The 57,671-nt window shown below is 33.0% G+C and carries 48 protein-coding genes and 1 other RNA gene (2 of these 49 running past the window's edge); 25 read left to right on the top strand and 24 right to left on the bottom strand.

The features are described 5' to 3' along the window. The 11 genes from AAGV33_RS10470 to tsaD all read right to left on the bottom strand — a co-directional run. On the bottom strand, nucleotides 1-1,120 hold the 5' portion of the coding sequence (locus tag AAGV33_RS10470) for a hypothetical protein (RefSeq protein ID WP_373391970.1). 95 nt of this gene lie to the left of the window's left edge; 1,120 of the gene's 1,215 nt are visible here — the first part of the coding sequence; it begins with the start codon at nucleotides 1,118-1,120; its stop codon lies beyond the left edge, outside the window. A 529-nt stretch (nucleotides 1,121-1,649) separates the two neighbouring features. After that, nucleotides 1,650-3,734 carry a beta-galactosidase gene (locus AAGV33_RS10465; protein ID WP_373391969.1) on the bottom strand — a complete coding sequence of 695 codons (2,085 nt, stop codon included), beginning with the start codon at nucleotides 3,732-3,734 and terminating at the stop codon, nucleotides 1,650-1,652. A 429-nt stretch (nucleotides 3,735-4,163) separates the two neighbouring features. Further along, nucleotides 4,164-4,979, bottom strand: coding sequence for a DUF1961 family protein (locus tag AAGV33_RS10460; RefSeq protein ID WP_373391968.1), 816 nt, complete (start codon nucleotides 4,977-4,979; stop codon nucleotides 4,164-4,166). 20 nt (nucleotides 4,980-4,999) lie between these two features. Then, nucleotides 5,000-5,521 (bottom strand): GNAT family N-acetyltransferase, encoded by a 522-nt coding sequence (locus AAGV33_RS10455; protein WP_373391967.1) that lies wholly within the window; start codon nucleotides 5,519-5,521, stop codon nucleotides 5,000-5,002. Between the two features lie 123 nt (nucleotides 5,522-5,644). Continuing rightward, nucleotides 5,645-6,214 carry a hypothetical protein gene (locus AAGV33_RS10450; protein ID WP_373391966.1) on the bottom strand — a complete coding sequence of 190 codons (570 nt, stop codon included), beginning with the start codon at nucleotides 6,212-6,214 and terminating at the stop codon, nucleotides 5,645-5,647. A 2-nt stretch (nucleotides 6,215-6,216) separates the two neighbouring features. After that, the gene (locus AAGV33_RS10445; RefSeq protein WP_373391965.1) at nucleotides 6,217-7,398 is read right to left on the bottom strand and encodes a class I SAM-dependent methyltransferase; all 1,182 of its coding nucleotides are present in this window, start codon (nucleotides 7,396-7,398) and stop codon (nucleotides 6,217-6,219) included. Nucleotide 7,399: 1 nt separating this feature from the next. Then, a complete protein-coding gene (locus tag AAGV33_RS10440; RefSeq protein ID WP_373391964.1) occupies nucleotides 7,400-8,491 on the bottom strand; it encodes an AI-2E family transporter in 1,092 nt (363 codons plus the stop codon). A gap of 33 nt (nucleotides 8,492-8,524) precedes the next feature. Further along, nucleotides 8,525-9,028, bottom strand: a complete 504-nt coding sequence (locus AAGV33_RS10435) for a TrmH family RNA methyltransferase (protein ID WP_373391963.1) — start codon at nucleotides 9,026-9,028, stop codon at nucleotides 8,525-8,527. Between the two features lie 6 nt (nucleotides 9,029-9,034). After that, a complete protein-coding gene (locus tag AAGV33_RS10430; protein ID WP_373391962.1) occupies nucleotides 9,035-9,673 on the bottom strand; it encodes a DUF4159 domain-containing protein in 639 nt (212 codons plus the stop codon). A gap of 144 nt (nucleotides 9,674-9,817) precedes the next feature. Next, nucleotides 9,818-10,522, bottom strand: coding sequence for a 16S rRNA (uracil(1498)-N(3))-methyltransferase (locus tag AAGV33_RS10425; RefSeq protein ID WP_373391961.1), 705 nt, complete (start codon nucleotides 10,520-10,522; stop codon nucleotides 9,818-9,820). Nucleotides 10,523-10,525: 3 nt separating this feature from the next. After that, nucleotides 10,526-11,548 (bottom strand): tRNA (adenosine(37)-N6)-threonylcarbamoyltransferase complex transferase subunit TsaD, encoded by a 1,023-nt coding sequence (gene tsaD, locus AAGV33_RS10420; protein WP_373391960.1) that lies wholly within the window; start codon nucleotides 11,546-11,548, stop codon nucleotides 10,526-10,528. Nucleotides 11,549-11,753: 205 nt separating this feature from the next. Between tsaD and AAGV33_RS10415 the strand changes: the two genes are divergently transcribed. From AAGV33_RS10415 to AAGV33_RS10395, 5 genes are all read left to right on the top strand, one after another. Beyond that, nucleotides 11,754-16,190, top strand: coding sequence for a translocation/assembly module TamB domain-containing protein (locus tag AAGV33_RS10415; protein WP_373391959.1), 4,437 nt, complete (start codon nucleotides 11,754-11,756; stop codon nucleotides 16,188-16,190). Nucleotides 16,191-16,444: 254 nt separating this feature from the next. Beyond that, complete coding sequence (gene pfkA / locus AAGV33_RS10410) at nucleotides 16,445-17,431, top strand: 6-phosphofructokinase (RefSeq protein WP_373391958.1); 987 nt, start codon at nucleotides 16,445-16,447, stop codon at nucleotides 17,429-17,431. 82 nt (nucleotides 17,432-17,513) lie between these two features. Next, a complete protein-coding gene (gene gap, locus AAGV33_RS10405) occupies nucleotides 17,514-18,518 on the top strand; it encodes a type I glyceraldehyde-3-phosphate dehydrogenase (protein ID WP_373391957.1) in 1,005 nt (334 codons plus the stop codon). Nucleotides 18,519-18,643: 125 nt separating this feature from the next. Further along, on the top strand, nucleotides 18,644-19,495 hold the full coding sequence (locus tag AAGV33_RS10400; protein ID WP_373391956.1) for an N-acetylglucosamine kinase: 852 nt from the start codon (nucleotides 18,644-18,646) through the stop codon (nucleotides 19,493-19,495). Between the two features lie 6 nt (nucleotides 19,496-19,501). Then, on the top strand, nucleotides 19,502-19,876 hold the full coding sequence (locus AAGV33_RS10395; RefSeq protein ID WP_161640816.1) for a methylglyoxal synthase: 375 nt from the start codon (nucleotides 19,502-19,504) through the stop codon (nucleotides 19,874-19,876). Here AAGV33_RS10395 and AAGV33_RS10390 read toward each other — a convergent pair. After that, nucleotides 19,857-20,237, bottom strand: coding sequence for a RidA family protein (locus AAGV33_RS10390; protein WP_373391955.1), 381 nt, complete (start codon nucleotides 20,235-20,237; stop codon nucleotides 19,857-19,859). The genes AAGV33_RS10395 and AAGV33_RS10390 overlap by 20 nt on opposite strands. Before the next feature lie 45 nt (nucleotides 20,238-20,282). Next, the gene (locus tag AAGV33_RS10385) at nucleotides 20,283-23,033 is read right to left on the bottom strand and encodes a putative LPS assembly protein LptD (RefSeq protein WP_373391954.1); all 2,751 of its coding nucleotides are present in this window, start codon (nucleotides 23,031-23,033) and stop codon (nucleotides 20,283-20,285) included. Between the two features lie 81 nt (nucleotides 23,034-23,114). On the opposite strand from AAGV33_RS10385, the gene AAGV33_RS10380 reads away from it, so the two are divergent. The 7 genes from AAGV33_RS10380 to AAGV33_RS10350 all read left to right on the top strand — a co-directional run bounded on the left by AAGV33_RS10380 (nucleotide 23,115) and on the right by AAGV33_RS10350 (nucleotide 29,790). Continuing rightward, nucleotides 23,115-24,245 (top strand): N-acetylmuramoyl-L-alanine amidase family protein, encoded by a 1,131-nt coding sequence (locus tag AAGV33_RS10380; RefSeq protein WP_373391953.1) that lies wholly within the window; start codon nucleotides 23,115-23,117, stop codon nucleotides 24,243-24,245. Nucleotides 24,246-24,292: 47 nt separating this feature from the next. Then, nucleotides 24,293-25,252, top strand: a complete 960-nt coding sequence (locus tag AAGV33_RS10375) for an MlaD family protein (protein ID WP_373391952.1) — start codon at nucleotides 24,293-24,295, stop codon at nucleotides 25,250-25,252. Nucleotides 25,253-25,266: 14 nt separating this feature from the next. Continuing rightward, nucleotides 25,267-26,601, top strand: a complete 1,335-nt coding sequence (locus tag AAGV33_RS10370; RefSeq protein ID WP_373391951.1) for a 4Fe-4S dicluster domain-containing protein — start codon at nucleotides 25,267-25,269, stop codon at nucleotides 26,599-26,601. A 71-nt stretch (nucleotides 26,602-26,672) separates the two neighbouring features. Continuing rightward, nucleotides 26,673-27,464 carry a (Fe-S)-binding protein gene (locus AAGV33_RS10365; protein WP_373391950.1) on the top strand — a complete coding sequence of 264 codons (792 nt, stop codon included), beginning with the start codon at nucleotides 26,673-26,675 and terminating at the stop codon, nucleotides 27,462-27,464. 99 nt (nucleotides 27,465-27,563) lie between these two features. After that, entirely contained in the window at nucleotides 27,564-28,046 is a 483-nt protein-coding gene (locus AAGV33_RS10360) for an ABC transporter ATPase (protein ID WP_373391949.1), read from the top strand. A gap of 131 nt (nucleotides 28,047-28,177) precedes the next feature. After that, nucleotides 28,178-29,347: an N-acetyl-alpha-D-glucosaminyl L-malate synthase BshA gene (gene bshA / locus AAGV33_RS10355; RefSeq protein ID WP_373391948.1), complete on the top strand. Its 1,170-nt coding sequence runs from the start codon at nucleotides 28,178-28,180 to the stop codon at nucleotides 29,345-29,347. 11 nt (nucleotides 29,348-29,358) lie between these two features. Continuing rightward, entirely contained in the window at nucleotides 29,359-29,790 is a 432-nt protein-coding gene (locus AAGV33_RS10350) for a protease complex subunit PrcB family protein (protein WP_373391947.1), read from the top strand. A 48-nt stretch (nucleotides 29,791-29,838) separates the two neighbouring features. Here the strand turns inward: AAGV33_RS10350 and AAGV33_RS10345 are convergent, their stop codons facing one another. After that, nucleotides 29,839-30,324 (bottom strand): hypothetical protein, encoded by a 486-nt coding sequence (locus AAGV33_RS10345; protein WP_373391946.1) that lies wholly within the window; start codon nucleotides 30,322-30,324, stop codon nucleotides 29,839-29,841. Nucleotides 30,325-30,416: 92 nt separating this feature from the next. Continuing rightward, nucleotides 30,417-31,265: a UDP-2,3-diacylglucosamine diphosphatase gene (locus AAGV33_RS10340; protein WP_373391945.1), complete on the bottom strand. Its 849-nt coding sequence runs from the start codon at nucleotides 31,263-31,265 to the stop codon at nucleotides 30,417-30,419. A gap of 185 nt (nucleotides 31,266-31,450) precedes the next feature. On the opposite strand from AAGV33_RS10340, the gene aroC reads away from it, so the two are divergent. The 3 genes from aroC to AAGV33_RS10325 all read left to right on the top strand — a co-directional run bounded on the left by aroC (nucleotide 31,451) and on the right by AAGV33_RS10325 (nucleotide 36,285). Next, nucleotides 31,451-32,509: a chorismate synthase gene (gene aroC / locus AAGV33_RS10335; protein WP_373391944.1), complete on the top strand. Its 1,059-nt coding sequence runs from the start codon at nucleotides 31,451-31,453 to the stop codon at nucleotides 32,507-32,509. A gap of 184 nt (nucleotides 32,510-32,693) precedes the next feature. Continuing rightward, nucleotides 32,694-33,977, top strand: coding sequence for a dicarboxylate/amino acid:cation symporter (locus tag AAGV33_RS10330; RefSeq protein WP_373391943.1), 1,284 nt, complete (start codon nucleotides 32,694-32,696; stop codon nucleotides 33,975-33,977). A 118-nt stretch (nucleotides 33,978-34,095) separates the two neighbouring features. Then, nucleotides 34,096-36,285, top strand: a complete 2,190-nt coding sequence (locus tag AAGV33_RS10325; RefSeq protein ID WP_373391942.1) for a response regulator — start codon at nucleotides 34,096-34,098, stop codon at nucleotides 36,283-36,285. Nucleotides 36,286-36,367: 82 nt separating this feature from the next. Here the strand turns inward: AAGV33_RS10325 and AAGV33_RS10320 are convergent, their stop codons facing one another. Beyond that, nucleotides 36,368-37,618 carry a DEAD/DEAH box helicase gene (locus tag AAGV33_RS10320; RefSeq protein ID WP_373391941.1) on the bottom strand — a complete coding sequence of 417 codons (1,251 nt, stop codon included), beginning with the start codon at nucleotides 37,616-37,618 and terminating at the stop codon, nucleotides 36,368-36,370. Nucleotides 37,619-37,737: 119 nt separating this feature from the next. Continuing rightward, entirely contained in the window at nucleotides 37,738-38,781 is a 1,044-nt protein-coding gene (locus AAGV33_RS10315; RefSeq protein WP_373391940.1) for a formimidoylglutamase, read from the bottom strand. 104 nt (nucleotides 38,782-38,885) lie between these two features. On the opposite strand from AAGV33_RS10315, the gene AAGV33_RS10310 reads away from it, so the two are divergent. Both AAGV33_RS10310 and AAGV33_RS10305 read left to right on the top strand, forming a co-directional pair. Further along, nucleotides 38,886-39,761, top strand: coding sequence for a hypothetical protein (locus tag AAGV33_RS10310; protein ID WP_373391939.1), 876 nt, complete (start codon nucleotides 38,886-38,888; stop codon nucleotides 39,759-39,761). A 359-nt stretch (nucleotides 39,762-40,120) separates the two neighbouring features. Further along, entirely contained in the window at nucleotides 40,121-41,929 is a 1,809-nt protein-coding gene (locus tag AAGV33_RS10305) for an alpha-amylase family glycosyl hydrolase (protein ID WP_373391938.1), read from the top strand. A 100-nt stretch (nucleotides 41,930-42,029) separates the two neighbouring features. On the opposite strand, the gene AAGV33_RS10300 is transcribed toward AAGV33_RS10305, so the two are convergent. After that, nucleotides 42,030-43,079 (bottom strand): glutaminyl-peptide cyclotransferase, encoded by a 1,050-nt coding sequence (locus AAGV33_RS10300; protein ID WP_373391937.1) that lies wholly within the window; start codon nucleotides 43,077-43,079, stop codon nucleotides 42,030-42,032. 88 nt (nucleotides 43,080-43,167) lie between these two features. Between AAGV33_RS10300 and ffs the strand changes: the two genes are divergently transcribed. From ffs to fsa, 3 genes are all read left to right on the top strand, one after another. After that, nucleotides 43,168-43,265, top strand: an RNA gene (gene ffs / locus AAGV33_RS10295) — signal recognition particle sRNA small type. Between the two features lie 186 nt (nucleotides 43,266-43,451). After that, entirely contained in the window at nucleotides 43,452-44,255 is an 804-nt protein-coding gene (locus AAGV33_RS10290; RefSeq protein ID WP_373391936.1) for an SDR family oxidoreductase, read from the top strand. A gap of 80 nt (nucleotides 44,256-44,335) precedes the next feature. After that, a complete protein-coding gene (gene fsa / locus AAGV33_RS10285; protein ID WP_373391935.1) occupies nucleotides 44,336-44,992 on the top strand; it encodes a fructose-6-phosphate aldolase in 657 nt (218 codons plus the stop codon). 73 nt (nucleotides 44,993-45,065) lie between these two features. On the opposite strand, the gene fahA is transcribed toward fsa, so the two are convergent. Continuing rightward, the gene (gene fahA / locus AAGV33_RS10280) at nucleotides 45,066-46,349 is read right to left on the bottom strand and encodes a fumarylacetoacetase (RefSeq protein WP_373391934.1); all 1,284 of its coding nucleotides are present in this window, start codon (nucleotides 46,347-46,349) and stop codon (nucleotides 45,066-45,068) included. Between the two features lie 106 nt (nucleotides 46,350-46,455). Between fahA and glyA the strand changes: the two genes are divergently transcribed. The 4 genes from glyA to AAGV33_RS10260 all read left to right on the top strand — a co-directional run bounded on the left by glyA (nucleotide 46,456) and on the right by AAGV33_RS10260 (nucleotide 50,177). Continuing rightward, nucleotides 46,456-47,730 carry a serine hydroxymethyltransferase gene (gene glyA, locus AAGV33_RS10275; RefSeq protein WP_373391933.1) on the top strand — a complete coding sequence of 425 codons (1,275 nt, stop codon included), beginning with the start codon at nucleotides 46,456-46,458 and terminating at the stop codon, nucleotides 47,728-47,730. A 97-nt stretch (nucleotides 47,731-47,827) separates the two neighbouring features. Then, nucleotides 47,828-48,421, top strand: a complete 594-nt coding sequence (locus AAGV33_RS10270) for a MiaE family protein (protein ID WP_373391932.1) — start codon at nucleotides 47,828-47,830, stop codon at nucleotides 48,419-48,421. Between the two features lie 214 nt (nucleotides 48,422-48,635). Next, entirely contained in the window at nucleotides 48,636-49,679 is a 1,044-nt protein-coding gene (guaC, locus tag AAGV33_RS10265) for a GMP reductase (RefSeq protein ID WP_373391931.1), read from the top strand. Nucleotides 49,680-49,682: 3 nt separating this feature from the next. Then, nucleotides 49,683-50,177, top strand: a complete 495-nt coding sequence (locus AAGV33_RS10260; protein ID WP_373391930.1) for a GNAT family N-acetyltransferase — start codon at nucleotides 49,683-49,685, stop codon at nucleotides 50,175-50,177. Nucleotides 50,178-50,261: 84 nt separating this feature from the next. Here the strand turns inward: AAGV33_RS10260 and AAGV33_RS10255 are convergent, their stop codons facing one another. Further along, nucleotides 50,262-53,438, bottom strand: a complete 3,177-nt coding sequence (locus tag AAGV33_RS10255; protein ID WP_373391929.1) for a TonB-dependent receptor — start codon at nucleotides 53,436-53,438, stop codon at nucleotides 50,262-50,264. A 264-nt stretch (nucleotides 53,439-53,702) separates the two neighbouring features. Here AAGV33_RS10255 and AAGV33_RS10250 point away from each other — a divergent pair, with 264 nt between their 5' ends. Further along, nucleotides 53,703-54,455, top strand: a complete 753-nt coding sequence (locus AAGV33_RS10250; protein ID WP_373391928.1) for a glycerophosphodiester phosphodiesterase — start codon at nucleotides 53,703-53,705, stop codon at nucleotides 54,453-54,455. A 420-nt stretch (nucleotides 54,456-54,875) separates the two neighbouring features. Here the strand turns inward: AAGV33_RS10250 and AAGV33_RS10245 are convergent, their stop codons facing one another. The 4 genes from AAGV33_RS10245 to AAGV33_RS10230 all read right to left on the bottom strand — a co-directional run. Next, entirely contained in the window at nucleotides 54,876-55,427 is a 552-nt protein-coding gene (locus AAGV33_RS10245; protein WP_373391927.1) for a GNAT family N-acetyltransferase, read from the bottom strand. A gap of 141 nt (nucleotides 55,428-55,568) precedes the next feature. Next, nucleotides 55,569-55,919: a hypothetical protein gene (locus AAGV33_RS10240; RefSeq protein WP_373391926.1), complete on the bottom strand. Its 351-nt coding sequence runs from the start codon at nucleotides 55,917-55,919 to the stop codon at nucleotides 55,569-55,571. Nucleotides 55,920-56,247: 328 nt separating this feature from the next. Then, nucleotides 56,248-57,006: an ABC transporter ATP-binding protein gene (locus AAGV33_RS10235; RefSeq protein ID WP_373391972.1), complete on the bottom strand. Its 759-nt coding sequence runs from the start codon at nucleotides 57,004-57,006 to the stop codon at nucleotides 56,248-56,250. A gap of 132 nt (nucleotides 57,007-57,138) precedes the next feature. After that, nucleotides 57,139-57,671, bottom strand: the 3' portion of a protein-coding gene (locus AAGV33_RS10230; RefSeq protein ID WP_373391925.1) for an ABC transporter ATP-binding protein. It continues 307 nt past the right edge of the window; 533 of the gene's 840 nt are visible here — the last part of the coding sequence; its start codon lies off the right edge, out of view; the stop codon is at nucleotides 57,139-57,141.

The raw sequence follows: 57,671 nt of genomic DNA, 5'->3' as shown, positions 1-57,671 counted from the left end.
TGTATTTACTTTTGTCGGTTTCTTTACTATGAACAATTGAATTTCTTGTTAGGTAAATTCGTTTTGCAAGATTTTTATAAACTTCATTAGTATTTGCATTTTCAAAATTTACTCTGTTTCCTCTAGAAAATGGGACTTCATTACTCTTAAAGTATTCAATAAGTGTTGGAGAAATAGTAGTCAATTCACTAGCTAAATATGGAATATCTTTCACGAACTTTTTAAGTGTTAATTCCAAAGCTTCAGGTTCATTTAATTGAAATTCATCATTCTTATATTTTAATCGACTTTGTATTAAAGCAACAAGACCTGAAATATCTTTACCTCTTTTGTATGAAAAGCTTGGTTTAGTTAATTCTGTTCTGATACTATTTAAAATGTCGTCATTATATATCTTTTCATAGAAATGTTCAATAACGTGATAAAAAGATAAAAACTGATGATCAATACTTTCGCTTGAAATACCTTTTTGATAATGAAGTATCAGTTCATTTAAATAAACTCTTTTTGGTGGTTCTACATCTGAAAAACTAGATCTTCTTAGTCTTCCTAATTTATATGGCTGTGTAAATTCATCCATAAACCTAAGAGGTTGTATTGTATAGTCAAGATTGTATCCTAAATTAAAAAGAAAAGCATATACAAGTTGCTCGAAATCTGCTTTTTTCTTAGTTGTCTCTGATTTTATTTGAAGTGTTTCTATACGTGGGACTATTTCTTTAATTACATCTAAAACGCTAAGTTCAAACAAGATTTCTTGCTGGTTTCTCTCTCCGTCATATATTCTTCGAAGTCTGTGAGGAACAATACCATTTCGTAAAATCTTAGGAGTGTTTTGTTTAGCAAGATTTGAAAGGAAAAATATTAAATATTTGTCTGTTGGTTTGTCAATTTTATATTCAATTTTGTTAACTAGGTCTTTTTGTTCAATTTCACGAGCTAGCATCATTCTCTCTTGTCTAACTAATACTTCTAATGAGAAGTAGTCAGTGAGTTCAACATCTTGGTCTGTAATCATTATTGATAACTCTTGAATTAATTGAGTAACTAGATTCTTATCAAGTATAGCAGTTTTATCAGAAATGATATTAAATACAATTTTTTCATCTGTTTCTTCCATTATTGTAAAGTTGAACAGGGAAGTAATTGCATCTCTAATTTCGTTTATTGTCATATGTTTTTTTCTGTAATTTTTTTATAATTACCGCCAACTCGTTTTATTGGAGTCATAAAACGGCTCCAATCTACCTAAAATTGGGGTCCTTTATCTGATAAAAGCCCAGCGTTTATTCTTTTTTCAAATATAGAAAATAATACTTACAAAGTGGAATTTTAATTTTTTGGGTCATTTAAGGTGTTTTTATGCTAAGTCCAGTAAAATAAGGTATCCGAAGCAAAAATAATGCCCTCCCACGAGCTTCGGACAGCCTCCTAGAAGCTTCGGACTCCTACTTATATACTTCGGACTGCCTTCTATAAGCTTCGGATTTCCATTTATATACTTCGGACAGTTTGATTTAAGCTTCCGTTATATTACTGTATGCTTCGGACTGGTTTTTATACTCAACTCAGTATTGGTTGCTGTCTTAGAACCCTGTTAGAGTTTAAAACTCTAACAGGGTTGATTGTAAAGATGTGTCCCATCTCTTTTACTGTTTCCACACCAAAACATCCGCTGTTTTCATGGATTTTGTTCCAATGATAATTTCAGCATTCGCAGGGAGTTTCATTTCATATATTTTATCCGAATAGTTTACAGCAATCCCAAAACCATCGCGGTATTCTACTAGTATTCCTTCCGGATAATTTTCAATCGGGATGTGTTGTTGTTGGTATAATTTGGTTAAAACTTGTTTCTCCAAATCTCCTTTTTTCGAATCAACACCAATATAAGTTACTGTTCCTTTTCCTAATTTACGCGAAATTATAGCAGCAGTTCCAGCATAAAAATCGCCTTGGTATGTTCCCCAGATTTCGGTTCCTTTGTTTGGTTTTAATAAATCGCCCCAGCTTACCCATTCAAAATCCTGATTGTTGAATTTAATTTTGTCTGGGGATTGTGGCATCAATAAATCATAAGATTCAATTTCGGAACCAATTAATTTCCACATTGGTTCGTAGAATTTAGCTTCCCAAAGATGCCCTTTTCTATTTTGAATTCCTGAACGACAGCTCAATACTAAATTTCCTCCGTTTTGAGCATACCCAGTCAATTTGTCAATCATTTCCTGATCAATCATTTGGTAAGCAGGAACAACTAATACAGGATATTTAGAAAAATCAGTAGTATCACGAACAAAATCTACAGGAGCACCAAAAGATTTTACGGCTTTGTAATACTTTAAAAAATGATTTTCAGTATTCCATTGATTCGTTTGTTTGTTCAGTTCAATTCCCATTACGTTATCAGTATTGAAAAGAATTCCGGTTTTGCGTTGCAAATATTCCTTAGGTAATTGGGCTTTAGGATTTTGTTTTTTTCGCAAAGTATTGATGTCTTTGATAAATTGGCTGAATTCAAGACCGCCAGTTGTTGGCGTAACGCCATCAGTACCTACAATTCCGTAGTGAAATTGTTCATAGCCATACAAAGGCGCACGATAGCGATAGGTACAAGTAAATTTACTTCCGCCAGCAAAAACATGCCACAACCAAAGTCTCATGGCTCCCGGTAAAGGTTGCGGATTAATACTTCCCCAGTTTACTTGCCCAGGCTGTAATTCCATAACACCATAAGCGCCTTTCATTGGACGGAAAAAGTCATTTGCCATAGTAATTCTGGAATATTCGCCTACACGGTAGCCTTTTGGCCCAATTCCTAAATCGCTTCCATAAACCATATAACGAGTGTAAGAAACAAAGTCCAGTTCTTTACTTGCGCCTACATAACCTACATCGTACATTGGAATGTAATTAGAAGTAATCCATTGATTTGGGTTTGAATATTTACGGATTTCTTTAGTTTGCTCGTCCAGGAAAGTAGCGGTTTCGTTATCAGCAAAACGATAATGATCCAATTGGGCGTGTAAATTCATTCCCCAAAGCGAATGCAACGGAATATTAATTTCGTCAAAATTACTGTATGTACCACTCCAAAAACTGTTTCCCCAGGCTTCGTTAAGGACATCGATAGTTTTGTATTTTTCTTTTAGCCAATCGCGGAATCGTTGTGGTGCATCTTTTCCATAATCTAAGAAACGACGCGGTTCATTATCTATTTGCCAACCAATTACATTTTTATCATTACCATATCTTTTAGCTAATTCAGCAATCATTTTCATTGAATACGTTCGGTAATAATTACTAGAAAAAGTAGCATGTTGGCGTGTTCCATGATCCATTTTAGAACCATCTTCCATAGTGGCTAATACTTCAGGATGCTTGCGAACCAACCAAACCGGAGGCGTAGCAGTAGAAGTACAAAGAATTACTTTGAGATGGTATTTTTTAGCTAGTTCTAAAGATTTATCCAGCCATTTAAAATCGTATTTTCCTTCTTCGGGTTCGAGTTGCGCCCAGGCAAATTCACCAAAATGAGTAAACTCAAATCCCATTTTTTCCATGTTTTGAAAATCGCGTTCCCATTGTGCAGGATTCCAATGTTCTGGATAATAATAAACTCCAACGGTGGTTAAATCTTTTTTTGGAAAAAATTGCTCCATTTTTTGAGCAAAAGTTGCAGTACTAAATAGGAGTAGCAATGCTAGAAAACATTGAGTAGTTTTTAGGTTCATAATAAAATGGTTAGTAAATAGTAATTACAAATCTAAGTTTTTTTAGTTATAAAGTGTAATTTTCTCACTTAATTGTCAGGGCAAACGAGGAGTTTTATTTTGACACGAATTCCACAAAACATACAGATTATTACTTGTTTTTTATTGGTTTTAAAAATAGTTAAAACTATGTCTTTAGTGCATTTTCCTTTCAGGTTTAAAAATATCCACCGCAAATTCGCAAATTATTTTTCACTATCGAAGTCTTTAAATTTGCGAATTTGCGGTAAATTTTTGCTTTAACTTCGCAGATTTTCAGTCTGCCAAAACAAATCTATAGACTGTACTTAGTAGTTTAATTACACGAATCATTAAAATTGATAGAATTAGTGAAATTCGATTTGAATTATAAAAATTAGTGACAATTGGTGGAATTCGTGGCGAAAATTTTTAAAAGTGAATGTCGTGCTTCATGGTGTAAATCGAAAAATCTTTATAAAGTGCTGAGCGGCTAGCCATTTGTCTTAAGCCAATTCGACCTTCCAGTAGTGAAGGCTGATTTTTAAGACTCCAAGTGAAAAGTTTAGAATTGTTTTTTCCTGCTACTTTAAAATAGAGTTTTTCATTGGTTTTGATCACTGTAATTGTATAGTTTTCATCCGTTTTAAAAAGTCCAGTTTCAAAAAAAGGATTCGGGATTTCAGTTGTAGCATTAAAATTTTGTCCTGAAATTACAGGATATTGGCGTACTCTGATGTAATCTTTTGTTTTATCGATATTGTTGTTTTCGAATGAAGCATAGCTGATATGTAGCGCTTTCATATTAGTAAAATAGGTTTTCATTGCTGGAATTTCTCTTAAATGATTCCACTTTGAAATATCCTTAACATAAGGAGCAATGCCAGTACCTGTTGCCTGAAGGTATAAAATAGTTGCCCATTTGGTAGCCGAATCTTTTCGGCAAAAGTTGTATTCTATTTTTAGATTTCCTTTAAAGGATTTCTTTGTCCATAATACCGCATGGTCTGTATCCGTTCCTGCTTTTGCTCCAGCATTAAAGAGCATTCCAGCTTTGGTATTTTTAATATTGGCTTGAAGTCCGTCCAAAAACCATTTGGCTTGCCAATTTTTTGTGCCGCTATCCTGAAATTGTAATTGCCATTTATTAGATTGATTGAGATTGTCAAAATCTTTGGTGTTCTTTTCCTGAGCCTTTAATAATGCAGATAACAATAAAATCAGAATAAGAAATGGCTTTAGGTTCATGTTTAGTGTTTTTTAGAACTTTATAATTTTAGTTTCATCATAATATCAGTCTGTTCTTCATTGCCTAATTTAAAAATGTGTTTGTCAAATTCAACAAAACCATTTTTTTGATAAAATCGTATTGCTCTAAGATTCTGTTCCCAAACACCTAACCAAACATATTCCATGTTTTTCTTTTTTGCGACCTGGATGGCTTTGTTATAAAGCAATTGTCCGACTTTTTTTCCATGAAATTCCTTAGACACATAGATTCTTTCAATTTCCAGCGCTTTATTATCTTTCAATTCCGTTTGCGATACTCCAAAATTGACTTTTAAATAACCAATTGTTTCATGGTTAAGAATCGCAAAATAGAATTTTGAATCTTTATTATTAAGTTCTGTAGTTAATTTTTCTTTAGCGAAACCTTCCTCTAAATATTTCTTCATATTCTCTTCAGAATTAGATTCTGAAAACGTTTCATGAAAGGTTTTTTTACCAATTTTTTGTAACTGCTCAATATCATTGAGTGTGACTTCTTTTATTATTATTATAGATTCCATTTGTGATTGTGTTTTTTTCGAAAATAGCTCCTTTGTTTGAAACAAAACTAACTAAAAACACCATATTTTAGAAGTATAACAGAAAGAATAATGTCAATATTCGCTAAGGTTTGAAGAGAAAATTTAATTTTCAATACATTCTAAATTCTTGATGAAGAAAGTTTCGGGCTGATAGGTTTTTCCGTTTAATTCAGAAACTAGTTCTTTTTTAATGACATAATCTTCGATGTCAGTTAAATATTTTATTCTCATTAAAGAAAGCGGAGAGTTTTTTAAATCTTCCATTGTACCTTTCATAAACATAAAATTCCCAACGATTATGCGGTTATCAAAACCATTTTCATCCCTAATCATACTGCCACAATATTCCATGTTAGTATGAACCAGAGTAATTACTTTCCCATTATTTAATTGCAAATAAAGCTTAGAGTTTTTGTCAAAACATTTGGCTCTGATAAAACCTTTGCTTTTTTGAATAAGCTGTACATTTAGTGTAGGCGTTCCATCAGTTAAAGATAAGGTGTAGAAAATATAGCTGGATGTTCCAGCAAAATTTTTCTCTGAAATAAGGTATTCTTTGGTTAGTTTGTAAGTTCCTATGGAGTCTGTTATGTTAGTAGCATATTCGCAAAGTATTTGTGCAAATGTATTTAGAGACAGGAAGAAAAAGGCAATAAGTAATAGTTGTTTCATTATTATTTTATTTTGGCGCAAATTAATACAATTTTGTTATTGTTTTCATCTGTTGTAAAAAAAGAATATAAATTTCCACCGTCTTTAATTTTCCATTTTTTCCGAATGTTTTCTACTGTTTCAGGAAAATTACGAGTAGTGATATTGAATTGTTTTCCACTCATTTCGTTTTTCAACTCTGTTTTATGGTATGGAAAAGAAGTTGTGATTTCGAAAATTCGCCCTGGAAAAGCAATGATTCCGTCGGCAGTGTATAAATGCGAATGTTTGTGTAATTTACTGATGTTGTAATTAACAGACACTTCATCAAAACCGCCTGATTTCATGACAGCACTATTGGGTTCGTACAAATATTTTTTTGGTAAACTATACGTTGGAACTACCGATTCCTGATTCATTAAAAACTCAAAAACATCAATAGTTCCTTTATTGATATTGACTGTTTTTAAAGTGATTTCGCCCGAATATTCTTTGTGTAATTCCCATAAAAGTTCTTTTACTTCATTTTCTAAAGCTACAATATGAATGGCTTTTACGTTTTTTAATTCAGATAATCCAGCAGAAAGATCTAATAATGGTGCGGTTTTAATTAAGATAGCATTGGTGTTTTCGAAATAAAAATCTAGATTTTCGGGAACATTTGGTAAACAGTCCTTCAGCATAAAAACTTTGCCTTTGGCGTCATTTCGTCTCGAAGGATCAATGTAAATCCAATCCCATTTTCGATTCAGAGTTTTTAAAGTTTCAAAACTATCACCTGCATAGCATTCGATATTTTTAACATTGAGTTGTTCGAAATTGTGTTTGACAATAGCCGAAAGTTCAGGATTGATTTCACAGTGTGCCACCGATTTTATGTGGGTTGCAAAAAAATAATCGTCTACGCCAAAACCACCTGTAAGATCAATTAACGATTCTCCTGAAACAATACTGGATTTGTAAAGAGCCGTCTTTTCAGAGGAAGTTTGTTCAACCGAAATCTTACTTGGATAAATGATGTTTTTGGTGTTAAACCAGGTTGGAAGTTTGTTTTCAGCCTTTGATTTTGCTGTAATCTGATTTAAAACAACAGCAAAATCAATTTCTGGAAATGGATTTTTTTTCAACGCTAATTTTGCAACATCAGTGTTGAGATTGGCGTTTATAAATTGTTGTATTTCTGTTTTTAAAATTGCTGAAGTCAACTTAAATTCCTCTTGTTAATACTTTTACTACGGGGTTTTCTGGGAAAAATTCTTTTGCAACCACTTTAATAATGGTGTAAAGAGGCACTGCTACAATCATTCCTAGTACACCAAAAAGGAAACCACTCGCCAAAATTATAATAAAAATTTCCAAAGGATGAGAGTTTACACTGTTAGAAAAAATCAATGGTGTGGTAACATTATTATCAATTATTTGCGCAACAGAATACCCAATCAACACATATAAAGTTGTGGATAACATATCGCCCTGAGATTGTGGATCCAAATGACCGAGCATGGTTAAAACAGCAACTAAAATGGTTGCAATTAGTGGACCAATATAAGGAATAATGTTTAGAAATGCAGTTATAAATGCAATGATAAAGGCATTTTGTACTCCAAAAATAAGCAGTACAATTAAATACAAAACAAACAAAATGGTGATTTGCCCTATCAAACCAATAAAATAACGGCTCAACAAATGATTGATTTTTCTAAATGAACTTAAGATTTTATCTTCGTGTTCAGCAGGTAAGATCTTTTTAGCATTTATTGTAAAAAGCTTTTTGTCTTTTAGGAAAAAGAAAGAGATAAAAATGATAGAACCAATTGCCATTCCAATGTTTCCAAGAGTTCCTAAAAATGAGTTGAGGAAATTCGGGATGAAATTCAAATTGATTTTTGAAGCAATATTGGATTCTTTTAGCAAGTTTTCGGTATCAATATTACGATCTGAAAAATAATTGTTAAGTTGTTCAGCAAGTTGCGTCAGGTCATTTTGAAGTTTTTCAGTGTCTAATAGTGACAAATTTTCACTCTGAGAAATAATTAGAGGCACAAACATCATTATGAAACCGGCTAATAATAAAATGAAGAATACCATAGTCACTAAAACGGCTGCAATGTGGTTGAATTTCAATTTTGCTTCTAAAAAGCGTACAATTGGATTTCCAATCATAGTTACAATTAATGCGATAAAAAGAAAATAAATAACGGGCTGAATCAGGTATAAAATGTACATTAATAGTACCGCTCCAGCAGTGATGATTAAGGCACGTAGAATTCCGTTACCAATGGTTTTTGATGTTATCATAATTGTGTTTTAGTTTATAAAGATAAAAAAATATCAAACCAATTTGGAGGTAAACTCATATAAAGCAATACTTGCTGCTTGTACCACATTCATACTGCTGTTTTTTCCAAACATATTGATGTGTACCATTTGATTTGAAATAGTTAAAACTTCATCGCTTATTCCGTTGATTTCGTTGCCAATAACAAGCGCTATTTTTTTGTCAGAAGGCAATTCGACTTCTTTTAACGGTTTACTGGTTGAAGCGATTTCTAATGCAATTATTTCGTAATTATTTTGTTGTAAATAAGCAATTAAGTCTTTGTTTTCTTCAATTACCGAATGTTTTACATGCAAATGAGTGCTTCTTGAAGTTTTGTTTATTTTTCTAGGATTTAGCGGAATATCCTTTCCTGTAAAAATAATTTTTTCGATTCCAAAAGCTTCTCCAATTCGAAACAACGAACCAATATTTTGTTGAAAATAAATATGGTCGCAAACTAAAGTAATAGTAAAAGTAGTTGGTTCAAACTGATTTTCTTCGTGTTTTAATTGCACTTGAATTTAGTTTTTAAAGATGTAATTAATAATATTGGCACCCATTTTCAATGCTTTTTCGCGTACGGCAATAGGATCATTATGCACTTCGGCATCTTCCCAGCCATCACCTAAATCAGATTCAAAAGTATAAAAGAGGACTAATCTATTGTCAATAAAAATGCCTAAAGCTTGTGGACGTTTGCCTTCGTGTTCATGGATTTTAGGCAATCCATTCGCAAAAAGATATGGTTTTTGAAAAATAGCGTGAGTAGCAGGAATTTCGACTAATTCTTTATTAGGAAATATTTTTTTTATTTCTTTTCTAATGTATTCATCCATTCCGTAATTATCATCAATATGTAAAAAACCACCAGCTTTTAAATATTTTTGAAGATTAACCACATCCGAATCACTAAAAACTACATTTCCATGTCCCGTCATGTGAATAAAAGGATAAGAAAATAAGTCAGGGCTACTCAGTTCTACCGTTACTGGTTTTGGATTTATAGTCGTATTGATATTGCTGTTGCAAAAACGAATCAAATTAGGTAGAGCAGTAGGATTAGCATACCAATCGCCACCACCGCTGTATTTTACCACCGCAAGTTCCTGAGAAAAAGCAGTGAAAGAGATTAACAGTAAAATAAAATATATTCTTTTCATTTTTTAGTCCTTAGTGGTTAGTCTAGTCATTGCGAGGAACGAAGCAATCTCACTACATTTTTTGATTCAGTTCATATTATATCAATTTTATAATCAGTAATTTACTTGTGTTAGTGTGATTGCCACGCTATCGCTCGCAATGACTTATTCATTAAAAAACACCACACTATGACAGGCAACAATGGCTGCTGTTTCGGTTCTTAACCGGGTGTTGCCTAAAGAAACTGGAATAAAATTATTTTGTAAAGCCAGCGCAATTTCTTTAACCGAAAAATCACCTTCTGGACCTATAAGCAACGTAATATCTTCGTTAGTTTTTAAAACTGATTTTAATGTTTTTTTATCCGTTTCCTCGCAATGGGCAATTAATAAAGTACCGTTATTTTTTTGGTTCACAAATTCTTTAAAAGTAACCGCTTCGTTCAGTTTAGGAAGATACACTTCATTCGATTGCTTCAATGCCGATAAGATGATTTTATCAAAACGTTCTTTGTTGATTACTTTTCTTTCGGAACGATCACAAATGATAGGTGTGATTTCCTGGATGCCAATTTCAGTAGCTTTTTCTAAAAACCATTCGTAGCGGTCGTTCATTTTTGTTGGAGCAACAGCCAGATGCAAATGAAATTTTGGTGTTGCTTTCTTTTCGAATGAATTAATCTGCACCGTGCATTTATTGTCAGAAGCCAGGGTAATTTCGCATTCGAATAAAAAACCCAATCCATTGGTTACAAATAAAATATCGCCGTCTCTTTTTCGTAAGACTTTGATAATGTGCTTGCTTTCTTCTTTGTCAAAGAAAAAGTTTTCAGTTTGTTCGTCAATATTTGGGTTGTAAAATAATTGCATAGTTTAGAATTGAATTCGCGCTTTAGAAACAACTGAAGCGTTTTCGAAATTTTGAGATAAGAATTTTTGATAACCTACAATTCCAATCATTGCAGCATTATCGGTTGTGTATTCAAATTTTGGAACAAAGGTTTTCCAACCGTATTTTTGTTCGGCATCTTTTAGAGTTTGTCTAATTCCTGAGTTTGCCGAAACACCTCCGCCAATCGCTATCTGGTTGATTCCGGTTTCTTTCACCGCTAGTTTTAATTTGTCCATTAAAATTTGGATGATAGTATGTTGTATTGAAGCACAAATATCGTTGATGTTCTCATCAATGAAATTAGGATTCTTTTGTTTTTCTTTTTGAATGAAATATAAGATTGCTGTTTTTAGACCTGAAAAACTAAAATCCAATCCAGGCACTTTTGGTTTGGTAAATGGAAAAGCTTTTGGATTTCCCAAATTAGCATATTTATCAACCAAAGGACCGCCAGGATAAGGAAGACCTAGAATTTTAGCACTTTTATCAAAAGCTTCTCCAACTGCATCATCAGTAGTTTCTCCAATGATGGTCATATCAAAAAAGTCATTGACTTTTACAATTTGTGTGTGTCCGCCACTAATAGTTAAGGCTAAAAATGGAAATTCGGGTTTTTCAAAACCTTCTTCGTCTATAAAATGTGCCAAAATATGAGCGTGCATGTGGTTGACCGCAATAAGTGGAATTCCTAGAGCCAGAGCCATTGATTTTGCAAAAGAACTTCCCACAAGTAATGATCCCATCAAGCCTGGGCCTTGTGTAAATGCAATGGCCGAAAGCTGTTCTTTTTTAATATTTGCTTTTTTTAAAGCAGCATCAATAACAGGTACAATATTTTGTTGATGTGCTCTTGAAGCTAATTCAGGAACAACTCCTCCATATTGCGTATGAATTAGTTGATTTGCTACAACATTTGACAATACTTTGTCGTTACATAAAACGGCGGCAGCAGTGTCGTCACAGGAACTTTCGATAGCAAGAATAAAAACCTCGGGATTTAGCATAAAAAGGCACAAATTTTGAATTAACTATGAGAAACCGATTTAATTTTTTTTAATTTTACGGCGCAGCCAAAATTAAAGAATTTTTATTAAAGGATTCGCTCTTTCCTTGGGCAAAATAATATTTCATAAATAAATAATAAAGTATATCAAAAAAGCGATTAAAATAACTTCGAGTATAATTCTTGGGCTCATCATCTTGTTGCTGATGCTTGGTATCGCTTTAACATTACCAACAGTTCAAACTAAAGTGGCTCAATATCTAATGAATCGTATTAATAACGATTTTGGTACTAATATAAATATTGATAAAGTTAAGGTTTCTGTTTTTGGTGGAGTTAAAATTCAAAAAGTATTGATTTTAGATCACCATAAGGATACTTTGATTTATTCGAAAATTTTAAATACCAATCTTTTAGACGTCAATGCAGTTTTAGAAGGCGATTTGTTGTTTACAAAAATTAGTCTTGATGATGTTGTTTTTGACTTGAAAACTTACAAAAACGAGGAGAAAACCAATATGGATGTCTTTATCGCTGCTTTTGATTCTGGAAAACCGTCTACAGGAAAACACACTCTTTTAAAAACAGATAAAGCCTATATCAATCGCGGTCATTTTAGATTGATTAATGAAAATAGACCAAATCCAAAAGACGTTGATTTTAAAAATGTCAATATTGAACTGACCGATTTTAAATTAGAAGGTCCTAATGTTAACACCAAAATTAATAAATTGTCTTTTTTAGATTACAGAGGCTTGTTTGTTAAAAAATTAAGTTCTGTTTTTACTTACACCAAGAAAAAAATTCAACTGGAGAAACTGGAAATAGAAACTCCCGAATCTAAAATAAAAGCCGAAGTAAAGTTGACTTATACAGTTGAAGATTTTGCCCATTTTATTGATAAGGTTAAGTTTGATGTCAAGATTAATTCGGCTTCTATAGCAACAAATGATATCAGGAATTTTTATAATGAGTTAGGAAAAAATCAGTTTTTTTATATCAATAAAGCCGATATTAAAGGAACTTTGAATGATTTGTATATTAGTAATTTGCGTCTTGTTGATTCTAGGAAATCACGTATTGACGGAGATATTAATTTCAAAAATATTTTTGGGAACAAGGAGCAGCCTTTTTACATGGACGGCGATTTTACAACAATCAATTCCAGTTATGATAATTTGGTTACCATTTTGCCTAATGTTCTGGGGAAAAAGCTACCTACTCAATTAAAAACGCTTGGCAATTTCAACATGGAAGGAAATGCTCAATTGAGTAAAACTGCTCTGGATGCGGTTTTGAACATGAATTCAGAAATAGGTAGAGTTCAGGCGGTAGTTTCGATGACTGATATTGATTTTATTGATAGAGCAGCTTATAATGGAAATGTAGTTTTTGAGGATTTTGGTATTGGTGCTTTTTTAAATCGTAAAGATTTAGGGAAAGTAACTATGGACGTCAATGTTGATGGAAAAGGATTTACAGAGAAGTTTTTAAATACGCAATTAAAAGGTATTGTTAGTAAAATAGATTATAATACCTATACCTACAATAATATAACTGTTAACGGTAATTTTAAGTTGCCGTATTACAAAGGACAAATTTCAGTAGCAGACCCTAATTTGGCAATGGAATTTGATGGTTTGTTGGATTTAAGTGCTAAGGAAAATAAGTATGATTTTCAAGTGAAAGTTGATCATGCTAATTTGACCAAATTAAAATTTGTAAAAGACACCGTCTCTAATTTTAAAGGAGATGTTGTGGTACAACTTACCGGAAATACCATTGAAAATTTACAAGGAAATGTTTACATCAAAGAAACATCCTATCAAAATGTAAAGGATACTTATGTTTTTGACGATTTCAATGTTAATTCTACTTTTGATGCAAACGGAATTCGAACTATCACTATTAATTCTCCTGATATTGTTGATGGAAAAGTAGTAGGTCGTTTTCAGTTTAGTCAGTTGGGGAAACTGGCAAGAAACTCTTTGGGAAGTTTGTACACTAATTTTAAGCCCGAAAAGGTTAATAAAGGGCAGTTTTTACGATTTAATTTTACCATTTATAGTAAAATTGTTGAAATTTTATATCCTGAAATTGAATTAGCGACGAATACCGTTTTAAGAGGAAACATTCAGGCCGATAATCAGGAATTTAAGATGAATTTTAAATCGCCTAATATTAAATATGCTAAAAATAGCTTTGACAATATTAGAGTGGCTATTGACAATAAAAACCCATTGTATAATGCCTTTGTGGAATTAGATAGTATTAAAACGCCATATTATAAAGTTCGAGATTTTAGTTTGATTAATATTACTACTAATGATACTTTGTTGTTTCGTTCAGAGTTTAAAGGTGGCGAAAAAGGAGAAGATTATTTTAATTGGAACTTATACCATACTATCGATAAAGACAATAACAATGTGGTGGGTATTAGTAAATCGGAGATGAAATTCAAAGAAAATCTATGGTATTTGAATGAGAAAGATACTCCTGATAATAAAATTGTTTTTGATAAATCTCTGAATAATTTCGATTTTGACGATATTATTTTATCTCATAAAGAGCAGTCTGTTTCGCTTCGAGGAGCAATAAATGAGAAGTCTAAGAAAGATTTAGAGCTCAGTTTTAAGAATGTCGATTTGTATAAAATAACACCTTTAAGCAGTAAGTTTGTTTTTAACGGAAATTTGAATGGATCGGTTCATTTTAAACAGAATAATCAAATTTTCAAACCGACTGCTTCGCTAGTTATAGATAAATTGAATATCAATAAAACCGATTTAGGAGTTTTAAAATTCAATATTGAAGGAGATCAAAATCTGGAAAAATTCACCATCAACTCGTTTTTAGAAAATGAAAATGTAGAATCTTTTAGAGCCAATGGAAATTTTGAAGTGGTAAATAAAAAAACGGTTCTGGATTTAAAAGTTACGTTAGACAAATTTAATTTAGGGATTTTAAGTCCATTAGGAGGTAATGTATTATCTAACATTCGAGGTCAGGTTACAGGAAATTCAATAGTTACTGGAGATGTAAATAAACCAAAAATAAGCGGTCGATTGTTTGTAGATAAAGCAGCACTGACCATTCCGTATTTAAATGTAGATTATCAGTTGAGCGATCGTTCGATAATTGATTTGATTGACGATAAGTTTTTATTGAGAAATAATACACTTACTGATTCAAAATACAATACTAAAGGCGTATTGAACGGTCTTATTGAGCACAATAATTTTACCGATTGGAAATTGGATTTAGATATTAATTCTAAAAGATTAGTTGCTTTAGATACTAAAGATTCTGAAGATGCGGCTTATTATGGAACGGCATTTATCAATGGAAATGCTTCTATAAAAGGTCCAGTAAATGCTTTGTTCATTAAAATGGTAGCAAAGTCAGAAAAAGGTACAGATGTTAAAATCCCGATTAATCGTGCCGAAAGTGTAGGCGAAAATTCGTTTATACATTTTTTGACGCCTAAAGAAAAGTACAATAACAAAATGGGTATTGTAGACAATAGCCGACAATATAATGGATTGGAATTAGAGTTTGATTTGGATATCACGCCTGATGCTGAGGTAGAAGTAATTTTAGATCGAAATTCAGGTCATGGAATGAAAGGAAAAGGGTACGGATCGTTATTGTTTAAAATTAATACTCTTGGTAAGTTTCAAATGTGGGGTGATTTTCAGGCTTATGAAGGAACGTATAATTTTAAATACGGCGGATTAATTGATAAGAAGTTTGATGTTAAAAAAGGCGGTTCAATTACCTGGGAAGGAAATCCTATGCGAGCTCAGTTGAATTTACAAGCGGTTTACAAAACTATTGCTAATCCAGCGGTTTTATTAGATAATTCATCCTTTAATAGAAAAGTACCCGTTGATGTGGTTATTGGTATTCAAGGAGATTTAGCCAGTCCGGAACCTGATTTTAATATTGAGTTTCCAACAGTAAGTAATGTTTTGAAATCTGAGATTCAGTATAAATTATATGATAAAGATGTAAGACAAACTCAGGCTTTGTATTTGCTTTCTTCAGGTGGATTTTTAAGTCCGGAAGGAGTAAATCAATCTGATTTTTCAGGAAGTTTGTTTGAAACAGCGTCTAGTTTGTTAGGTGATATTTTAAAAACGGATAGCGATAAAATTAAAGTCGGATTAAATTATGTTTCGCCAGATCGAAGAATTGGAAGAGAAACTGACGGTAGAGTAGTGGCTACAATTTCTTCAAAAATCAATGAGCGAATTTCGATTAATGGAAAAGTAGGGGTTCCGTTTGGAGGAATTAATGAGTCGGCTGTTGTGGGAGATTTAGAGGTGCAATATCGTGTAAATCAGGATGGAACAATGAATTTAAGATTATTTAATAGAGAAAATGACATTAATTATATCGGACAAGGAATTGGATATACGCAAGGAGTGGGATTAACTTATGAAGTAGATTTTGATACTTTTAGAGAATTAGTTAATAAAATATTTAATAAGTATGCTATCCGAAAAGTAACTCCAAATACCAATGAATATTTTGATGATTCTAATGTAACTCCTGAGTATATTAATTTCAATAACGAAAAAACTCCTAAAAAGAAAGAATCTAAGAATAATTCAGAGGCAGTAAAAACAGATGAAGAGTGATAATTTAATTTTTTACTTCTTAAGTATTTTCGAAAATACTCATTTGCTAAAGGCGTTAAATAAACATTAATAATAAGTTATTCTTAGTTTAATTCTGTAAAAATCGGTTTCTGTTAAAAAAAAACTGCGTTTTTTTGTTTTTTGTGAAACTTATTAACGAAAACGTTTGAATTTAAGCTAATTAGTTAAAATAACAAGGTATACTCCATTAAAGTAATTAATGTTTCTTAATTTTACGTTTCAAAACTAAAACTATGCTAAAAACAATAAAAAAGATAGGCGTTCTAACTTCAGGTGGAGATTCACCGGGAATGAATGCCGCAATACGTTCAGTTGTTCGAACTTGTGCTTATCATAATATAGAATGTGTTGGTATTTACAGAGGATACCAAGGAATGATTGAAGGAGACTTCAAAGAAATGGGGCCTCGTAGTGTAAATAATATTATTAACAAAGGAGGAACAATTTTAAAATCGGCACGTTCGTCTGAGTTTAGAACTCCTGAAGGAAGAAAGAAAGCACATGATAACTTAGTAAAAGAAGGAATTGAAGCTTTAGTAGTTATTGGTGGAGACGGTACATTTACAGGAGCTTTGATTTTTAACTCAGAGTACAATTTTCCTGTAATGGGAATTCCGGGAACGATTGACAATGATATTTACGGAACAACTCATACTTTAGGATACGATACCGCTTTAAATACTGTAGTGGATTGTATTGATAAAATTAGAGATACAGCCAGTTCTCATAACCGTTTATTCTTTGTTGAAGTAATGGGTAGAGATGCCGGACACATTGCTTTGAATGCAGGTATTGCAGGTGGAGCTGAAGAAATTTTAATTCCTGAAGAAGATTTAGGATTAGATCGTCTACTGGAATCTCTTCAAAAAAGTAAAGCATCCGGAAAATCATCTAGTATTGTTGTCATTGCCGAAGGAGATAAAATAGGTAAAAACGTATTCGAATTAAAAGATTATGTTGATGCTAATTTACCAGAATATGATGTTCGTGTATCAGTACTCGGGCACATGCAACGAGGAGGATCGCCATCATGTTTTGATAGAGTTTTAGCAAGTCGTTTGGGTGTGAAAGCGGTAGAATCATTATTAGATGGAGTTTCTAACTTCATGGTAGGATTAAAGAACGATACGGTAAATCTTACTCCTTTATCGTTAGCAATAAAAGGGAAATCAGAAATTGATAGAGAATTATTAAGAGTTTCTGATATTATAACAACTTAATAAAATTTGTAGCAAAATTAATTATTAAATTAGCCACAATTTTTCAATTGAATAATAAACAATAAATAAATAAAGAAAAGAAATGTCAAAAGTAAAATTAGGAATAAACGGTTTCGGAAGAATTGGAAGAATTGTTTTTAGAGAGTCTTTTAATAGAGACAATGTAGAAGTTGTTGCAATCAACGACTTATTAGATGTAGATCACTTAGCTTACTTGTTAAAATATGATTCAGTTCACGGTCGTTTTGATGGTGATGTTGAAGTAAAAGAAGGAAAATTATACGTAAACGGAAGAAACATCCGTATCACTGCTGAGAGAAATCCAGCTGACTTAAAATGGAATGAAGTTGATGTTGATGTAGTTGCTGAATGTACAGGTATTTTTACAACTATCCAAACGGCAAATGAGCACATTAAAGGTGGTGCTAAAAAAGTAATTATTTCTGCTCCTTCTGCTGATGCTCCAATGTTTGTAATGGGTGTAAACCATGAAACAGCTAAAGCTTCAGATGTGGTAGTTTCTAACGCTTCTTGTACAACAAACTGTTTAGCTCCATTAGCTAAAGTTATTCACGATAATTTTGGAATTGTTGAAGCATTAATGACAACTGTTCACGCTACAACTTCAACTCAAATGACTGCTGATGGTCCTTCTAGAAAAGACTGGAGAGGTGGACGTGCTGCTAGCATCAACATCATCCCTTCTTCTACAGGTGCTGCAAAAGCGGTTGGAAAAGTTATTCCTGAATTGAATGGAAAATTAACTGGAATGGCTTTCCGTGTTCCTACTGCTGACGTTTCTACAGTAGATTTAACTGTAAAAGTAGCTAAAGAAACTTCTTATGAAGAAATTATGGCAGTTTTGAAAAAAGCTTCTGAAACTTCTTTAAAAGGAATTATGGGATATACTGAAGATGCAGTTGTATCTCAGGATTTTATCTCTGACAAAAGAACTTCAATCATTGATGCTACTGCAGGAATTGGGTTGAACTCAACTTTCTTTAAATTAGTATCTTGGTACGATAATGAGTACGGATACTCTAGTAAATTAATTGATTTATCTGTACATATTGCAGGTTTAAAATAATATTTTACAATTTTAGAAAATCCCGTTATTTCAAAGTAACGGGATTTTCTTATTTATTGCCTCTTTAATTAATGTGAAAAGCACATTTTTAATTAAAGAAAAACTAATCCAAAAACTGAAATAAAATGAAATTAATAGTTGATAGTGGTTCTACCAAAGCCGATTGGATTGCGATAGACGATCATGGGAAAATATTGTTTACTACTCAAACTTTAGGATTGAATCCAGAAATCCTTGAAGGGGATGAAATAATTGCTCGAATAGATGATCGATTTGATATTCAACAAAGTAAAAAAACAGCAACTCATTTGTTTTTCTATGGCGCTGGTTGTGGAACTGATAGAATGAAAATAGCTTTAACAACTGTTTTTCAAGCTTATTTTCCAAATGCTAAAGTTGTAGTTGAAGAAGATACGTATGCAGCAGTTTATGCCACTACTCCAAAAGATGAAAAAGCCATAGTTTGCATTCTGGGAACGGGTTCTAATTGTAGTTATTTTGATGGAACTCAATTGCATCAAAAAGTACAATCATTAGGATATATCGTTATGGATGATTCTAGTGGAAATGTTTTTGGTAAAGAGTTAATTAGAAAATACTATTTCAATAAAATGCCTGCAGAATTAGCAGTAGAATTTGAAAAAGATTTTGATGTTGATCCTGATTTTATCAAAAATAAATTATACAAAGAAGCAAATCCAAATGCGTATTTAGCCACTTTTGCTAAGTTTTTAATTCAGCATAAGGACACTGAATTTTGTCAAAAAATTATTCGCAAAGGGATGAAGTCTTTTGTGAAAAATTATGTGCAACAATATGATAATTGCAAAGAAGTTCCTGTGCACTTTGTAGGTTCAATTGCTTATTATTTGAAAGATGAATTGCAACATACTTTTGATAAGTACAATTTACAATTAGGAAACGTATTGAGAAGACCTATTGATGGTTTGATTTCTTATCATGTTGCTAATAAATAATAATTTATGGAAATTGCTATTATTGCCCATGACGGGAAAAAAGTAGATATGGTTCAGTTCCTGAATAAGAATATTGAATTATTACGACAAGAAAAAATTAAACTTATTGCTACAGGAACTACTGGAGGCAAGGCAGAGAAAGCGGGTTTTAAAGTTAAAAAAATGCTTTCTGGTCCTATGGGAGGCGATGCGCAAATTGCAGCTCGCGTAGCAGAAGGAAAAACTAAAATGGTCTTATTTTTCAAAGATCCATTGGCTAGCCATGCTCATGAAGTCGATATTAATATGTTGCTTCGTGTATGTGATGTACACAATGTGCCGATAGCAACTAATGAAGCTTCGGCACAATTGTTATTGAGTGCTATAACACTGCTACCATAGAAATTTCAATATTTACATTTTTTGGCAAACAAGCCACTTGAACCGTTTCACGAGCTGGAGCGGTTTTTTCGTTAAAGTAAGAACCGTAAACGGTGTTGATGGTGCCAAAATCATTCATATTCATGATGAAAATAGTCGATTTCACTACGTTTTCAAAAGTCATTCCTGCAGCTTCTAAAACTGCTTTTAGGTTTTCCATAACCTGCTTTGTTTCGGTTTCGATAGTAGCAGTTACTAAAGTTCCATCGATAGGATTGATAGCAATTTGTCCTGAGGTATAAAGCGTATTTCCTGAAAGTATCGCTTGATTGTATGGTCCAATAGGAGCAGGTGCTTTTTCGGTAAAGATTATTTTTTTCATGATAATAGTATTTTATATGAAACGAGTTGTTGTTGAGTAAAAGAATTAACGATTATTGAAATTACGTTTTTCCCATTTAATATCACTTAATATTCCTGATTTGATTCCAATAAAGAAATTCCAGTTGGCATTAGGCCCAAAAGGCATCCAGTTTAAAGACATTCTCCAGCTGGATAAATCACGTTCAAACCGCATTTGAGTGTAAGTTACACCTTTTTGAACAAAATCGTATCCTGTAGAAATACCTACTTTCCATTTAGGAGTAAGATCAGTATTAGCCGAAATCATTATGGAATTACCTGTAATTCTGCTTTCTCGATTGTTATTACTGTAAGTTAAGGCGTAAGCAAATGTCATGTCCCAAGGCAACTTAGCATTAAAAAATTCTGAAACAACATCTTCTCCTTCTTCTTCGCTGCCATCAAATAAACTTTGTCTGTTATCATTCAGATCCGTTGCGGTACCAAAAAGGTCGTCTTCTCGACCTCCGTTCCGAGTAGTTTGATCATCCTTTGCTTTATTCTTTTTGTCATCCTTGTCTGTACTCGATATGGCATAATTCAAAGTAAAATTGGTACTGGTCATTCTAAACAAACTTCCTCCGTTTTCAATATTGTATTTATTAATTCTTCGCCCTGAATTGTCAATAGCATACGGATCTAATGTAGCGGCAAAATTGGCATTTAATTTGTTTTGGAAAAACTGTGCTCCGGTACTTACCCTAACTGGTGACCAGGCTAGTGCAGTAACTCCATCAGCATCTAAGTTATAACTTGTAGAAAGGTTCAAGTTGTTTAATAACATGACTTTCTTAGGTTCTGTTTTAGTCGAATCCTTATCAGTAACCTTAGCTTCAAAAGTATTGCTAAGGCTAATTCCCATTGTATTGGAATTGCTTAATCCCGGAACTCCAAAAATACCGCCTTCAAAACGCGTGTATTGATTATCCATAGTTCCACTGGCATCAGAAGCATAAGTATCGTAGTATTTTTCAAAACTCGGTGTGTAAGCATAAGAAACAGACGGTCGCATGACGTGTCTAATGGCTTGTATTTTTTTGTTTTCACCAAAATTGAATGTTCCGTAAATAGTAGTTCCTACACTGGCTGAAAAATTGTAAGTTCTAAAAGCATCAAATCCATTTACAGTTCTATCAATTACGGCACTTTGATCAATATCGTATTCTTTTCGGATGGTTTTGGCGTACCAAATTTCTTCGTAATTAACCGATGTTGAAGCACTAAAATATTTGAATAATTTAAAGTTGGTACTTAAAGGAATACTATGTTGGAAACCAATTTGAGCATCTCTAAACATTTCGGGTTTGAAAAACAAAGAATCTGTTGTGGTAATGTTGTTTCTACCGTTTAAGTTGTATTGTAAGTTGATATTTTTAAAGAAACCTTTCTTTACACCATCTTTTCCAACAAAAGGATACATCCTGTCCAAACTAAATTGCAAAGTAGGCAGCGTCATATTGATAGACTCCGTTTGGGTATTTTGCGAATGTGTTGCTGATAATGATAATCGAGCCTGAGGTATAATATTGAATGTTTTAGAATAAGAAACAGACGAACTTAAGGTGTTGTTAAGAGAAGAACCAATGTTGGATTGGTTAATCGACTGCTGGAAATATTTACTACTTCCTAAGTTCACAGATGCTGAAAAGCTCGAATTGGGATTGGCTTTAGTATCTCTAGAATGAGACCACTGGATGTTGTAAATATTTTGTTTGGAATAATCTGGATAACCTCTTTCGCTATTAATAAGGTTTTCAAAACGGACATTTACGTTTCCTCTAAATTTATATCGGGTAGCATAAGAGGATTCAAATCGCATACCGTAACTTCCATTAGTGTAATAATCAGCTAATACGGTTAAATCGTAATGGTCGCTGAGGGCAAAGTAATATCCTCCATTTTGCAATGAGAATCCTCGATTATTGGAGTCATTATAACTGGGGAGTATCAATCCAGATACGCTTGTTTCTTTGCTCATTGGAAAAAAAGCAAAAGGCAAAGCAATAGGAGTAGGCACATCGGCAATAACTAAATTGGTTAATCCTGTAATGACTTTTTTACCAGGAATGAATTTTACTTTGCTAGTCTGGAAATAATATTCTGGATTTTCTTTATTGGTAGATGTTGTAAAACGAGCGCCTTTTAAAAAGTAAACCGAATCGTTTTCTTTTTTTGTAATAGCTGCTTTTACATTAAATTCACCTTGATCAGTTCTCGAATTCCAAATCAGCGCTTTTTTAGTCTTGAAATTAAACCGAATTGAGTCGGGTTCTATAACATTTTCGCCTTGTTTGAAGTTAGGATATTGAGTGTATTTGCCAGTGGAATCTTTAATTCTTCCAGCATAAACCTCATTTTTTTGATAATCCATGATGATTTTTCCCGATTTTAACTCTATATCTTGGTAATAAAGTTCGGCATTATCGTACAAGGTGATTAACTTGTTTTTTTGATCAATTTTAGCATATTGATCGGCTTTGTATTTTACTTTTCCGTCAAGAAATGCCTTTTTAGGTTTTATACTGTCTGTCTTAACACTATCTTTTTCGACTCTTATACTATCACTAACAGTGATTTGGGCCTTTTCATCTGTTTCAATTCCTTTTTTTTGTAGGGGAATAGCAAGGGGAATCATTTTTTTTACTATATCTTGCGAATATATGTTGGACGCTCCAAATGTCAAGAGAAATGATATTAAAACGATATGAAATAAGTTTGTCTGCAAAGGGATAAATGCTATTTTTGTAAAATTATGGCTTGTTTTTTGAAGTGTCAAACTTACAGATTATTTTTGGGCAAAAATAGTCAAATAAAAAAATTATAGCCGTACTGTTTAATTAAAATTAACTTTAGATTTATGTTTGTAATTACTAAAATAAAAGTTGTACTAACTTTTTTACTTCTCTTACTCTCTTTTACTAATTATGGCCAGTCTAGAAATTTTAAAGTAACCCTCGATGCAGGTCATGGTGGACATGATTTTGGTGCTTCTTATAACGGTCATGTGGAAAAGAATATTGCCTTGGCTGTGGTTTTAAAAGTAGGTAGAATTTTAGCAGCAAATTCAAAAATTGATGTTATTTATACTCGAAAAACAGATGTTTTCATTGATTTGGTCGAAAGAGCCAATATTGCTAATAGAGCTAATGCGGATATTTTTGTTTCCATTCACTGTAATGCTAATAGAAATACAGCGGCCGATGGAACTGAAACCTACGTAATGGGTATGACTAAGATTGCATCTAATCTAGAAGCATCTAAAAAAGAAAACTCGGTAGTTACATTAGAAAAGGATTATAAAAGAAAGTATGAAGGTTTTGATCCAAATTCTCCGGAAACCATGATTGGTTTTACTTTAATGCAAGAAGAGTATTTGGATAATAGTATTTCTCTAGCTAGTAAAGTGCAAAATGGTTTTGCGGCATTAGGCAAGAAAATTAGAGGTGGCGGTGTTAAACAAGCTCCTTTTATGGTGCTTCATAAGGCTTATATGCCAAGAATTTTAATAGAAATGGGGTTTATTTCTAACTATCTGGAAGGAAATATTCTTGCTTCAGAAGAAGGACAAAATGATATTGCAAGAGCCATTGCAGATGCAATTATCAGTTATAAGAACGAATATTTTGGAGGAGGAGAATCAGAAGTAGCTGTAAAACCTTCAGAAAGAATTGTGGAAACTCCACCAGCTCCAGATACAGTTGCTTCTAAAAAAGCAACTACAGTTCAGGCAAAGGCAGATGTGATTTTTAAGGTACAATTAGCTCTTTCAAGTAAAAAATTAGAGTTAGTTCCTAAAAATTTTAAAGGTTTAAGAAATTTGTCTATAGAACCTATAGGTAAAAATTACAGATATTTTTACGGTCAAACTAGTGACTATGAGGTTTCTAGGAAGCTTTTAGACGAAGCGAAAGCCAAAGGATTTAATTCTGCTTTTTTAGTAGCTTACAAGAATGGGATTAAAATAGATATTCAAGACGCAATTAAATAACGACAAGTTCTAATATTTATATTAAATTTGCACTAAACACTTATATTTTGAAACTAACAAGAGAAATTAAGACTGCAATTTTAGTAATTGCATCAATATTATTATTTATTTGGGGTTATAGTTTTTTAAAAGGAAGAGATCTTTTTAATAGTTACACCACATTGTATGTAGAATATGATAGTGTTGAAGGTTTAACTCCATCTGCACCAGTAACTTTAAATGGTTTGGTTATTGGTAAAATTGAGCAAATTACAATCAATCCTACTGATGGTAGATTATTGGTCGAATTGCAAATTAAAACTGAGTTTCCTATTTCTAAATCGAGTCTTGCTATTATCTATGAACCAGGATTCATTGGAGGAAAGCAAATTGCTATAGAACCTAATTTTTCGGATAAAACAGTTGTAGAAAGCGGAGATAAATTGAATGGGAATATGCGATTGGGGATGACCGAATCATTGAGTAAAAAATTAGTTCCACTTCAGGATAAAATAGAAAAAGTATTAATTAATGCTGATAATCTAATTTCTGGAATTAACAATGTTCTTGACAAAAAAACACAGGAAGATTTAAAGAAAAGCATAGCCGAATTGAGTAAAACAATGGAGCAATTCCATCAAGCTTCTGCGGGTGTAAACTCTTTATTAGCTCAAAACAAAACACAAATTAACGGAGCGGTTACTAATTTTAATAAAATGTCTAGCAATTTTGCTAAAATTTCTGATTCTCTAAACAAAGCAGATTTAGGAAAAACAGTTAAAAATCTAAATGCTACTTTAGCAAAAGTTAATGGTGTGATGGCGGATTTAGAAGCAGGAAATGGTACTATGGGTAAATTATTAAAAGACGATGCGTTGTATAATAATTTAGCTAAAACTTCTAGAGAATTAGAATTATTACTTCAAGATGTTCGTTTATATCCTACAAGGTATATTAATGTTTCTGTTTTTGGAAAGAAAAATAAGCCATACAAAGGACCAGCAGCTAACGATACCATTTCGAAGTAAAAAAATAGCATAATATGAGTTATTTAGACAATATATTATTTGCAATAGTTTTAATTGTTGGGTTTGGCTATTTTATTTCGAATATCAAAAAAATCTATAGAAATATCAATTTAGGAATTGATGTAGATCGAAAAGACAATTCAAAACAACGATGGAATAACATGGCAATGATTGCTTTAGGGCAATCAAAAATGGTAAAAAGACCTATTGCAGGAATTTTACATATTATTGTCTATGTTGGTTTTGTTATCATCAATATTGAATTGTTAGAAATTTTTATTGATGGATTATTTGGTACGCATCGAGTTTTTGCTTTTTTAGGTTCTTTCTATGATGTGCTTATTGGTTTTTTTGAAATTTTAGCCTTATTAGTAATTGTTGCGGTAACCATTTTTTGGATTAGGAGAAACGTTATCAAATTGAAACGTTTTATCCATCCTGATTTAAAAGGTTTTCCTAAAAGTGATGCTAATTACATTTTATATTTTGAAACCATATTGATGTTCTTGTTTTTGTTCATGAACGCTACTGATTTTCATTTGCAATATGTTCCTGGTGGTTATTCGCATTTTATTCAAGCTGGTTCTTATCCTGTAAGTCAGTTTTTAGCGCCATTATTTAACGGAATGAACAACGACTCAGTAGCTATGCTTTTTGAATTGTTCTGGTGGTTGCATATTGTAGGGATTTTGATATTTATGAATTATTTGTATTTCTCAAAACACCTTCATATTCTATTAGCTTTCCCAAATACCTATTATGCTAATCTAAAACCATTAGGAGAATTTGATAATTTAGAAGCGGTTACTAAAGAAGTAAAAATGATGATGGATCCTAATGCAGATCCATTTGCAGCTCCAGCACCAACAGAAGGCGAAGTTCCAGCTAAATTTGGAGCCAGTGATATTCAAGATTTGAATTGGGTACAATTACTGAATGCTTACACTTGTACCGAATGCGGAAGATGTACATCGGCTTGTCCTGCAAATATAACAGGTAAGAAATTGTCTCCTCGAAAAATCATGATGGATACTCGTGATAGAATGGAGGAAGTAGGTAAAAATATTGATGCCAATAAAGGTGTTTTTGTCGCAGACAATAAATCATTATTGAACGATTACATCACTCCCGAAGAACTTTGGGCCTGTACTTCTTGTAATGCTTGTGTGGAGGAATGTCCGGTAAGTATTAGTCCATTGTCTATTATTATGGATATGCGACGTTATTTAGTAATGGAACAAAGCGCTGCTCCAACAACTTTAAATGCCATGATGACTAATGTTGAAAATAATGGAGCACCTTGGCCATACAATCAACAAGACCGATTGAATTGGAAAAACGAAATATAGTTGAAAAGTTTAAATGTTTAATCGGTTAATCGGTTAAACGTTTAACCGATTAACCGATTAAACAAAAAGAAATGTCAGAAAATTTGATAGTACCTACAATGGCAGAAATGCTGGCTCAAGGAAAACAACCTGAAGTTTTGTTTTGGGTAGGTTGTGCAGGAAGTTTTGACGATAGAGCCAAAAAAATTACCAAAGCATTTGTACGTATATTAAATAGTGCCAATGTTTCATTTGCTGTTCTTGGTACCGAAGAAAGTTGTACTGGAGATCCGGCAAAAAGAGCAGGAAATGAGTTTTTGTTTCAAATGCAAGCCATGATGAATATCGAAGTGCTTAATGCTTATGAAGCTAAAAAGATTGTTACCGCTTGTCCGCATTGTTTTAATACATTAAAAAATGAATATCCTGAATTAGGCGGAAAATACGAAGTGATTCATCATACCGAATTTTTAAAATCTTTGCTGAACGACGGAAGATTATCCATTGAAGGAGGTCAGTTTAAAGGAAAGAAAATTACTTTTCATGATCCTTGTTATTTAGGCAGAGCCAATAAAATATACGAAGCACCTCGCGATTTAATTGAAAAATTAGATGTAGAATTGGTCGAAATGAAACGTTCTAAAGCTAATGGTTTATGTTGTGGAGCAGGAGGAGCGCAGATGTTTAAAGATGCCGAAAAAGGCAATAAAGAAGTCAACATCGAAAGAACCGAAGATGCTCTTCAAACAGCTCCCGATATTATTGCAACAGGATGTCCGTTTTGCAATACCATGATGACAGATGGGATTAAAAGTAAAGAAAAAGAAGGCGAAGTAAAAGTGATGGATATCGCTGAGCTAATTGCTAATGCACAGGATTTGTAAACGGAGTTCTAAGTTACTAAGAATCTAAGTTTGTATGATTTAATATTAGAGTGATTAAATCTGAAATCTAAAATCAACAATTTAAAATCTAAAATCAAAATGTACGTACCATTTGAAAATTTACCAGAAGAATCCAGAATTTGGATTTATCAATCGAATAGAAAATTTTCGGATGCCGAATTTTCTGAAATCGAAAAAGATTTGCAACAGTTTCTAGAAGGCTGGGCTGCACACGGTACTAGTTTAGAAGCTTCTTACCAGTTAAAATACAATCGTTTTATAATTATTGCAGTAAATCAGGAAGTTCAGGCAGCTACAGGTTGTTCCATTGATGCTTCGGTAGTTTTTATTCAAAGTCTAGAGCAAAAATACCAAGTTGATTTATTGGACAAAATGAATGTAACTTTTAAATTAGGAGAACACATTGCTCACAAACCATTGATTGATTTCAAAAAAATGGTAAAAGACAAAGCAGTTACCGAAAATACTATTGTTTTTAATAACCTGATTAACAATATTCAAGAATACAATGAATCTTGGGAAGTGCCTGCAGCAGACAGCTGGCATAGTAGGTTTTTTTAATAAAATGACAAAAGGAGAATTTTTTCTCCTTTTTTTATGCTTATATATTGTCTGATTAATAAGTTAGTTTTAAGTTAATTTAATTCTTTTTTATTGCTTTTTGAGTACTTTCGTAGTACTAAAATTTATACATGAAAATAGCAATAGTTTGTTATCCAACCTTTGGAGGAAGTGGTGTTGTGGCTACTGAATTAGGTTTAGAATTAGCTCGTTTAGGACATGAAGTTCATTTTATAACTTACAGTCAGCCTGTACGTTTGGCTTTATTAAGTCCTAATGTGCATTATCACGAAGTAAATGTTCCTGAATATCCTTTGTTTCATTACCAGCCTTATGAATTAGCTTTATCGAGTAAATTAGTCGATATGGTTAAGCTTTACAAAATAGATGTGTTGCATGTGCATTATGCTATTCCTCATGCTTATGCCGGTTTTATGGCCAAGCAAATGCTTAAAAATGAAGGAATTGAAATTCCTATGATTACTACGCTTCATGGTACTGATATTACTTTGGTTGGAAATCATCCACATTATAAACCAGCGGTGAGTTTTAGTATCAATAAATCAGATGTAGTAACTTCTGTTTCTCAAAGTTTAAAAGAAGATACGTATAAGTTATTCAATATTAAAAGGGATATTCATGTAGTTCCTAATTTTATCGAATTGGATAAAAATATCAAAGATTATAATATTCCTTGTCAGCGTACGCTTATTGCAAAACCCGAAGAACGAATTATTACCCATATTTCTAATTTTAGAAAAGTAAAACGTATTCCAGATATTGTTCAAATATTTTATAAAATTCAACAAGAAATTCCAGCCAAATTACTAATGGTTGGTGATGGTCCTGAAAAGGAAAAAGCCGAATTGTTATGCCAGGAATTAGGTATATTAGATAAGGTAATCTTTTTTGGGAATAGTAACGAAATTGATAAAATTTTAAGCAATTCGGATTTGTTTTTATTGCCTTCTGAAACCGAAAGTTTTGGATTAGCGGCTCTGGAAGCTATGGCTTGGGGTGTTCCTGTTATTTCTAGTAATTCGGGTGGATTACCTGAAGTAAATTTTGAAGGAGTTTCAGGTTATTTGAGCAATGTAGGTAATGTTGATGAAATGGCCGAAAATGCTTTGAAAATTTTAAAAGACGATACTGTTTTGGCTCAGTTTAAAGATAATGCCTTATCAGTTGCTAAGAAATTTGATATCAAACACATTTTGCCTTTGTATATTGATATTTATGAAAAAGCACTTAATAAGTATGCTAAAAAAAGCAAACATTTGAGTAAACCTCTTAACGATTAAATTACTAAAAAATGAAAAAAGGCATTCTTTCCGTATGTATAGTTTTAGTATTGTTTTCGTGTAAAACGATAGTAAAAGTACAAGATGAGCAACAAGCTTTATATGAAGTTTTATTGCAGCAAAATAATGGCGGAGGAAATATTAATTTTTATGAAATTCTATCAGAGCCAAATGAAATAAAAATGCTTTTGAGTGATGAAAAGCTAAAAGGAAAAATAACTGCTGACGATGTACAAAAATCTAATTTTTTGATTTTAAACATGGGTGAAAAGCCTACCGGAGGTTATGCCATAACAGTAGATAACGTTGTGGAAACCGATAATCAAATCATTATAAAAGTAAAAGAAATAACTCCAGAGCCTGGAGCTATGTTAATGCAGGTTATTACATATCCTTACACTATAGTGAAAGTGAATTCGAAAAAAGAAATAATCGTAAAATAGAAAATGCCACTGAAAACAGTGGCATTTTTAGTATAATCTTTTTTTAGATTAGAATTGGAATCTAATACCTAAAGCGATATCTGGACCAAAATTATCATTTCTAAAATCATCAGAATTGAAATATAATTCAGGTCTGATGTCTAACGAAAGTAAAATTGGCACTTCAGGAAAATTGTATTCGATACCAAGGTCACCAGCAACAAAAACAAAAGTTCCGTTGTTATCAAAATCTTTATGATTCCAACTTCCAACACCTCCACCAACACCAGCGTACCAGTTAAAACCTCCATCAATGTTCCATACCCATTGGTATAAACCTGTTAATTTAAAAGCGTCAACATTACGGCTGTTTCTCCATCCTAAATCTAACTCAAGACGGTTGTTGTCTGACAATCCTCTTTGGTATGAAATCTCACCACCAAAACCGTCACTGTCTCCTAAACGTAAACCTAAAGCATTTTTAGAAATTTCTTGTGCTTGTGAGCTAAATGCTAATCCAATTAGCATGAAAGCTGATAAAATGATTTTTTTCATAAATAAAGTTTTATTACTGGCAAATTTACAATTATAATCGAACGTAATGTTTATTATAATATTATATATTTTTTATATAATTCCCATTTTTTTTAACGTAAATTGACAATTTGATTTTGTTTTAAAAGGATAATTGACGCAATTAGTTGTTCTCCAGTAAGTTCTTCTTTTTCTATAATAGGTACAGTTTCATTATAGTTAGATTCTTGATAACGGTAAAGTTTCCATTTTTTTCTATTGTATTCTAAAGATGTAAGATTTTCCACCCAGTCTCCTGAGTTCAAATACATAGTTGACCCGTTTTTATTTGTTTTTTTAATAATTTTTGGTTCGTGGATATGACCACATATAACATAATCATACTTGTTTTCTATGGCTAGCTCAGTAGCCGTTTCCTCAAAATCTGAAATGTGTTTGACTGCTTTTTTAACACTGGCTTTTATTTTTTTAGAAAAAGAATAAGGTTCTTTTCCTATTTTGTTCAAACACCAGTTAAAGAAACGGTTTAATAAAATTAAATAATCATAACCCAGGCCACCCAATTTAGCAATCCATTTGGCATGATTGACAGAAGCATCAAAAACATCACCATGGAAAATCCAAGCTTTCTTATCATCCATTTCTAAGACTACTTTATCAGCTAAGATGAAATTACCCATGTTCATCTCCGTAAATTTGCGGAGCATTTCGTCGTGGTTTCCAGTAATATAATAGACTTTAGTACCTTTTGATGCAAAGCTTATTATTTTTTGGATTACTTTTAAATGAGATTTAGGGAAGTACGATTTTCGAAATTGCCAAATATCAATAATATCGCCGTTTAAAACTAAGATTTCAGGTTTTATAGACGAAAGATAGTTGTATAATTCTTTGGCATGACTTCCATAAGTTCCAAGGTGAACATCAGAGATTACAACTACTTCAACTTTTCTTTTTTTCAATTGATTTACTAATTTGTTGTTTTGCAAATTAACGCTCTAAGTGTGAATTTATCTTAAAGTTAAGATTAACAAATAAATTGAGGTTTGGAAACTAAATGGCTATTTCTTAGCTAAGATGGAAAACTTTAATTCTTTAATTTTTAAAGATAAAACTAAAATGGTACTTTTGTTCAAAATTAATTATAATGGCAGGAAATAGCTACGGAACCCTATTTAGAATAACAACTTTTGGAGAATCACATGGTGAAGCTTTAGGAGGAATCATTGATGGTTGCCCATCAGGAATTGCATTAGATTTTGATGCTATTCAATTAGAAATGTCAAGAAGAAAACCGGGACAATCAGCTATTGTTACGCAAAGAAAAGAACCAGATGATGTACAATTTTTATCTGGAATTTTTGAAGGGAAAACAACTGGAACGCCTATTGGTTTTATTATTCCAAATACCAATCAAAAATCAGATGATTATTCGCATATAAAAGATAATTATAGACCTAGTCATGCTGATTATGTGTATGATCAAAAATACGGTTTTAGAGATTATCGTGGAGGCGGAAGAAGTTCGGCTCGTGAAACAGCAAGTAGAGTAGTAGCAGGAGCAATTGCTAAGCAAATGTTATCTGATATTAAAATTCATGCTTATGTTTCTTCGGTAGGGCCTCTTTCTTTAGAAACTCCTTATCAGGAATTGGATTTTTCTAAAATTGAAAGCAATCCAGTTCGCTGCCCAGACCAGGAAATGGCAGCAACAATGGAAGATTATATCAAGCAAATTCGTAAAGAGGGTGATACTGTAGGTGGTGTGGTTACTTGTGTGATTCAAAATGTACCTGTTGGACTTGGAGAACCTGTTTTTGATAAATTACACGCCGAATTAGGAAAAGCAATGCTTTCTATCAATGCGGTAAAAGGCTTTGAATTTGGAAGCGGTTTTGAAGGTTCTAAGATGAAAGGAAGTGAACACAATGATTTATACAATGCTGATGGTACCACAAGAACCAATCTTTCAGGTGGAATCCAAGGCGGAATAAGCAACGGAATGGATATTTATTTCAGAGTGGCTTTTAAACCTGTAGCGACCATTATGCAAAAACAAGAATCTTTAGACAATAAAGGAAATATTACCGAAATGACTGGTAAAGGACGTCATGATCCTTGTGTTGTTCCTCGTGCAGTGCCTATTGTTGAAGCAATGGCGGCAATTGTACTAGCTGATTTTTATTTGATAAATAAAAGGTATTAATAAATAATCCTAACGATTTTTTATTATTTTTACCCGATAGAGGTGAAAACGTTAAATAATTCTTTTGAATCTTACTAAAACGCTTATAATTATTTAAAGATAATATAGTGTGAAATATTTCAAACTCCTCTAAATTTTAGAGGAGTTTTTTTTATTCCTATAAATCAAAAAAGAAAAAACAGATATGAAAAAAAGTCTTGCACTGCATTGGAAAATTTTGATAGGAATCCTTTTTGGATTGTTTTTCGGATTAATGATGAAAAATTTACAGCTTAATGACTTTGTAATCGATTGGATTAAACCATTTGGAACTATTTTTATTAATATGCTCAAAATGATTGCTGTACCTTTAATTGTAGTTTCCTTAATTGTAGGATTAGCTGATTTAAAAGATATTTCAAAGTTATCCCGATTGGGAGGAAGAACAGTTGTTTTTTATCTTTTTACCACTGTTTTTGCAGTTTCGTTAGGCCTTTTTTTAGCTAATGTTATAAAACCAGGAAGTTACATCAATCAAGAAGCAAGAGAGAGTTTGTTGAGTAATTTTTCTGGAGATGCTTCACAAAAAATTGAATTGGCACAAAAGGCCAAAGAAAGCGGACCGCTTCAGCCGCTTGTAGACATTGTTCCTGAAAATATTTTTAGTGCATTGAGTGATAATGCTAGTATGTTGCAAGTAATTTTCTTTGTTATTCTTATTGGAATTGGTCTAATTTTAATTGAAGAAGAAAAAGCAAAACCAGTGGTTGCTTTTTTTAAAGGAATGAATGATGTGATTTTAAAAATCATAGACCTTATTATGTTGTTTTCACCTTATGGAGTATTTGCCTTAATGGCCGCTTTAATGGTCGAAATTCCAGGTTTTTCTACATTGGGAGCTCTTGGAATTTATGGATTGACAGTCTTGTTAGGTTTGTTGATAATGACTTTTTTATTTTACCCAGCCTTGTTAATGTTGTTTACAAAAATGAATCCCATTCAATTTCTAAAAGCGATAGCTCCTGCTCAATTATTAGCCTTTTCAACCAGTTCGAGTGCAGCAACACTTCCTGTGACTATGGAATGTGTTACGGAACGCCTTGGTGTTGATGAAGAAGTTTCTAGTTTTGTACTACCCTTAGGGGCAACGGTAAACATGGATGGAACTAGTTTGTACCAAGCCGTTGCAGCCATTTTTATTGCTCAGGCAATGCTTCCTTACCCATTGGATTTTGCTACTCAATTGATGATTGTAGTAACAGCTACTTTGGCGTCTATTGGTTCTGCGGCAGTTCCTAGTGCGGGAATGGTAATGCTAGTTATTGTTTTAGGACAGGCTGGAATTCCTGAGGCTGGATTAGCACTAATTTTTGCTATTGATAGGCCTTTAGATATGTGTAGAACGGTAGTAAATGTTACTAGTGATGCTACTGTGGCAACAATTATTGCAAAATCAGTAGGGAAATTAAATCATGAACAAAAAGTCTAGTTACTTCCATCATTCAAAAAACAGATATAATCTGAAATCCTATTATTTTTTAAAATAAAACTTAGCGTCATGTCGATAATCGATTGATTGTTTTATATTTGAGAAGATAATTATGGCTATGTCTTTTTTTAAAATTATTTTTCTCTTACTCACTTTACCACTTTTTAGTCAACCCAAGATTAAAAACAATCCAATTTCTTCAAAAGAGATAGCGGTATTAACAGAGCAGGCGTCAGAATATTTGGATGAATACAAATACGAATTGTCTTTAGCCAAAGCTCGAGTGGCTTTACATCTGGCTTTTAAAGTAAATAATGATCTTTTAGTTGCAAAAAATTATAATATTATTGCAGGAAATTACGAAGAACTTAATGAGTTTAAAAGAGCCATATTCTATTACAACAAGGCATTGGTTTATGCTACTAAAGCTGACAATAATACTATAAAACACTGGCTTTATAATAATTTAGGAAATGTATATTGTTTTGATGAAAAACAATTTGATAAAGGATTGTTTTATTATCAAAAATGCTTAAAATACAGCAAAAAAGAGGGCGATTTCAAGCAAATTTACATGACTAGTTTGAATTTGACCTGGGCTTATTTTTATGCTAAAGATTTCAAAAAAGGAAAAATCTATCTTGATTTTATTAATAAAAAATATAAGGGGCTTGATAATGAATCTGATCTGGCAATTATCAGTATGCTTAACGGGATGTATTATAATGACCTGAAGAATTTTGAAAAAGCAAAATCTTATTTTTTAAAAGCAATTTCATTAGGGAAATTAAAAAAAGATAAATCTGATTATTCCTCTGTTTTAGAAGAATATTCAAAGTTTTTATTTCATAGCGGGAATTACAAAGAAGCTTATGAGAATATGATTTTGTTTCACAAAATTGTAGACGAAATAGAGCACAAAATAAAATTAAACCGAGCTTATATTGCAGGAACCAATTTAGAAATTGATGAGTATAAAAGAAAAATTGATGAAATAGAATTAGAAAATAATTTACAAGCTCAGCTTTTAGAGAAAACTAAAATTATTTCTGTTTTGTTGATTATTAGTTTGATTATACTGTTGCTTTTGATTTATTCGTTGTATCGAAATTACAATTTTAAGAAAGTAAAAAATTTAGAATTAATACAAAAAAACCAAGAATTAGTTCTTGCAAAAGAAAAAGCTGAAGTAGCTTCTAAACTAAAATCTCAGTTTGTATCCACTATAACCCATGAATTGCGTACGCCATTGTATGGAGTTATCGGAACTACAAATATGTTAGTTGATGAACACAAAGAATTATCGGATAGTCCTCATTTAAAATCACTTAAATTTTCAGCAAAATATTTATTGTCATTAGTTAATGATGTTTTACAAATTAATAAGATTGAAGAAAATAGAGTGGTTTTAGAAAAAAAGACCTTTAATATTGCTGACGAAATAGAATACATCAAAAATTCGATGTCTTATTTGGCTCAAAAACACAACAATACTATTGATGTTTTTGTAGATCCTGAAATTCCAGAATATCTAATAGGAGACAAGCTACGATTTTCTCAAATCATTATCAATTTAGTAAGCAATGCTTTGAAATTTACTCAGGATGGAAAGGTAACTGTTTCGGCTAATTTGGTTAATGTAAAAGAAAAATTTCATTATATCGAATTCAATATTGAAGATAACGGAATGGGTATTGCTGAAGAAAATCAAGAAAAAATATTTGAAAAATTTGTTCAGGTTAGTCGGAAAGAAATAGATTATCAGGGAACAGGACTTGGTTTGTCAATTGTAAAACAGCTTTTGGAATTGTTTAATAGTACCATTTATATAAAAAGTGAGTTAGGAAAAGGAACAACTTTTAACTTTACAATTACTTTTGAAAAGGATATGGAAAAAACCAATGCAATTATTAATAATATAAATGTTGATTTATCGACAAATCAAATTTTTACCATTTTAGTAGTTGATGATAATAAAATCAATCTTTTGGTGACACAAAAAACAATTGAAAAGTTTAATTATATATGTAGTGTAGCTTCATCAGGACAAGAAGCACTGCAATTATTAGACTCAGGAAAATTTGATGTAATATTAATGGACATTAATATGCCAATAATGAATGGCTTTGAAACCACAAGATTAATTCGTGAACGAGCAATCAAAATACCTATAATTGCTTTGACTGCATTTGATAAAGAAGAAATTACCGAAGAAGCTCTTTCGGCTGGTTTTGACGATATTATTAGTAAACCTTTTGATTCAAGACAATTGTACAAAGTGATAAATGAGGTGATTGTAAAAGAATAGAATTTGCTGTAAAAAAAACAATCGTAAAAAAGCTTTTTTTAGCTCGTTTACGATTGAAATAAAATTGGAAAAGCGTTGGTTGTTAATACCAGCGTTTTTTATTTTGCTTAGAAGCTTCAGATTTTCTTGATTTATGTGCTCCACCGCTTCGGTTTGAATTTTTAGGTTTTTCCTCAATTTTATCAGGACTTCCTGCGTGCCAAGGGTAAGGATGATCTGAAATGGTTTTTACATCCACTTTAATTAATTTTTGAATGTCTTTCCAGTAACCATGTTCGTCTTTACTACAAAAAGAGATGGCAAGTCCACCGTTTCCAGCACGTCCCGTTCTACCTATTCGGTGAACGTAAGTTTCAGGAATATTGGGTAAATCAAAGTTGATAACATAAGGCAATTGGTCAATATCAATACCACGGGCGGCGATATCGGTAGCAACAAGAACGCCAACTTCTTTATTTTTAAACGCATCTAAAACGCGTTGTCTTGCATTTTGAGATTTATCTCCGTGAATGGCTTCGGCAGCAATATTCTTTTTGCGTAAAGCTTTCACCACATTATCAGCCCCGTGTTTTGTTCTTGAAAAAACTAAAACATCGGTCAGATTTTCTTTTTGTAATAAAGTATAAAGCAAGTTTCTTTTTTCGCCTTTTTCTACAAAATAAACGTGTTGTTCTACTTTTTCGGCAGTTGATGAAACTGGAGAAACTGTTACCGTTTCGGGATTAGTCAAAAACATTTCGGCTAATTCTCTAATGGCAATAGGCATCGTAGCTGAGAAAAATAAAGTCTGTCTATTTTTAGGCGTTAACTTTACAATTTTCTTCACATCGTTTACAAAACCCATATCCAGCATTTGATCGGCTTCATCTAAAACCAAATTGTGTAAATGATCTAAATCAATGAACCCTTGTTTGTGTAAATCCAGTAATCTTCCAGGAGTAGCAATTAAAATATCAATCCCTTTTTTTAGTGTGTCAACCTGAGGATTTTGAGAAACACCACCAAAAATGGTCAACTGAGTCAGGTTAGTATATTTGGCATAAGTTTCAAAACTTTGACCTATTTGAACAGCTAATTCTCTGGTAGGAGTTACTACCAAAGTTCGGATTACTTTTGGTTTTTTAGACGAACCCACAATTCGATGCAATTGATGGATAATTGGAATAGCAAAAGCAGCTGTTTTTCCCGTTCCCGTTTGAGCACAACCTATTAAATCATTTCCGGCTAAAATAAGCGGAATGGCTTGTTCCTGAATGGGAGTAGGGTTAGTATAGCCTTCTTCATATACGGCTTTTTGAATACTTTTTGAAAGTGATAAATCTTCGAATAACATAAGTTTGGTATTAATTATCCTGTAATAGCTACAGCGATAAGTTGCGCAAAGATAGTATTATTATTCTTGATGCTTGTTTATTGCTTGTGTTGTGAGCTGTAAAAGATGTTTTTTGAGGTTTAAAGACCGTTTTTATTCGAATTTGATTTTATAAAATCAGTAACCAGATAACCAATTAGTTTTCCAATTAAATGGTTGTTTTTATCAATGTCTAAATCAGGTGCGCCTTCGCAAATGTGGATGTAGCTGGCATTTTTATTTTTAGCAAAGAAAGAAACAAACTGGCGTAATTCCTCTACCGAAAAACCACTTAATGTCATGGCGCTACTAGCAATATTAGGAATGGCATCTAAATCGATTTCAATTCCATAAGATTCTAATTTTATAAATTCTAAGGCGTCAACCATTTCTTGATAAAAGTCCTTTTCTTTTCGGATATTGATGCTGTCGTAAGTAACGTAACGAACGCGATCATCCGTTTTTTTGATGATATCCAGAACACTTTTAGAAGTATAATTTTCGTGTAAACCAAAAACGAAATATTTTTTCAGAAAACCTTCTTCGTAAGCATAAGAAAAACCATTTCCGCTGTGGCGTCCTTCTAAAATTCTAAAGTCAGAATGTGCGTCAAAGTTAATGGCATTAATGGGTTTTCCTTTGGCAAGAGCCGTACCTTTAATATTTCCGTAAGCATTGTTGTGTCCGCCACCAATGATAATGGGGATTTTACCTAGCTTAACAATACTGAATATGATATGGGAAACGTCTTTGTCAATTTTTTTAACTAATTGACTTAGTTTTACCCGATCGTCCATGTTGTGAAAATCTAAATTTTCCACTTCTTCCATTTCTTCGGAGACATTGATTTGTCCTAGTACAACAATTTGGTTTCCTTTACAAAAACGATTGTGCTGAATGTTGGCAATGCTTTTGATGGCTTCATTCCATGCCGAAGCTGCTCCGGGTCTTCCAAAGTTAGCCCGGATACCAATGTCTTCAGGAATTCCAAGTAAAACATATTTGGCATCTGTGTTTTTTACAAAAGAAATGGGATTTGTTCCAACGGGAACCGTGAGCATTTTTTCACCAAATTTTATTTCTCCACTTCTATGGTTCGTAACCTTTGCTAGATCATTAATTGTAAATGGTAGAAACTTTTCCATAAAAGAAAATTTTTTCCCAAAAATAATATAATTTATCTACTTACGTTATAACTTAAAAATTATATTGTTAAATTTGGTATTATTAAAATTGAAAAACGTTAAAAATGGAAAACAAGCAAAGTAGTTCAAGTCTAAAGGCAGTCATTGCCGTATTGGCTGTTTTATTAGTAGGGAGTTTAGTTTATATTTTCAAATTATCTTCTGATACAGAAAAAGTACAAACGGTATTAACTAAAGAGGTATCTGAAAAAGATTCAGTATTGAAAGATTTAGAAGAATTAAAAGCAACTTATGATGCTGCAATTGCTGAAAATACTTCAATGTCTGATGAATTGATTCAGGAGCGAGATAAAGTAGTCGGTTTAATGGATGAAGTAAAAAAATCCAAGGGAGATCTTTCGGCATTTAAAACGAAAATGAATCTTTTGCAAAACAAAATGAAAGCTTTAATAGCTGAAAATGAAGGGTTGAAAAACCAAAATACAGTTTTAAAAACACAACGTGATAGTACAGCTGTAGTTTTGGATGAGTCTAAAAAATACAACCAAACATTAGTGGGGCAAAATGATGAATTAGCTAAGGTTCTTGAAAAAGGAGCGAAACTAACTGTTTTAAATATTAAAAGTTCAGCTTATAAAGTGAGAAGTTCTGGAAAAGAAATTGAAACTGAAAAAGCCAGAAGAACCAATATGCTTAAAATTAGTTTTACTATAGCTGGTAATGAAATTGCACAATCTGGAGACAAAACGTATTATGTACAAGTAATTGATAGTAAAAACAATGTTTTAGGAGAAAAGAAAAACATTAGTTTTGATGATAGAAGTTTGACTTATAGTTTTACAAGTACTGTGAAATATGAGAACAAAACAGTGAATGTTTCAGAAAACTTACCAGGTAAAGATTTTGAAAAAGGAACTTATTTTATCAATATTTTTGATAAAGGAGAATTGGTTTCTAAATCAAGTTTTACTTTGAAATAATCTATTTAGACGTATAAAAAAGAGGAGCAATTGCTCCTCTTTTTTTGTGCTTATATTTTTGGTAATCGAAATTATTTTAGACAAGAGTATTTTGTAATCAGTAATTATAATTATATAAACACTGAGGTAAATTCTGTAAAATTATAAAACCACTTAGTATCCATCTTTGTATAAATCATTTAAAAAACATAAAATATTATTAAGATGAATACACAATACGCAAAAATAGGGAAAACATATCCAAAACCAAGTCCAGTAACTAAAAAAGATGATCCTTGGAAAAAATATCAAACATTATTTAATTAAGAGTAAAAAGACCAAAATAGAGATAGTTCTGTCATTGCTAAAAAGTTAAGACTATGGAAAATATTATAGAAAAAGTCGAAGGAATGGGAGCTATCGCTTCGGAACAAGGAACTACCTTTAGAGTTTGGGCACCAAATGCTGATAAAGTTTTTGTTACAGGTACGTTCAATAATTGGAATCACACTAAAAATGAACTTACGCTAGAAGAAAATGGATATTGGTCTGATAGTGTTTCAGAAGCTAAAAGAGGTGATGAGTATAAATATATTATTCATAACGGAGACTTGATTTTAGAAAGAAATGATCCGTATGCCAAAGAAATGACGAATAGTAATGGTAATAGCATCATTACAAACTTAGATTTCCAGTGGGATGATCAGGATTTTAAAATGAAGTCCTGGAATAATTTGGTGATATACGAATTACACGTAGGTACATTTTATAGAAAAGATTTAGATACTGTTGCAACATTCGACTCCATTATTGAAAAAATTCCATATTTAAAGAAACTGGGTATCAATTGTGTTGAGATATTACCAATTGCAGAATTTGCAGGGGGTATTTCCTGGGGATACAATCCATCCTATCCTTTCGCGATTGAACGTGATTATGGAGGTGCTGAAGCTTTTGCACGCATGGTAAATGCTTTTCATAAAGAAGATATTGCAGTGATTCTGGATGTAGTTTACAATCATTTTGGACCATCGGATATGGATTTATGGCAATTTGATGGCTGGTCTGAAAACGGAAAAGGCGGAATTTATTTCTATAATGACCATCGATCGGTTACTCCTTGGGGAGATTCCAGACCTGATTATGGACGAGAAGAAGTAAGAAGGTATATAAGAGATAATGCTATGATGTGGATTGAAGACTATCACTGTGATGGTTTACGCATGGACGCTACATCTTACATACGTTATGAAGGTGGAGGGATAGGTTATGACAGCGAAATACCTGAAGGAAATATTTTGATGAGAGATATTAATGCTGAAATCAAACTGAAATATCCTGAAAAATTGACCATTGCTGAAGATTTGAAAGGTCATAATTTAGTAACCCTTAGCTCAGAATATGGAGGAATAGGTTATGGTTCGCAATGGGATATGAATTTTGTACATCCAGTAAGAAAGTTTTTGATTGAACAAGGAGATGAATATCGCGATCTACAAGCACTTGTTGATGCCATTTTATTTAAATATAACAGCGATGTTTTTGAGAGAATTATTTACACAGAATCTCATGATGAAGTTGCAAATGGAAAGGCTCGCGTACCTGAAGAAATTCAGCCCGGAAATGCAGATAGTTTCTTTGGGAAAAAGAGAGCAATATTAGGTTTGGTAATCACTTTGACCTCTCCTGGAATACCAATGTTGTTTCAAGGTCAGGAATTTATTGAAGATGAATATTTCAAAGATTCGGAAGGGCTAGACTGGAATCAACAGGAGAAGCACGAAGGAATCACGCAAATGGTTAGTGACTTAATTAAGATTCGTACAGAATACAAAATAGAAAGTGAGGGTCTAAAAGGGCAGTATACAAAAGTGATCCATTTTGATAATGACAATAAAATTTTGGCTTATGCACGATCCACTAATGAAGATTTTACAAACTCAACAGTTGTTTTGTTGAATTTATCAAACCAATTTTTTGAAGATTTTACATTTGGTGTTCCTTATGCAAAAGAATATCATTTAGTTTTTAATAGTGACTGGAAAGGATATGATGAAGAATTTACTGATATGATTGTGAGTTCTATTTCCATTCTGAATGAAAGCTACAGTGGAGAACCATGTAAAGCAGTTGTAAATTTACCTGCATATACTGGTTTAATTTTTATGCCTAACAATAACCAAAAATAGTATTGCAATTTTTATTTATTAGGCTTAAAGTATTTTAAAAAAAAAGAGGAGCAATTGCTCCTCTTTTTTTATGATTATCGATTTTAGAATATCCAAAATATTATTCAGAAACTTTAATTTCAAACATTTTGTCCCAGTTTTTTCCAGTTACAAAAATGGTTTTGGTTTTTGGATTGTAAGCAATTCCGTTTAAGACTTCTGCTCCTTCATTTTTTACTAATTTTCTCAAATTAGACATATCTATAATTCCTTCCACAGCACCGTTAGTAGGATTTACTACTGCTATCGCATCTTTTTGCCAAATGTTAGCATAGAATTTTCCATCAATGAGTTCTAATTCATTTACGGATTTAATTTTAGAATTTCCTGAATAAACATTGATGTAATCAATCATTTGTTGGGTTTCAGGATCCATTTTCCATATTTTTTCTGTTCCATCCGATTGGTAGATGTATTTACCATCATTAGTCATTCCCCAACCTTCAATTTCCTTAGTATAAGCGAAGGTTTTCTCTAGTTTTAATGTATTAGCATTATAGATAAAACCTGTTTTTTCTTGCCAAGTTAATTGAAACAATTTTCCGTCGATAAAGGTAATTCCTTCACCAAAATATTTTGGATCTAAATCAATTTGGTTATAAATTTTTCCTGTTTTATAATCGTATTTTCTAAAATAAGAATTTCCTTTTTGTCCTGTACTTTCATACAAAGTGTCTTTGTAGAATTCTAAACCTTCAGTAAAAGCTTTTACATCATGAGGATAAGTATTGACAATAGTATATTTTAATAATTTAGGAGTTACATTCGAAACTACTTCAATTCTAGTAGTGGTTTCGGCATTTTCGCCTTCAAAATATACTAAGGCTTTGATGTTTTGGTAGCCTAATTTTTGGTTTTTTAATTCAAAAGAAAGCTTTTCAAGTCCTTTTACCGTTTTTACTTTGGCATCGTTAACATAGTACACAATACTATCAACTTGTTTCGATTTTGGGTTCAAAATATTCAAGTCAAGTGTTTCTTGTGGCTGGTATTGTGCCGAAATTTTAGAAGAATCAAAATTAAATATAGTATTTTCTCTATTTTTTGTATCTCCACAATTAGAAAGTAGTGTTCCTAATAAAATGAAAGATAGTAAGTTATGTTTTTTCATGTTGTAAATTTTAAAAGCCCTAATATACAATGTTATTTTAAGCATACAAAAGGGCTTGCAAAAATATAAAAAGATTGTATATTTGCACCGGCAAGTCCTACACGACCAGCTCCTGCAGACTCCCCCAGGATGGGAACATAGCAAGGGTACGTGGTTGAGCGGTGCGATGTAGGTCGCTTGCCATTTTTTATTTAATCTGTTTGCCGCGGCGAATTAGATTCTTTTCAGAATTAAAACAAAAGTAGTCTTCCTTCGGGAGGATTTTTTTATTTTTGCCCTTTTGGGATGTGTAAGAGTTGGAAGTTAGGAGTTAGGTGTATGCACATAACCCATAACCCATAACCCATAACCCATAACTTTTAACTTAAAAAAATGAGCAAAGTTGTATTAATTACTGGAGGTTCTTCAGGAATAGGAAAATCTATTGGAGAATTTTTACATCATAAAGGTTTTATCGTTTATGGAACCAGCCGAAATCCGCAAACCGTTTTAAATTCGGTTTTTCCTTTAGTGGCTTTAGATGTTAGAAATGTAGAAAGCATTCAGGCTGCTGTTGCCCAAATAATTGCTACAACGGAAAGAATTGATGTAGTGATTAACAATGCAGGAGTAGGGATTACAGGACCTTTGGAAGAAATTCCAACTTCAGAAATTAAAAATAATTTCGAGACTAACTTTTTCGGACCCATTGAGGTTATGAAAGCGGTGTTGCCACAAATGCGCCAACAAAAATCAGGATTAATTATTAATGTTACTTCCATTGCGGGATACATGGGTTTGCCGTATAGAAGCGTTTATTCGGCATCGAAAGGTGCTTTAGAGTTAATTACTGAAGGTTTGAACATGGAAGTAAAATCTTTCGGAATCAATATTACCAATGTCGCTCCTGGCGATTTTGCTACTAATATTGCTTCGGGACGTTTTCATGCTCCTTTGATAAAAGGTTCGACTTATGAAGCTTCTTATGGTATGACATTGAAAATGATGGATCAACATGTGGATAGTGGAAGTAATCCAGATGATATGGCTGTAGCGGTTTATAACGTCATTCAGGCCAAGAATCCTAAAATCCATTACAAGGTGGGTGCGTTTATGCAAAAGTTCTCCATTGTATTAAAACGCATATTACCAGATAAAATTTATGAAAAAATGCTAATGAATCATTATAAGTTGTAAATTTGCAAGCGTTGAATAAATTTTAAGTGTTGAATAAACACTTTTTAAGAATAATCTAAAAACAATTAAATATATAAATTATGAAATTTTTTATTGACACGGCTAATTTAGCTCAAATTAAAGAAGCACAATCTTTAGGTGTATTAGATGGTGTAACTACAAACCCATCTTTAATGGCTAAAGAAGGAATCACAGGAAAAGATAACATCTTGAAACATTATGTTGACATTTGTAATCTTGTTGATGGTGATGTAAGTGCTGAGGTAAATGCTTTGGACTTTGAAGGAATGGTAAGAGAAGGTGAAGAATTAGCTGAATTGCACGAGCAAATCGTTGTTAAATTGCCTATGACTAAAGAAGGTGTTCAGGCTGCTAAATATTTTTCTGATAAAGGAATAAAAACTAACGTAACTTTAGTATTCTCTGCTGGTCAGGCTTTATTGGCTGCTAAAGCGGGTGCTACTTATGTTTCTCCATTCTTAGGAAGATTAGATGACGTTTCTACTGATGGATTGAACTTGATTCAGGAAATTAGAGATATCTATGATAATTATGGTTATGAAACTCAAATTCTTGCAGCTTCTATTCGTCACACTATGCATATTGTAAACTGTGCTAAAATTGGTGCAGACGTAATGACAGGACCACTTTCTGCAATTTACGGTTTGTTGAAACACCCATTAACAGATATCGGATTAGCTCAATTTATTGCTGATTTCGAAAAAGGAAACAAGTAATATTTACTTCTATCCCAATAAAAAAGTCCCGTTTGTAAATTCAGACGGGACTTTTTTTATGTTGTTTTCTTTTTTATTTTCTAACGAATGGAGGAAGTAATTTACTGGAGACTTCTCCAAAACCAATTCTAACCTGGCTGTTTTCGCAAAAGCCTTTTATGATAACTGTGTCGTTGTCATTGATAAATTTACGTTCGCTACCATCATTCAATTTTAGCGGTTTTTCGCCTCCCCAAGTCAATTCTAGCATCGAGCCATAGCTGTCTTCAGTAGGACCCGAAATCGCTCCAGAACCCATCATGTCACCTGAATTCACCCTGCAACCATTAGAAGTATGGTGTGTTAATTGCTGGTTCATAGTCCAATACATGTGTTTGAAATTGGATTTAGAAACGGTAGTTGGTTCAGCTTTTTCTGGCTGTATGCTAACTTCAAGATTGATATCAAAAGTATGTCTTCCTTTTTGTTGCAAATAAGGAAGTGGACTCGGATTTTGTTTTGGACTGGCTACTCTAAATGGCTCTAATGCATCCATCGTTACAATCCATGGCGAAATAGAAGTAGCAAAGTTCTTAGACAACAAAGGACCTAAAGGCATGTATTCCCATTTTTGAATGTCGCGAGCCGTCCAATCATTTAGTAAGACCATCCCGAAAATATAATCTTCGGCTTCGTTAATAGGAATCATTTCTCCCATGACATTAGCGTCTGTTGTGATAAAAGCCGTTTCTAATTCGAAATCAATCGAACGAGAAGCTCCAAAAACAGGCGTTAATCCTTCTGGAGGTAAGCTTTGCCCAATAGGTCGGTGAACCGGAATTCCTGAAGGAACAATTGTAGAACTTCTTCCGTGATACCCAATAGGCATTTGAGGCCAGTTAGGTAACAAGGCATTTTCTTCATTACGAATCATTTTTCCAATATTAGAAGCATGAATTTTACTGGAATAAAAATCAGTGTAATCGCCTATTAATACAGGTAATTGCATTTCTACTTCGTCAATTTTAAATATAAGAATGTCTTTATGAGCGGCATTATCGCGCAGTTTAGGATTGTTTTCGTCAAAAATATCTGCGATACGATTGCGAACTAAGCGCCATGTTTTTTTTCCATCAGAAATAAAATCATTCAAAGTATCTTGAATGAACATATCATCAGTTAATTCGATACCTGTAAAATATCCCAATTGCTGTAATGCACCTAAGTCAATAGCCGAATCACCAATGCGAGTTCCTACCGTTACTACATTTTCTTTAGTTAAGAAAACACCAAAAGGAATATTTTGGATCGGGAAATCACTATTTTCAGGAACTTCAATCCATGATTTTCTTTTTGTATCGTTGGCTAATATTGGCATATTTTGTTAATTTTTTGTTGAAAATTATATATCAAATATATCATAATCTAACTGTTTAGCAAACGTTTTTTTGTATTTTTGCGCTAAATTATTTAAAATCTAAAAAATGCAACGCGACAAACAAATTTTTGAACTTATTCTTGAGGAACAAGATAGACAGATACATGGCTTAGAACTTATTGCTTCTGAGAACTTTGTAAGTGATGAAGTAATAGAAGCTGCTGGTTCAGTTTTGACAAACAAATATGCAGAAGGATATCCTGGTAAAAGATACTATGGAGGTTGCGAAGTAGTAGATGTTATTGAGCAAATTGCAATTGATAGAGCTAAAGAATTGTTTGGTGCTGCGTATGCTAATGTTCAGCCACACTCTGGTTCTCAGGCTAATGCATCAGTGTTTCACGCTTGTTTGAAGCCTGGTGATAAAATTTTAGGTTTTGATTTATCTCACGGGGGTCACTTGACTCACGGTTCTCCAGTAAACTTTTCAGGACGTGTTTACAACCCGGTTTTCTACGGTGTTGAAAAAGAAACAGGTCGTTTGAACTATGATAAAATCCAGGAAATTGCAACTAAAGAGCAACCAAAATTAATCATCGCTGGAGCTTCGGCTTATTCTCGTGATATGGATTTTGAGCGTTTTAGAGTAATTGCTGATAGTGTAGGTGCAATTTTAATGGCTGATATTTCTCACCCAGCCGGTTTAATTGCTAAAGGATTAATGAATGATCCAATTCCTCACTGTCACATTGTAACTACTACAACTCACAAAACATTACGTGGGCCAAGAGGTGGTTTGATCTTGATGGGGAAAGATTTCGAAAATCCATGGGGATTAACTACTCCAAAAGGAGAAATCAGAATGATGTCTTCTTTATTAGACTTAGCTGTTTTTCCTGGAAACCAAGGTGGTCCATTAATGCACATTATCGCTGCTAAAGCGGTTGCTTTTGGTGAAGCTTTACAAGATGAGTTCTTTACTTACGCTCGTCAATTGCAAAAAAATGCTAATGCAATGGCAGATGCTTTTGTAAAAAGAGGATACGATATTATCTCTGGTGGTACTGATAACCACATGATGTTAATTGACTTAAGAAACAAAGGAATTTCTGGAAAAGAGGCTGAAAATGCTTTGGTAAAAGCCGAAATCACTGTAAATAAAAACATGGTTCCATTTGATGATAAATCGCCATTTGTAACTTCTGGTATCCGTGTAGGAACTGCTGCAGTTACAACTCGTGGTTTAGTTGAAGAAGATATGGAAACCATTGTTGCTATGATTGACAAAGTATTGACAAATCATACTAACGAAGATGTTATCGAAGAAGTAGCTGAAGAAGTAAACGAAATGATGAGCGAAAGAGCGATTTTTGTTTTCTAATTAAATAAGTTACCAAATTTTTAAAGTCGAAAGTCGAAAGTATAATTTTGACTTTCGACTTTTGCTTTTCAGGACTTTTAACCTTAAGACTAAAAACATGGGCGTATTACGATTGCAATTACCAACCGACCCAAGATGGGTGAATATTGTAGAGAAAAACATAGAGGAAATCCTGACCGATCATGCCTGGTGCGAGCAAAAAGCAGCGACGAATGCGATTACGATTATTACCAATAATTCAGAACACCAGGACTTGGTTAAAGATTTATTGGCTTTAGCCAAAGAAGAAATCGATCATTTCGAACAAGTGCATAACATCATCATCAAACGCGGATTGAAATTAGGTCGCGAGCGAAAAGACGATTATGTAAACGAATTGTACCAATACATGAAAAAAAGCGGAAATGGAAGCCGAGTTTCAGGTTTGGTCGAAAGGTTGTTGTTTTCGGCAATGATTGAAGCCAGAAGTTGTGAGCGTTTTAAAGTGCTTTCGGAAAATATTCAGGACGAAGAATTGGCTGTTTTTTACAGAGAATTAATGGAAAGCGAAGCAGGACATTACACTACTTTTATTACCTATGCACGAAAATATGGCGAAGGAATTGATGTAGAAAAACGTTGGAGAGAATGGCTGGAATTTGAAGAATCTATTATTTCGAATTATGGAAAAGGGGAAACCATTCACGGATAGTTTTTAGTGATCAGTATTCAGATTTTTAGTATTCAGTCTTAGTATGATTATATTGATTAGAATCGAAAAGTTAAATACTTCTTTGCGTAGTTTTTATCATGGTTAATATAACGTTGATAAGTCTCTTTTTTTATTGAATAATTCTCGGATAAAATTCATTACTTTTAAGAAAAACAAAAGTTATTTTCCAATAACCGACTAAAAAGTGATAATTATGCGAATAGAAACCGATCTAAAATTAGGCTTTAAAGATGTAATGATTAGACCCAAACGTTCTACATTAAAAAGTAGGGCTGAGGTTTCTTTAGAAAGGGAATTTAAGTTTTTGCACAGCACTACTAAGTGGAACGGTATTCCTATCATGGCAGCTAATATGGACACGGTAGGAACTTTTGAAATGGCTAGTGAATTAGCTAAACACAAACTATTTACAGCCATTCATAAGCATTATTCGGTTTCAGAATGGAGTGCATTTCTTGAAAATGTGGCTCCTGATTTTTATGATTACATAGCAGTTAGTACAGGAACTGGAAAAAACGATTTCAAAAAAGTAATCGAAATTATTACTGCTAATCCTTTATTGAAATTTATTTGTATTGATGTTGCCAATGGGTATTCGGAGCATTTTGTGAACTTCTTAAAACAAACCCGAAAACAATTTCCCGACAAAGTAATTATTGCAGGGAATGTAGTTACTGGCGAAATGGTAGAAGAATTACTTCTGGCAGGTGCCGATATTATAAAAGTAGGCATTGGACCGGGCTCGGTTTGTACTACCCGAATAAAAACAGGCGTGGGTTATCCGCAACTTTCGGCAATTATCGAATGTGCCGATGCCGCTCATGGACTAGGCGGACATATTATCAGTGATGGTGGTTGTACCACTCCGGGCGATGTAGCAAAAGCTTTTGGTGCAGGATCTGATTTTGTGATGTTGGGCGGAATGCTCGCCGGACATACTGAAAGTGGTGGAGAACTACTAGAAGTAAATGGTAAACAATACAAACAATTTTACGGCATGAGTTCGACCACAGCCATGAACAAACATGTAGGTGGCGTTGCCGAATACAGAGCAAGCGAAGGTAAAGCAGTTAAAATTCCGTTTAAAGGAGATGTTGTCAATACAGTTTGGGATATTTTAGGCGGTTTGCGCAGCAGCTGTACTTATGTGGGAGCTTCCCGACTGAAAGAATTGACTAAAAGAACCACTTTTATACGTGTCAGCGAACAAGAAAATAGAGTTTTTACTACCGAATAACCAATGATACGTATTGTTAAAGCTACCGTTGCCGATTTAAATAGTATTACCGAAATAGCCCATAAAACCTGGCCGCTTACCTGTGGCGAAATTTTATCTCAACCGCAATTAGAGTATATGCTCAATGCCTTTTATTCGGAAAGTGCTTTGCGAGCGAATTTAGAAAACGGACAGGAGTTTATTCTGGCTAAAGAAGCAGATACTGTTTTAGGTTTTGCTTCTTTCGAACATTATTATAAAGATAGAAATACTACAAAAATCCATAAAATTTACATTCTTCCAGAAACACAGGGAAAAGGAGTTGGGAAATTGTTAATTGAATCTATTACTCAATTTGCAAAAGAAAATGATTCTGCTACGCTTTTATTAAATGTCAACCGATTTAATAAGGCGTTGACTTTCTATCAAAAATTAGGTTTCAAAATCATTCAGGAAATTGATATTGAATTGGAACACGGTTATTTGATGGAAGATTATGTTATGGAGAAGGAGATTTGATTTTTAGGATTGTTATCACTACAAAAATAAACCCTTAAACAGCAATTGTTTAAGGGTCATTTTTTTGGGTTTGTTTAATGTTTTTTAAAAAGCATACTTACAACCTATTTGTATTTGATATGGATTTCCGGAAAGAGCTGGAAGTCCTGCATTGTTCACTCGGTAGTTGAATTGTTGTCTTGTGCTGTCAAATCCAGGAATTGCTTCTGTTGTTCCTGAGGCAGGTGTTCCTAAGGCATATAAAGACTGGCTTCCTAGTGATTTATTAACGCCCCATTCTTTGTTTAATAAATTGGCAACATTAAAGATGTCGGCTGTAAATTCTAGGAATTGCTTTTTGTGTATTGTTATTTTTTTAGTAATTCTAAGATCTACTAAACCGTAAAATTCATTGATTCCGCCGTTTCTTTCGGCAATTCTTCCCGAGTATTTGTTGATGTAATTCTTTAAACTTTGGCTGGCTTCTGGATTATCAAGTATGGTTTGCAAACCTGTTCTGATGTTTTGGGGAACTGTTGGATCATTTACATCAAAGATAAAAGCTAAATCATTTGATGAAGTAACAAAATCTGCATTTGTATTTCCTCCTGATAATAAGCTGTAACGTGTACCGCCTATACCAGAATAACGCACTCCTACATTAAAACCATAAAAACTAGGCAAAGTTCCATAAAAAACTACTTTGTGACGGAAGTGATTGTCTGAATAACTCATTTTACTCAAATCCCTTGGATCGTCTTGAACCGGTAAAACTAAAGTTGCTGTGTTGGCTACGTTTCCGTTGAACGAGGTGTTATCTTTAGTTTCATTCAAAGTATAACTAGCAGAAATTTCACCATCTTTAAAATAGCGATACGTTGCATCTACTACCATGGCAAATTGATTCACTTTACCTTCACTGTTTAATTCTAATACACGTCCTAGTTTATCACTAATTCTTCCTTGCATCCAGTCACCAGCTCCATTTGCTGGAATGGATGCTGCTGGAACATATACGCCACGGTTGCCTTCATTAGCTAGTCTAAAGAATGGATCTGCTACCATATTACGATCTACATACACATAGTTATTGCGTCCTAAAGTGGCATAACCAGCAATTCCAGCCTTTAATTTATCGGTAAAGAAATGAGAATAAGATACATTTGCTTTATACACAACAGGTACATCAGCATCTGTTCCAGTGTAATTTATCGTTGGTAACTGAAAAGCATCTAAAGTAGGGATGCTGGAATAGTTATTTCGGTAATCAATAAAATTAGGTAAAGGTACATTTGGCGATCTTACATCTACTGTAGCAGTATGATTTCCATCAAAATACAAGTTATTGATAATGGCATAATTGTTCAAATCAGAGGCGAAAATTCCAGCACCAAAACGAAGGTAATCTTTTTGTTTTTCATTGATATCCCAAGAAAATTGTACTCTTGGTTGCAAGATAGCCGACTGAAGTTTGTTGTCAGTGCGAATACCTAATTCGTCAAAAACTAATTGATTAAAACCAGCAGTTGGGTAAGTAGCGTAATCAAAACGTAGTCCTAATGTCATATCTAATCCTATACCAATTTTGGTTTGTAATTGACCATAAACACCAGCGTTTAAGATGTTTGAAATCACGGTTGGATCAGCTACTAAAGGTACTTCTCTGTAATAGCGATAGGGTGTAAAGTTGTCAAAATTAGCAACACTATTAAAATGAAAACGACCATTTACTTCGCTGCCATACAATGATTTAGCGTTAGTTTGCATCAGGTCAAAGCCAAAAGTGTATTTTACCTTATCTGTGTTGTAGTAGATGTTGTCCACAATTTGAAAAACATTATTCGTAAATTTTTCTTGTGCAAAGCGATGTCCTCCAATTTGAATATTTGTCGTTCTCACTGCACCGTTAATTGTAGAAGAAACATTTTCTACAATGGCTCGTGGAATGTTGTAAGAAGGCAATTGGTCTCCAGGATAACTGTCTTGAAAAGTATGTAAATGTTGTACTTTAAATTCATTGGTTACTCGTGCATTGACTTTTGTACGTAATGATGCTAAGATGCTATTATCAATATTCAAATCATTACCATAAGATTCGTACAAGGTAATAGGATTGTTGTCTTGCAGTCCTAATTTGTTGTTGTCATAAGTAAAATTATTACGTACGGTCAATAAATTATTGTCGTTAATTTGCCAGTCAATACGAGCAAAAGCGGCATCAGAATTTCTTTTTTTATCGAATGTTCCAAATTGTGGCGCACTAGAAACCCCGTACTTGTTACGAGCAATAGTTAAGAAATTATCCAATGTTGCCTGAGTCACATTAAATCGCAATTCATCATCTGGTGATTGAACATCAGCAATAATTAAAGGACGCATATCTTGTTGATGGTCCCAAGCGATAAAAAAGTGTAATTTATCTTTGATGATGGGACCTCCAAGAGTAAAACCATATTGAGTGGTTGAAAAATCATTTTGACGTTTGTTCCCTCTAATATCATACGGACTCGATAACCAATCGGCACGATTGTATGCAAATGCACTTCCTGAAAACTCATTCGTTCCTGATTTTGTTACAGCACTTACCGTACCACCACCACTTCGACCAAAACTTACGTCGTATTGATTTGTAACTACCTTAAATTCTCTAACTGCTTCTATAGAAATAGAGTAAGGGGCACCACTTCTGCTGGTTGTAGCTCCTGCCGAAGTAGGGTTTTTTGCGTTCATTCCATCTAATGTATAATTAGTAGAAGAAGCAAGCTGTCCTGAAATATTTCCACCTCTTGTTAATGGAGATAAATCCATTAAACTCGTAAAATTTCTTCCATTTACAGGCAGCGCATTGATCATTTTTGCCGAAACTGCGGTAGCAGATCCTAGGTATCCAGTCTTGTTTTTCAATCCACGACCAACTACTTCAACTACCTCTAAGTTTTTAACGTCGTTTTGCATGGCAATTTCTACGTTAATCAAATCGCCTTGATTTAGCGTGTAACCAGAGCGTTGTTGTTCTCCAAAACCCGGAGCTGTAACGCTAATTGTGTAAGGACCTCCTAAAGGAAGTTCTTTGAAGGTAAACACCCCTTTGAAATTGGATAAAGAATTGGTTTTGAATCCTGTTGATTCATTTTTAATTTGAACGCTTGCGTCTTTTAGCGGTTCTGAATTGTTTCCTAAAACCACACCTACTATCGAGGCTTGGGTGGTTTGAGCAACATTTATAGTGCTAACAAATAGGGTCAGTACTAAGGTAAACAATAATAATGGGAGTTGTTTCATGAATACTTTTTTTAGTTTTTTAGTGAGCACAAAGGAATTCACTAATTGAAAAAAGGCTGTTATTTTAATAATAACTGTAAAATACTTTTGTGTTAATCAAGTCTTAAAAAACACTGTTTTTAATCGGTTTTTTTAAGAAATTGTTAACCAAAATAGCTGCTTAACCCTTGGGTTTATTGAGGTAAATTAGTTTTAATTTAATCCGTGCTTAATATTTGATTCTGTGGCTTAGCCTATTTTTACAGGAAAAAATAAACGAATATTATGAAAATCAGTACACTATTATTAGCTGCAACAGCGGCTGTTTTTTTATCAAATTGTGGGTCAAATAAAATGCTCGTTTGTGGACACAGAGGCGCCATGGGGCATGAAACCGAAAATACCTTGGCTTCTATTTCTAAAGGAGTCGAACTAAAAGCGGATATGCTAGAAATTGATGTGTTTAAAATTAAAACAGGTGAAATGGTTGTTTTTCATGACGACAATTTAGATCGAATTACGAATGCTAAAGGTAAAATTGAAGACTATAGTTTTGAAGATTTAAGAAAAGTTCTTGTGGGAGGAAAACATCAGATACCTACACTACAAGAGGTAATCGAAACTATTGATAAAAGAGCAGTATTGAATATCGAATTGAAAGGAACTAATACCGCAACGGATACCTACCGAATTATAGAAGAATATAAGAAAAAAGGCTGGCGAAATAAAGATTTTTTTATTTCTAGTTTTCGAATAGCTGAATTGCAAAAAATGAGAGAATTAAGTTCTGAGATCGCCATTGGTTTACTGACTTACAAAGATCCTATTGAAACTATTATCAAAACAGCAACAGAATTACAAGCACAGGCAATCAACCCTTATTATAAAACCCTGACAGCCGAAAATGTTGCCATCATGAAAGCGAATAATTTTAAAATATATCCTTGGACTGTAAATGAAGCAGTAGATATTAAAAATTTACAAGCACTTAAAGTAAGCGGGATTATAACTGATTTTCCAGAAAGAATTACCAAATAAAAAGGGTGTTTTCTAGATTTAAAAAAAGTGGTTTACGATGGATGTAAATCACTTTTTTTGTTTTTAGACTACCGATGATAATTATTTTATCTTTTGTTTTAGATGATTTCCACCAATAATTTCTAGCTCGAAGCAATTTAATTTTCACGTTGCTAATTGGTGGTCTTTTTTTATGTTTTTGGCAATGGTTCGTAAGTCACCAAGTTTGGTGTTTTTCCCAGTAATTTGTATCAGTATATTTTCTGCTTTTGATGAAAGTTTTATTTTAATACAGTTATTTGTTTAACGTTTCGGGGCTTTGCGTTCGGGCGGGATTTAGAAACACAAAAAACGGATTTTTTACTAAAGTTCAATTAAAAAACTACTGTTGAATTTCTTACTTTAGCCTGCCTGACGCAAAACTCTTGTTAGCTATGGTTTTTATTTCACGTCCATTGTCATTGTTAGATTGTCAAAGTATTTCCCGTCTTGCTTAAAAAAATTTTTCATTATTCCATTTTCTTCAAATCCTAATTTGCGATACAATCCTAATCCTAATTCGTTGTCTGTGTAAACTTGAAGCCAAAGAAGCTCAATAATTGAATTTTCTTTTGCCCATTCAATTGCCAATTTTAATAATGCTGTTCCAAGACCAGAATTTCTCCATTCTTTAAGTATTCCCATTCCAATTACTGCTGTATGCTCCATTATCTTTCTTCGGTTGCCAGTTAAGTCAATATTCCCGATTATTTCATTGTCAAATTCAGCAATTAAAAGCAAAGAATTTTCGTTTGTCAAAAAATAATTAATCCATTCCTTTTCTTGTTCAATTGTCAGTTTGATTTCTTGTTCAAGTTTTGGAATGTAATCACTTTGTGGAACATAAGTTTTTATACAATTGAGCAACTTTTCCGCATCATTAATTTCTGCTTGTCTAATTGTTACAGTTTTTTGATTTTTTAGTGCTAATATTTGTGGTTTGAATTTTTGCATTGTTGTTGGTTAAAATCACATCTAACTAGTTTATAGGCGAAACAAACCTTCGTGTATACGCCCAAAATTGGATAGATTGGCGAAATGTTTGTTGTCGCTTTATTTTTTTGCTAATATATAAATAAATCTTACAAAAATAGTCTAATTCACTACTTCCGAAATCCTAAAACAACGTTCTTTTCCCAAATACAAAGGATTACCATGTTTTTCAGACCAAAAACCATCTAAAAGATCTTTAGACAAACAACGATAAACGGCAACACCTTTATAAATTTCAGCATCTTCGCCTTCATAATTAAAATTGATAACCAGAATATTATCTCTAAAAAATCCAGTGCCTGTTTGCAGTTGGTCCTTATTAATAATCCATTTGGCTTTGATTCTTTTGTTGCTGTCCAGTGTTAAAGAAAGTGTTCCTTTATAGTTGTTTTCTTCGGCATCTTGATTGCTTCCTATAATTTGAAAGTTACCTATCAGGTCTTCGATGTTCATTGCTTTTTGAAATTTATTGGGCACAAAAATAGTTGAAAATAGTTACCTAAAATTCGCAAATTATACCATTTAGAAATATAAAATAATCCAATCTTTTAACTCCCTCTCCTTTGGAGAGGGTCGGGGTGAGGTAAAACAAAAAACTGTTTTATATTTCTAAATGGTATTATTATTTGCTTTTATGTGCTCATTAAAATTTGCGGTTTAACTTTTTTATGTTTTTTCAGCTGTATGGGCAAAAGGCATAAAAAAATCGAAGTTTTAAGGCTTCGATTTTTAAGTAAAAATAATTAAAGTAAAATTGTGGGGGCTATTTAAAATGCTGAGATTAGTGTTCCAGAAAATTAATCAGATGTTCTCTATTGTCATAATAACTAGGATGTTCTAAAATTGCTTTTCTGTTTCTGGGTCTTTCGTAATTGATGTCTAGAATGTCACCAATTTGAGCTCTTGGACCAGAAGTCATCATAATTACTCGATCGGCAAGGAAAATGGATTCATCTACATCATGGGTAATCATGATTCCTGTTGTTTTCTCTTTGTTTAACACTTCTAATAAAACATCTTGCAATTCGCCTCTTGTCAATGAATCTAACATTCCAAAAGGTTCGTCTAGCAACAATATTTGGGGTTTTAGTGCCAAAGCTCTGGCAATTCCCACCCTTTGTTTCATTCCTTGCGAAAGATCTTTGGCTTTTTTGTCGAATGCACCGTCTAGTCCTACTTTGTTCAAATAGTATTTGCAAATATCCTGACGCTCTTTTTTACTGGCATAAGCAAAGACTTTATCTACACCCAAGGCTACATTTTCCAACGCAGACATCCAAGGCAATAAGCTAGGCGATTGAAAAATAATTCCTCTATCAGGACCTGGACCCGAAATAGGCGAACCGTTTAAAACAATTTGTCCTCCCGAAATAGGATTTAAACCTGCAATCATAGAAAGTAAGGTTGTTTTTCCACATCCTGAATGTCCAATAATGGAGACGAATTCGCCTTCTTTAATCTTTAAATTTAAATTTTCTAACACCACAAAATCACCTTTTGGAGTTGGGTAGATCTTAGTTAGGTTGTTTAATTCCAACATGTATTTTTCAAAACCTGCTGGATCGTGTGGTACTTGTCTTTTTTGTACTATCGTTTCTGTCATGATGTTCTTTCTTTAAAATAATTTTTTAACCATGTAAGTCCTGTAAGTTTTGTCTAATGAAAAACGCTCTTAATTGAATTGCATCGGTACTAAATCAGGCAATTCATAAGTGTTGACTTCTTGTCCTGCGGTTCTTTCGGCTCCAATTTCCATTAAGTATTCAATAATACCGCTTCTTAAAGTTTTAAAATTGGCGTTATGATTCAGCGCAATTTTGTTTCGCGGTCTTTCTATAGTAATGTCAAATTCAGGACCTAAAGTAGCTTTTGGACCTGGACGAAGCGGAATCACTCTGTCTGCCATAAAAACGCCTTCATCCACATCATTCGTAATCAATAAAGCGGTGCGTTTGTCTTCGCTCCAAATGTTTAAAATTTCTTCTTGCAAATTTCCTCTGGTCAACGCATCTAAAGCACCTAGTGGTTCATCCATTAAAATCAATTCGGGTCTCATGGCTAAGGTTCTGGCCACTGCTACTCTCTGGCGCATTCCTCCCGAAAGTTCTTTGGGTTTTTTATGAGAAGCATGAGAAAGATTTACTTTGGCAATAAAACTATTAACATGTTCCTCTACTTGTTTACTATTCCAGTCTTTAAAAACGG

The sequence above is a fragment of the Flavobacterium magnesitis genome (assembly GCF_041729735.1).
In the GTDB taxonomy this organism is placed as follows: domain Bacteria; phylum Bacteroidota; class Bacteroidia; order Flavobacteriales; family Flavobacteriaceae; genus Flavobacterium; species Flavobacterium magnesitis.
Note: the sequence above shows the minus strand (reverse complement) of the source record. Positions and strands in the feature narration are given on the sequence as shown.

What these genes read in the sequence shown, in the direction of transcription:
- AAGV33_RS10465 (WP_373391969.1), bottom strand. Translation starts at nt 3,734, where the DNA reads ATGAACCTAAAAACTACTCAATGTTTTCTAGCATTGCTACTCCTATTT.
- AAGV33_RS10460 (WP_373391968.1), bottom strand. Translation starts at nt 4,979, where the DNA reads ATGAACCTAAAGCCATTTCTTATTCTGATTTTATTGTTATCTGCATTA.
- AAGV33_RS10455 (WP_373391967.1), bottom strand. Translation starts at nt 5,521, where the DNA reads ATGGAATCTATAATAATAATAAAAGAAGTCACACTCAATGATATTGAG.
- AAGV33_RS10450 (WP_373391966.1), bottom strand. Translation starts at nt 6,214, where the DNA reads ATGAAACAACTATTACTTATTGCCTTTTTCTTCCTGTCTCTAAATACA.
- AAGV33_RS10440 (WP_373391964.1), bottom strand. Translation starts at nt 8,491, where the DNA reads ATGATAACATCAAAAACCATTGGTAACGGAATTCTACGTGCCTTAATC.
- AAGV33_RS10430 (WP_373391962.1), bottom strand. Translation starts at nt 9,673, where the DNA reads ATGAAAAGAATATATTTTATTTTACTGTTAATCTCTTTCACTGCTTTT.
- AAGV33_RS10425 (WP_373391961.1), bottom strand. Translation starts at nt 10,522, where the DNA reads ATGCAATTATTTTACAACCCAAATATTGACGAACAAACTGAAAACTTT.
- tsaD (WP_373391960.1), bottom strand. Translation starts at nt 11,548, where the DNA reads ATGCTAAATCCCGAGGTTTTTATTCTTGCTATCGAAAGTTCCTGTGAC.
- AAGV33_RS10415 (WP_373391959.1), top strand. Translation starts at nt 11,754, where the DNA reads ATGCTTGGTATCGCTTTAACATTACCAACAGTTCAAACTAAAGTGGCT.
- pfkA (WP_373391958.1), top strand. Translation starts at nt 16,445, where the DNA reads ATGCTAAAAACAATAAAAAAGATAGGCGTTCTAACTTCAGGTGGAGAT.
- gap (WP_373391957.1), top strand. Translation starts at nt 17,514, where the DNA reads ATGTCAAAAGTAAAATTAGGAATAAACGGTTTCGGAAGAATTGGAAGA.
- AAGV33_RS10400 (WP_373391956.1), top strand. Translation starts at nt 18,644, where the DNA reads ATGAAATTAATAGTTGATAGTGGTTCTACCAAAGCCGATTGGATTGCG.
- AAGV33_RS10395 (WP_161640816.1), top strand. Translation starts at nt 19,502, where the DNA reads ATGGAAATTGCTATTATTGCCCATGACGGGAAAAAAGTAGATATGGTT.
- AAGV33_RS10390 (WP_373391955.1), bottom strand. Translation starts at nt 20,237, where the DNA reads ATGAAAAAAATAATCTTTACCGAAAAAGCACCTGCTCCTATTGGACCA.
- AAGV33_RS10380 (WP_373391953.1), top strand. Translation starts at nt 23,115, where the DNA reads ATGTTTGTAATTACTAAAATAAAAGTTGTACTAACTTTTTTACTTCTC.
- AAGV33_RS10370 (WP_373391951.1), top strand. Translation starts at nt 25,267, where the DNA reads ATGAGTTATTTAGACAATATATTATTTGCAATAGTTTTAATTGTTGGG.
- AAGV33_RS10365 (WP_373391950.1), top strand. Translation starts at nt 26,673, where the DNA reads ATGTCAGAAAATTTGATAGTACCTACAATGGCAGAAATGCTGGCTCAA.
- AAGV33_RS10360 (WP_373391949.1), top strand. Translation starts at nt 27,564, where the DNA reads ATGTACGTACCATTTGAAAATTTACCAGAAGAATCCAGAATTTGGATT.
- bshA (WP_373391948.1), top strand. Translation starts at nt 28,178, where the DNA reads ATGAAAATAGCAATAGTTTGTTATCCAACCTTTGGAGGAAGTGGTGTT.
- AAGV33_RS10350 (WP_373391947.1), top strand. Translation starts at nt 29,359, where the DNA reads ATGAAAAAAGGCATTCTTTCCGTATGTATAGTTTTAGTATTGTTTTCG.
- AAGV33_RS10345 (WP_373391946.1), bottom strand. Translation starts at nt 30,324, where the DNA reads ATGAAAAAAATCATTTTATCAGCTTTCATGCTAATTGGATTAGCATTT.
- aroC (WP_373391944.1), top strand. Translation starts at nt 31,451, where the DNA reads ATGGCAGGAAATAGCTACGGAACCCTATTTAGAATAACAACTTTTGGA.
- AAGV33_RS10330 (WP_373391943.1), top strand. Translation starts at nt 32,694, where the DNA reads ATGAAAAAAAGTCTTGCACTGCATTGGAAAATTTTGATAGGAATCCTT.
- AAGV33_RS10325 (WP_373391942.1), top strand. Translation starts at nt 34,096, where the DNA reads ATGTCTTTTTTTAAAATTATTTTTCTCTTACTCACTTTACCACTTTTT.
- AAGV33_RS10320 (WP_373391941.1), bottom strand. Translation starts at nt 37,618, where the DNA reads ATGTTATTCGAAGATTTATCACTTTCAAAAAGTATTCAAAAAGCCGTA.
- AAGV33_RS10315 (WP_373391940.1), bottom strand. Translation starts at nt 38,781, where the DNA reads ATGGAAAAGTTTCTACCATTTACAATTAATGATCTAGCAAAGGTTACG.
- AAGV33_RS10310 (WP_373391939.1), top strand. Translation starts at nt 38,886, where the DNA reads ATGGAAAACAAGCAAAGTAGTTCAAGTCTAAAGGCAGTCATTGCCGTA.
- AAGV33_RS10305 (WP_373391938.1), top strand. Translation starts at nt 40,121, where the DNA reads ATGGAAAATATTATAGAAAAAGTCGAAGGAATGGGAGCTATCGCTTCG.
- AAGV33_RS10300 (WP_373391937.1), bottom strand. Translation starts at nt 43,079, where the DNA reads ATGAAAAAACATAACTTACTATCTTTCATTTTATTAGGAACACTACTT.
- AAGV33_RS10290 (WP_373391936.1), top strand. Translation starts at nt 43,452, where the DNA reads ATGAGCAAAGTTGTATTAATTACTGGAGGTTCTTCAGGAATAGGAAAA.
- fsa (WP_373391935.1), top strand. Translation starts at nt 44,336, where the DNA reads ATGAAATTTTTTATTGACACGGCTAATTTAGCTCAAATTAAAGAAGCA.
- fahA (WP_373391934.1), bottom strand. Translation starts at nt 46,349, where the DNA reads ATGCCAATATTAGCCAACGATACAAAAAGAAAATCATGGATTGAAGTT.
- glyA (WP_373391933.1), top strand. Translation starts at nt 46,456, where the DNA reads ATGCAACGCGACAAACAAATTTTTGAACTTATTCTTGAGGAACAAGAT.
- AAGV33_RS10270 (WP_373391932.1), top strand. Translation starts at nt 47,828, where the DNA reads ATGGGCGTATTACGATTGCAATTACCAACCGACCCAAGATGGGTGAAT.
- guaC (WP_373391931.1), top strand. Translation starts at nt 48,636, where the DNA reads ATGCGAATAGAAACCGATCTAAAATTAGGCTTTAAAGATGTAATGATT.
- AAGV33_RS10260 (WP_373391930.1), top strand. Translation starts at nt 49,683, where the DNA reads ATGATACGTATTGTTAAAGCTACCGTTGCCGATTTAAATAGTATTACC.
- AAGV33_RS10255 (WP_373391929.1), bottom strand. Translation starts at nt 53,438, where the DNA reads ATGAAACAACTCCCATTATTATTGTTTACCTTAGTACTGACCCTATTT.
- AAGV33_RS10250 (WP_373391928.1), top strand. Translation starts at nt 53,703, where the DNA reads ATGAAAATCAGTACACTATTATTAGCTGCAACAGCGGCTGTTTTTTTA.
- AAGV33_RS10245 (WP_373391927.1), bottom strand. Translation starts at nt 55,427, where the DNA reads ATGCAAAAATTCAAACCACAAATATTAGCACTAAAAAATCAAAAAACT.
- AAGV33_RS10240 (WP_373391926.1), bottom strand. Translation starts at nt 55,919, where the DNA reads ATGAACATCGAAGACCTGATAGGTAACTTTCAAATTATAGGAAGCAAT.
- AAGV33_RS10235 (WP_373391972.1), bottom strand. Translation starts at nt 57,006, where the DNA reads ATGTTGGAATTAAACAACCTAACTAAGATCTACCCAACTCCAAAAGGT.